The organism is Actinoplanes xinjiangensis (genome assembly GCF_003148685.1).
Classification (GTDB): Bacteria; Actinomycetota; Actinomycetes; order Mycobacteriales; family Micromonosporaceae; genus Actinoplanes; species Actinoplanes xinjiangensis.
In genome coordinates this window covers 1-56,045 of record NZ_QGGR01000029.1, presented here as the reverse complement: position 1 = coordinate 56,045, position 56,045 = coordinate 1, and the positions used below count along the sequence as shown (strand labels likewise).

General features: G+C 69.6%; 61 protein-coding genes (1 of these 61 running past the window's edge). 23 read left to right on the top strand and 38 right to left on the bottom strand.

The window, feature by feature from the left end:
• Positions 1-466, top strand: partial view of an MDR family MFS transporter gene (locus BC793_RS39980; RefSeq protein WP_109601829.1) — the final stretch only. It extends 773 nt beyond the left edge of the window; 466 of the gene's 1,239 nt are visible here — the last part of the coding sequence; its start codon lies off the left edge, out of view; it ends in the stop codon at positions 464-466.
• Between the two features lie 660 nt (positions 467-1,126).
• Here the strand turns inward: BC793_RS39980 and BC793_RS39975 are convergent.
• On the bottom strand, positions 1,127-1,615 hold the full coding sequence (locus BC793_RS39975; protein WP_109601828.1) for a type III secretion system chaperone family protein: 489 nt from the start codon (positions 1,613-1,615) through the stop codon (positions 1,127-1,129).
• Entirely contained in the window at positions 1,609-2,898 is a 1,290-nt protein-coding gene (gene mshA / locus BC793_RS39970; RefSeq protein WP_109601827.1) for a D-inositol-3-phosphate glycosyltransferase, read from the bottom strand. The genes BC793_RS39975 and mshA overlap by 7 nt, the downstream gene beginning before the upstream one ends.
• Before the next feature lie 153 nt (positions 2,899-3,051).
• Between mshA and BC793_RS39965 the strand changes: the two genes are divergently transcribed.
• Together BC793_RS39965 and BC793_RS39960 are read left to right on the top strand one after the other, a co-directional pair.
• Entirely contained in the window at positions 3,052-3,807 is a 756-nt protein-coding gene (locus BC793_RS39965; protein WP_109601826.1) for an SDR family oxidoreductase, read from the top strand.
• A 2-nt stretch (positions 3,808-3,809) separates the two neighbouring features.
• Positions 3,810-4,565, top strand: a complete 756-nt coding sequence (locus tag BC793_RS39960) for an SAM-dependent methyltransferase (protein WP_109601825.1) — start codon at positions 3,810-3,812, stop codon at positions 4,563-4,565.
• Here the strand turns inward: BC793_RS39960 and BC793_RS39955 are convergent.
• Both BC793_RS39955 and BC793_RS39950 read right to left on the bottom strand, forming a co-directional pair.
• Positions 4,562-4,966 (bottom strand): response regulator, encoded by a 405-nt coding sequence (locus tag BC793_RS39955; RefSeq protein WP_109601824.1) that lies wholly within the window; start codon positions 4,964-4,966, stop codon positions 4,562-4,564. The two genes, BC793_RS39960 and BC793_RS39955, sit on opposite strands and share 4 nt — an antisense overlap.
• Before the next feature lie 135 nt (positions 4,967-5,101).
• On the bottom strand, positions 5,102-6,346 hold the full coding sequence (locus BC793_RS39950) for a S8 family peptidase (RefSeq protein ID WP_109601823.1): 1,245 nt from the start codon (positions 6,344-6,346) through the stop codon (positions 5,102-5,104).
• 268 nt (positions 6,347-6,614) lie between these two features.
• Here BC793_RS39950 and BC793_RS39945 point away from each other — a divergent pair, with 268 nt between their 5' ends.
• Positions 6,615-6,827 (top strand): DUF7455 domain-containing protein, encoded by a 213-nt coding sequence (locus tag BC793_RS39945; RefSeq protein ID WP_109601822.1) that lies wholly within the window; start codon positions 6,615-6,617, stop codon positions 6,825-6,827.
• A gap of 47 nt (positions 6,828-6,874) precedes the next feature.
• Positions 6,875-8,674: a sensor histidine kinase gene (locus BC793_RS39940; protein WP_249037408.1), complete on the top strand. Its 1,800-nt coding sequence runs from the start codon at positions 6,875-6,877 to the stop codon at positions 8,672-8,674.
• Between the two features lie 47 nt (positions 8,675-8,721).
• On the opposite strand, the gene BC793_RS39935 is transcribed toward BC793_RS39940, so the two are convergent.
• The 7 genes from BC793_RS39935 to BC793_RS39905 all read right to left on the bottom strand — a co-directional run bounded on the left by BC793_RS39935 (position 8,722) and on the right by BC793_RS39905 (position 14,047).
• Complete coding sequence (locus BC793_RS39935) at positions 8,722-9,387, bottom strand: SRPBCC family protein (RefSeq protein WP_239170567.1); 666 nt, start codon at positions 9,385-9,387, stop codon at positions 8,722-8,724.
• An 81-nt stretch (positions 9,388-9,468) separates the two neighbouring features.
• Positions 9,469-10,218 carry a hydrolase gene (locus BC793_RS39930; RefSeq protein WP_109601820.1) on the bottom strand — a complete coding sequence of 250 codons (750 nt, stop codon included), beginning with the start codon at positions 10,216-10,218 and terminating at the stop codon, positions 9,469-9,471.
• Between the two features lie 160 nt (positions 10,219-10,378).
• Positions 10,379-10,624, bottom strand: coding sequence for a carbon storage regulator CsrA (gene csrA, locus BC793_RS52530; protein WP_109601891.1), 246 nt, complete (start codon positions 10,622-10,624; stop codon positions 10,379-10,381).
• 78 nt (positions 10,625-10,702) lie between these two features.
• Entirely contained in the window at positions 10,703-11,101 is a 399-nt protein-coding gene (fliW, locus tag BC793_RS39920) for a flagellar assembly protein FliW (protein WP_239170568.1), read from the bottom strand.
• Positions 11,102-11,142: 41 nt separating this feature from the next.
• On the bottom strand, positions 11,143-12,087 hold the full coding sequence (locus BC793_RS39915; protein WP_239170569.1) for a flagellin N-terminal helical domain-containing protein: 945 nt from the start codon (positions 12,085-12,087) through the stop codon (positions 11,143-11,145).
• Positions 12,088-12,122: 35 nt separating this feature from the next.
• Positions 12,123-13,562 (bottom strand): flagellar hook-associated protein FlgK, encoded by a 1,440-nt coding sequence (flgK, locus tag BC793_RS39910; protein WP_109601817.1) that lies wholly within the window; start codon positions 13,560-13,562, stop codon positions 12,123-12,125.
• Positions 13,562-14,047 carry a flagellar protein FlgN gene (locus BC793_RS39905; protein ID WP_093619590.1) on the bottom strand — a complete coding sequence of 162 codons (486 nt, stop codon included), beginning with the start codon at positions 14,045-14,047 and terminating at the stop codon, positions 13,562-13,564. Before BC793_RS39905 ends, flgK begins: the two co-directional genes overlap by 1 nt.
• A 246-nt stretch (positions 14,048-14,293) precedes the next feature.
• Here BC793_RS39905 and BC793_RS39900 point away from each other — a divergent pair, with 246 nt between their 5' ends.
• The 14 genes from BC793_RS39900 (at position 14,294) to BC793_RS39835 (ending at position 27,742) form a co-directional block, all read left to right on the top strand.
• A complete protein-coding gene (locus tag BC793_RS39900) occupies positions 14,294-15,505 on the top strand; it encodes a flagellin N-terminal helical domain-containing protein (RefSeq protein ID WP_109601816.1) in 1,212 nt (403 codons plus the stop codon).
• Positions 15,506-15,643: 138 nt separating this feature from the next.
• Entirely contained in the window at positions 15,644-17,080 is a 1,437-nt protein-coding gene (gene fliD, locus BC793_RS39895; protein WP_109601815.1) for a flagellar filament capping protein FliD, read from the top strand.
• A 50-nt stretch (positions 17,081-17,130) separates the two neighbouring features.
• A complete protein-coding gene (gene fliS, locus BC793_RS39890) occupies positions 17,131-17,505 on the top strand; it encodes a flagellar export chaperone FliS (RefSeq protein WP_109601814.1) in 375 nt (124 codons plus the stop codon).
• Positions 17,475-17,840: a hypothetical protein gene (locus BC793_RS39885; RefSeq protein WP_249037407.1), complete on the top strand. Its 366-nt coding sequence runs from the start codon at positions 17,475-17,477 to the stop codon at positions 17,838-17,840. The genes fliS and BC793_RS39885 overlap by 31 nt, the downstream gene beginning before the upstream one ends.
• 180 nt (positions 17,841-18,020) lie before the next feature.
• Complete coding sequence (gene flgB / locus BC793_RS39880; protein ID WP_109601813.1) at positions 18,021-18,368, top strand: flagellar basal body rod protein FlgB; 348 nt, start codon at positions 18,021-18,023, stop codon at positions 18,366-18,368.
• A gap of 2 nt (positions 18,369-18,370) precedes the next feature.
• Positions 18,371-18,763: a flagellar basal body rod protein FlgC gene (locus tag BC793_RS39875; protein ID WP_109601812.1), complete on the top strand. Its 393-nt coding sequence runs from the start codon at positions 18,371-18,373 to the stop codon at positions 18,761-18,763.
• 5 nt (positions 18,764-18,768) lie between these two features.
• Positions 18,769-19,125: a flagellar hook-basal body complex protein FliE gene (gene fliE / locus BC793_RS39870; RefSeq protein WP_109601889.1), complete on the top strand. Its 357-nt coding sequence runs from the start codon at positions 18,769-18,771 to the stop codon at positions 19,123-19,125.
• A gap of 1 nt (position 19,126) precedes the next feature.
• The gene (gene fliF / locus BC793_RS39865; RefSeq protein WP_109601811.1) at positions 19,127-20,737 is read left to right on the top strand and encodes a flagellar basal-body MS-ring/collar protein FliF; all 1,611 of its coding nucleotides are present in this window, start codon (positions 19,127-19,129) and stop codon (positions 20,735-20,737) included.
• 16 nt (positions 20,738-20,753) lie between these two features.
• Positions 20,754-21,779, top strand: a complete 1,026-nt coding sequence (fliG, locus tag BC793_RS39860) for a flagellar motor switch protein FliG (RefSeq protein WP_109601810.1) — start codon at positions 20,754-20,756, stop codon at positions 21,777-21,779.
• Positions 21,763-22,431 (top strand): FliH/SctL family protein, encoded by a 669-nt coding sequence (locus tag BC793_RS39855; RefSeq protein WP_239170571.1) that lies wholly within the window; start codon positions 21,763-21,765, stop codon positions 22,429-22,431. Before fliG ends, BC793_RS39855 begins: the two co-directional genes overlap by 17 nt.
• Positions 22,428-23,735, top strand: coding sequence for a FliI/YscN family ATPase (locus BC793_RS39850; protein ID WP_109601808.1), 1,308 nt, complete (start codon positions 22,428-22,430; stop codon positions 23,733-23,735). The genes BC793_RS39855 and BC793_RS39850 overlap by 4 nt, the downstream gene beginning before the upstream one ends.
• A gap of 436 nt (positions 23,736-24,171) precedes the next feature.
• The gene (locus tag BC793_RS39845) at positions 24,172-24,630 is read left to right on the top strand and encodes a flagellar FliJ family protein (protein WP_109601807.1); all 459 of its coding nucleotides are present in this window, start codon (positions 24,172-24,174) and stop codon (positions 24,628-24,630) included.
• Positions 24,627-25,607, top strand: coding sequence for a transglycosylase SLT domain-containing protein (locus BC793_RS52525; RefSeq protein WP_109601806.1), 981 nt, complete (start codon positions 24,627-24,629; stop codon positions 25,605-25,607). Before BC793_RS39845 ends, BC793_RS52525 begins: the two co-directional genes overlap by 4 nt.
• A 41-nt stretch (positions 25,608-25,648) precedes the next feature.
• A complete protein-coding gene (locus BC793_RS39835; protein ID WP_146246682.1) occupies positions 25,649-27,742 on the top strand; it encodes a flagellar hook-length control protein FliK in 2,094 nt (697 codons plus the stop codon).
• Positions 27,743-27,785: 43 nt separating this feature from the next.
• Here the strand turns inward: BC793_RS39835 and BC793_RS39830 are convergent, their stop codons facing one another.
• From BC793_RS39830 to BC793_RS39710, 25 genes are all read right to left on the bottom strand, one after another.
• Positions 27,786-28,034, bottom strand: coding sequence for a hypothetical protein (locus BC793_RS39830; RefSeq protein ID WP_109601804.1), 249 nt, complete (start codon positions 28,032-28,034; stop codon positions 27,786-27,788).
• A 13-nt stretch (positions 28,035-28,047) separates the two neighbouring features.
• Positions 28,048-29,580 carry a hypothetical protein gene (locus tag BC793_RS39825; protein ID WP_109601803.1) on the bottom strand — a complete coding sequence of 511 codons (1,533 nt, stop codon included), beginning with the start codon at positions 29,578-29,580 and terminating at the stop codon, positions 28,048-28,050.
• A complete protein-coding gene (flhA, locus tag BC793_RS39820) occupies positions 29,570-31,621 on the bottom strand; it encodes a flagellar biosynthesis protein FlhA (protein ID WP_109601802.1) in 2,052 nt (683 codons plus the stop codon). The genes BC793_RS39825 and flhA overlap by 11 nt, the downstream gene beginning before the upstream one ends.
• A 170-nt stretch (positions 31,622-31,791) precedes the next feature.
• Complete coding sequence (locus tag BC793_RS39815; protein ID WP_109601801.1) at positions 31,792-32,883, bottom strand: EscU/YscU/HrcU family type III secretion system export apparatus switch protein; 1,092 nt, start codon at positions 32,881-32,883, stop codon at positions 31,792-31,794.
• A 48-nt stretch (positions 32,884-32,931) separates the two neighbouring features.
• A complete protein-coding gene (locus BC793_RS39810; protein ID WP_109601800.1) occupies positions 32,932-33,696 on the bottom strand; it encodes a flagellar biosynthetic protein FliR in 765 nt (254 codons plus the stop codon).
• Positions 33,697-33,700: 4 nt separating this feature from the next.
• Complete coding sequence (fliP, locus tag BC793_RS39805; protein WP_109601799.1) at positions 33,701-34,459, bottom strand: flagellar type III secretion system pore protein FliP; 759 nt, start codon at positions 34,457-34,459, stop codon at positions 33,701-33,703.
• Between the two features lies 1 nt (position 34,460).
• Entirely contained in the window at positions 34,461-34,883 is a 423-nt protein-coding gene (locus BC793_RS39800) for a flagellar biosynthetic protein FliO (RefSeq protein WP_109601798.1), read from the bottom strand.
• A 5-nt stretch (positions 34,884-34,888) separates the two neighbouring features.
• Positions 34,889-35,641 (bottom strand): flagellar motor switch protein FliN, encoded by a 753-nt coding sequence (gene fliN, locus BC793_RS39795; RefSeq protein WP_109601797.1) that lies wholly within the window; start codon positions 35,639-35,641, stop codon positions 34,889-34,891.
• Complete coding sequence (locus BC793_RS39790) at positions 35,638-36,558, bottom strand: flagellar motor switch protein FliM (protein WP_109601796.1); 921 nt, start codon at positions 36,556-36,558, stop codon at positions 35,638-35,640. The genes fliN and BC793_RS39790 overlap by 4 nt, the downstream gene beginning before the upstream one ends.
• A 139-nt stretch (positions 36,559-36,697) precedes the next feature.
• A complete protein-coding gene (locus BC793_RS39785) occupies positions 36,698-37,150 on the bottom strand; it encodes a flagellar basal body-associated FliL family protein (RefSeq protein ID WP_109601795.1) in 453 nt (150 codons plus the stop codon).
• 16 nt (positions 37,151-37,166) lie between these two features.
• Positions 37,167-38,198: a flagellar motor protein MotB gene (locus BC793_RS39780; RefSeq protein WP_109601794.1), complete on the bottom strand. Its 1,032-nt coding sequence runs from the start codon at positions 38,196-38,198 to the stop codon at positions 37,167-37,169.
• Between the two features lie 5 nt (positions 38,199-38,203).
• Positions 38,204-38,995 (bottom strand): motility protein A, encoded by a 792-nt coding sequence (locus BC793_RS39775; protein ID WP_109601793.1) that lies wholly within the window; start codon positions 38,993-38,995, stop codon positions 38,204-38,206.
• Positions 38,995-39,276 (bottom strand): flagellar FlbD family protein, encoded by a 282-nt coding sequence (locus BC793_RS39770; protein WP_109601792.1) that lies wholly within the window; start codon positions 39,274-39,276, stop codon positions 38,995-38,997. The genes BC793_RS39775 and BC793_RS39770 overlap by 1 nt, the downstream gene beginning before the upstream one ends.
• Positions 39,277-39,473: 197 nt before the next feature.
• Positions 39,474-40,808 (bottom strand): flagellar hook protein FlgE, encoded by a 1,335-nt coding sequence (locus tag BC793_RS39765; RefSeq protein ID WP_109601791.1) that lies wholly within the window; start codon positions 40,806-40,808, stop codon positions 39,474-39,476.
• A 77-nt stretch (positions 40,809-40,885) separates the two neighbouring features.
• Positions 40,886-41,314 carry a flagellar hook assembly protein FlgD gene (locus BC793_RS39760; protein WP_109601790.1) on the bottom strand — a complete coding sequence of 143 codons (429 nt, stop codon included), beginning with the start codon at positions 41,312-41,314 and terminating at the stop codon, positions 40,886-40,888.
• Positions 41,315-41,458: 144 nt separating this feature from the next.
• Positions 41,459-41,947, bottom strand: coding sequence for a hypothetical protein (locus tag BC793_RS39755; RefSeq protein ID WP_109601789.1), 489 nt, complete (start codon positions 41,945-41,947; stop codon positions 41,459-41,461).
• A gap of 7 nt (positions 41,948-41,954) precedes the next feature.
• Positions 41,955-42,317: a response regulator gene (locus BC793_RS39750; RefSeq protein WP_109601788.1), complete on the bottom strand. Its 363-nt coding sequence runs from the start codon at positions 42,315-42,317 to the stop codon at positions 41,955-41,957.
• On the bottom strand, positions 42,314-42,799 hold the full coding sequence (locus BC793_RS39745) for a chemotaxis protein CheX (RefSeq protein ID WP_109601787.1): 486 nt from the start codon (positions 42,797-42,799) through the stop codon (positions 42,314-42,316). The genes BC793_RS39750 and BC793_RS39745 overlap by 4 nt, the downstream gene beginning before the upstream one ends.
• The gene (locus tag BC793_RS39740; protein WP_173476755.1) at positions 42,796-43,182 is read right to left on the bottom strand and encodes a response regulator; all 387 of its coding nucleotides are present in this window, start codon (positions 43,180-43,182) and stop codon (positions 42,796-42,798) included. Before BC793_RS39740 ends, BC793_RS39745 begins: the two co-directional genes overlap by 4 nt.
• Before the next feature lie 5 nt (positions 43,183-43,187).
• A complete protein-coding gene (locus tag BC793_RS39735; protein WP_109601786.1) occupies positions 43,188-44,033 on the bottom strand; it encodes a CheR family methyltransferase in 846 nt (281 codons plus the stop codon).
• Entirely contained in the window at positions 44,030-45,190 is a 1,161-nt protein-coding gene (locus BC793_RS39730; protein WP_109601785.1) for a protein-glutamate methylesterase/protein-glutamine glutaminase, read from the bottom strand. The genes BC793_RS39735 and BC793_RS39730 overlap by 4 nt, the downstream gene beginning before the upstream one ends.
• Positions 45,191-45,203: 13 nt before the next feature.
• Positions 45,204-46,076, bottom strand: coding sequence for a hypothetical protein (locus BC793_RS39725; protein ID WP_109601784.1), 873 nt, complete (start codon positions 46,074-46,076; stop codon positions 45,204-45,206).
• Positions 46,076-46,513, bottom strand: a complete 438-nt coding sequence (locus BC793_RS39720; protein ID WP_109601783.1) for a chemotaxis protein CheW — start codon at positions 46,511-46,513, stop codon at positions 46,076-46,078. The genes BC793_RS39725 and BC793_RS39720 overlap by 1 nt, the downstream gene beginning before the upstream one ends.
• A 1-nt stretch (position 46,514) precedes the next feature.
• Positions 46,515-48,869, bottom strand: a complete 2,355-nt coding sequence (locus BC793_RS39715; RefSeq protein WP_109601782.1) for a chemotaxis protein CheA — start codon at positions 48,867-48,869, stop codon at positions 46,515-46,517.
• 85 nt (positions 48,870-48,954) lie between these two features.
• Entirely contained in the window at positions 48,955-49,653 is a 699-nt protein-coding gene (locus BC793_RS39710; RefSeq protein WP_109601781.1) for a response regulator transcription factor, read from the bottom strand.
• Positions 49,654-49,915: 262 nt separating this feature from the next.
• Here BC793_RS39710 and BC793_RS39705 point away from each other — a divergent pair, with 262 nt between their 5' ends.
• Positions 49,916-50,578: a CAP domain-containing protein gene (locus BC793_RS39705; RefSeq protein ID WP_239170573.1), complete on the top strand. Its 663-nt coding sequence runs from the start codon at positions 49,916-49,918 to the stop codon at positions 50,576-50,578.
• Positions 50,579-50,593: 15 nt separating this feature from the next.
• On the opposite strand, the gene BC793_RS39700 is transcribed toward BC793_RS39705, so the two are convergent.
• Positions 50,594-51,634 (bottom strand): UDP-N-acetylmuramate dehydrogenase, encoded by a 1,041-nt coding sequence (locus tag BC793_RS39700; protein ID WP_109601780.1) that lies wholly within the window; start codon positions 51,632-51,634, stop codon positions 50,594-50,596.
• A 66-nt stretch (positions 51,635-51,700) separates the two neighbouring features.
• Here BC793_RS39700 and BC793_RS39695 point away from each other — a divergent pair, with 66 nt between their 5' ends.
• The 3 genes from BC793_RS39695 (at position 51,701) to BC793_RS39685 (ending at position 54,983) form a co-directional block, all read left to right on the top strand.
• The gene (locus BC793_RS39695; RefSeq protein WP_109601779.1) at positions 51,701-52,459 is read left to right on the top strand and encodes a maleylpyruvate isomerase family mycothiol-dependent enzyme; all 759 of its coding nucleotides are present in this window, start codon (positions 51,701-51,703) and stop codon (positions 52,457-52,459) included.
• An 85-nt stretch (positions 52,460-52,544) separates the two neighbouring features.
• Positions 52,545-53,930: a GH1 family beta-glucosidase gene (locus BC793_RS39690; protein WP_109601778.1), complete on the top strand. Its 1,386-nt coding sequence runs from the start codon at positions 52,545-52,547 to the stop codon at positions 53,928-53,930.
• 39 nt (positions 53,931-53,969) lie between these two features.
• Positions 53,970-54,983, top strand: coding sequence for a LacI family DNA-binding transcriptional regulator (locus BC793_RS39685; RefSeq protein WP_109601777.1), 1,014 nt, complete (start codon positions 53,970-53,972; stop codon positions 54,981-54,983).
• Between the two features lie 254 nt (positions 54,984-55,237).
• On the opposite strand, the gene BC793_RS39680 is transcribed toward BC793_RS39685, so the two are convergent.
• Positions 55,238-55,774, bottom strand: a complete 537-nt coding sequence (locus BC793_RS39680) for an O-acetyl-ADP-ribose deacetylase (RefSeq protein WP_109601776.1) — start codon at positions 55,772-55,774, stop codon at positions 55,238-55,240.
• Positions 55,775-56,045: the final 271 nt, after the last annotated feature.

Sequence of the window (56,045 nt, the reverse complement as noted above, 5' to 3'; positions counted from 1 at the left end):
GGTCCTGATCGTCTTCGGTCAGCTCTTCGTCCCGAAGCTGATCGAGGGCCGGGACAGCGCGAAGGTCCTGGCGGTGGCGGCGCTGCTCGTCGGTTCCGGGTTCGGGCTGGTCGCCCTCGCTGAGACCCCGATCATGTACGCCCTGACGGTGATCATCTGGACTCTGGGCGAGATGCTCCAGTCCCCCAGCAACGCGGCCACCGTGGCGGCACTCTCCCCGCCCGCTCTGCGCGGCCGTTACCAGGGCCTGAACTCACTCTCCTGGTCGGCCGGGACGGCACTGGCCCCGATCCTCGGCGGCCTGGTCCTGCAAGGTGCCGGTGACGCCGTGCTCTGGGGCGGCTGCTTCGTGCTGTGCGCCCTGGTCGCGGTCGGCCAACTGTGGGCCGGCCCGGCACGGGCCCGGCGGGCGATGCGGCTGCGGCTGGCGCAAGAGGAGGAGCGGGAACGCGCGGCGGCGGTCTGACGCGGGCCGGGAAAAGCGGATTCCCGCGGCCGTCGCACCATTAGCCCGGCTGCATCGATAGACAATGATCCGAGCATGTCCAATAAGTGAACGGCAGAAACAAGCCGGAAACAAAAGCGCCGGCGGCGGCGGGCGACACCCATCCCCATAGGCGCCGCCCGCACTTACCGCCGGTCTCGGGTCGCGCCGTCCCCCAACGGCTCATGCCACCCGTCCCCAAACGCCGAACCGCGGCGATCATTGCTGATCGACCCGTTCCCCGAACTAACGGCGCGGCGTCCATCGACCACGCTAGTTGGGGCGGTCAAGCCTCACAACCCGATTTCGTGTCGACATCTGTCTCCACCGTCACATTCACCAACAACCAGCCGATCGGACGAGCCGCCAATCACTCTTCCGGGTTTCTCAGTGGGGAGGAAATCACCACAACTACCGTTCGGTAACCCGGCGGCGGCAAATGGCGCGCGAGTCTAGATGGCCGTCGAACCAGCCGCCGGGGAATCCTGCGGACATCGCCGGGAGACCGCTGGTACCCAGGGGCGGCGCGATCCACACCTCGGCCGGCCACCCGACCGGCGAAGAACGCCATTGGATCGCGATTCCGCCGCCGGCGGACCACAATGGACCCATCGGTACGGATTGACCGCACTGGATGATCAATTAGGGCTGGTCGGTCCGCTCGACCAGATGCCGGAAGGCCTGCAGGTTGGCCGTCGACTCCCCCCGGCTGACCCGCCAGTCCCACTCCCGCCGGATCGACGACCCGAAACCGATCTCCAGCATCGTGTCGAACGACTCGTCGGCATATGTCAGCACCGAGCCGAGCAGCCGGTCCAGCTCATCGGCGTCCAGGCCCTTCAGCGACACCCGGCCGGTGAGATAGACGTCGCCGGCCCCGTCGATCGAGAAGGCGACACCGAACATCCGGGCGTTGCGGCGCAGCAACCAGGCCCACAGGTCTTCGTGCCGCTCGTCGGGCCGGCGCATCACGAACGCCTCGACCCGCAGGGAGTGCTCGCCGACGATCAGGTTGCAGGCCGTCTTCAGCTTGTGCGTGCCGGGCAGGCTGACCACATAGGAGCTCTCACCGGTGGACTCCCACTCCAGCTCCCGCTCGGTCAGAACCCGCTCGATCAACTCGGTCACCATGCGCAGGACGCCCCCTCGAGTCGCGCCGTGATCAGCGCCCGATGCTCACTCACCGCGTCACGGTAGACGCGAAGCAGGGTCTCGGCCGTGCGATCCCAGGAGAACCGGGACGCGTGGGCGACCGCACCGGCCGCCAGCCGGTGCCGGCGACCGGGCTCGTCGAGCAGCCGGTCCAGCACCCTCGCCCAGTCACGGGGATCGTGGCCGTCGACCAGCACGCCACTGACCCCGTCACGCACCGCGGTGACCAGACCGCCGACCGCGGCCGCGACGACCGGCGTGCCGCAGGCCTGCGCCTCCAGGGCGACCAGGCCGAAGGACTCGTTGTAGGACGGGACGGCGACCAGGTCGGCGGCCCGGTAGAGCGCGGCCAGATCGTCACCGGTCTGCGGGGGCAGGAACACCACCGAGTCGGCCACCCCGAGCGTGGCGGCCAGCTCGATCAGTGCGGTGGGCCGGTCCAGGCCGGTGCCGCTCGGGCCACCACAGATCACCAGGGTGGTCTCTCCGCGCATCTCGCCCAGGGCGGCGATCAGCACGTCCGGCGCCTTGAGCGGCTGGATCCGGCCGACGAACGCGACGATCCGGCCGTGCTCGGGCAGACCGAACCGGGCCCGGTCGGCGGCACCGGGCCGGAACCGTCGCAGGTCGACACCCGGCTGCACCACGCTGACCAGCGACGGGTCGGCGCCGTAGTGGGTGATCAGGTCCTGCGCCTCGAAGTCGGTGTTCGCCACCAGGCGGTCCGAGGCGGCGACCACCTGCTCCTCGCCGATCACCCGGGCCTTCGGCTCGGGCCGGTCACCGGCCGCGATGAACCTGTTCTTCACCTTGGCCAGGGTGTGCGCGGTGTGCACGTGCGGCACGCCCCAGCGCTCCCGGGCCAGCCAGCCGACCTGCCCGGAGAGCCAGTAGTGCGAGTGCAGCAGGTCGTAGTGGCCCGGCGGATGCGCGGCCTCGGCCCGGAGCACGCCGTTGGTGAAGGCGCACAGCTGGGCGGGCAGCTCCTCCTTGGCCAGGCCCTCGTAGGGGCCGGCGGTGACGTGCCGGACGAGCACCCCGGGTGCCATCTCGACGACCGGCGGCAGGTCACCGGCCGTGGCCCGGGTGAAGATCTCCACCTCGACGCCGCGCTCGGCCAGTCGCTTGGCGATCTCCACGATGTAGACGTTCATGCCACCCGCGTCACCGGTGCCCGGTTGTTCCAGGGGCGAGGTGTGCACGGAGAGGGTCGCGATCCGGCGGGGAGTGGGCCATCGGCCACCGGCCCGTAGATCAGCCACGCTGGCTCCCTCCGTATCGGTTCTGCAACATGCTTGTTGCGCCAAGGTTCATCTTCCCCATCGGCGCCGCCGGAACCACCACTCAGCCGACGCGGGGTGATCCAGGTCATTGATCGTCCGGGACGTTCCCCGCCATGGATCAGAATCGAGGGCATGCAGAACATCGCAGTCATCACCGGGGCATCGAGCGGGATCGGCGCGGCCACGGCCCGTCGGCTGGCCGCGGAGGGCTTCCACGTCGTCGCCGCGGCCCGGCGTGCCGACCGGCTGGAGGCGCTGGTCAAGGAGATCGGGCCAGGTGCCACGGCGGTCGCGTGCGACGTCACCTCGGACGCGTCGGTGGCCGGGCTGGCGGCCGCGGTGGCGGCACTCGGCGGCCCGCTCACCCTGCTGGTCAACAACGCGGGCGGGGCCCGTGGCGTGGACCCGGTCGCCACCGGATCGGTCGATGACTGGCAGTGGATGTATGAGGTGAACGTGCTCGGCACCCTGCGGGTGACCCAGGCGCTGCTGCCGGCTCTGGAGGCGAGCGGCCGGGGGACGATCGTGACGGTCGGGTCCACGGCGGCCTTCACACCCTACGAGGGCGGCGGTGGCTACGTGGCCGCCAAACACGCCGAGACCGCCCTGGTCGGGACACTCCGGCTGGAGCTGGCCGGCAAGCCGGTCCGGGTCATCGAGATCGATCCGGGCATGGTGCGGACCGACGAGTTCGCGGTCAACCGGTTCGGCGGCGACCAGGACAGGGCCGACGCGGTCTACGCCGGGGTGAGGGAGCCGCTGGTCGCCGACGACATCGCGGACTGCATCGCCTGGACCGCCACCCGCCCGCAGCACGTCAACGTGGACCGGCTGGTGGTGCGGCCGATCGCCCAGGCCGCCCAGCACAAGGTCCACCGGGAGCCGTAGTCGTGAAACCGGTCGGCGCGATCACCCGGGGGACGACCAATCCCAACCGGCTCCGTCGTGTCGACAACTTCATCGCGTACCGCTGCGGTCGGCTCCTGACGGAGGCGGCGCGGCCGCTGGTGATCGACCTGGGCTACGGTGCCACGCCGGTGACGGCCGTGGAGCTGCGCAGCCGCCTCGCCGCCGCGGTCCGCTCGGACGTCGCGGTGGTCGGCCTGGAGATCGATCCGGTACGGGTGAGTGGCGCGCAGCCGTTCGCGGATCCGCCGTGGCTGGAGTTCCGGCGCGGCGGGTTCGAGCTGGCCGGGCTCGCCCCGGTGGTGGTGCGGGCGTTCAACGTGCTGCGGCAGTATGCCGAGGACGAGGTGGCGGCGGCCTGGCGGGCGATGACCGCGACGGGCGCACTGCTGATCGAGGGCACCTGCGACGAGCTGGGCCGGATCGCCACCTGGGCGGTCGTCGAGGACGGTGTGCCGACGACGTTGACCCTGTCGGCCCGGCTGCCGACCCTGGAGCATCCGGCGGTCTTCGCCGAGCGGCTACCCAAGGCGCTGATCCACCACAACGTGCCCGGCCATCCGGTGCACGAGCTGCTGCGGGCGCTGGGCCGGGCATGGGAGACCGAGGCGACCCCGTTCGGGCCACGGCAGCGCTGGACGGCCACGGTCCGGCGGCTGCGCGACGAGGGCCGGCCGGTGCTCGACGGGCCGGCCCGGTGGCGGCTCGGGGAGCTGACCGTGCCCTGGCCCCGGCCCTAGCTCTGGTCCTTGCGGTCGAGAGCATCCTTCACCGCGGCCAGCAGGGCGTCGGCCGTGAACGGCTTCTTCACCAGGATGTCGTCCTCGGTGATCTCGCCCTTGGCGACCGCGTGATCCTTGGGCAGGCCGGAGACGAAGACGACCCCGATGCCGGTACGCAGAGTGCGGATGGTTCTGGCCAGTTCACCGCCGGAGGCCCCGGGCAGGGTCAGGTCGGTGATCAGCACGTCGATCTTCCCGGCGTGGTCCCGGGCGATCGAGAGGGCCTCGTCCGGCTCGCCGGTGGCCAGCGTCGCGTACGCCCCGCGACGCTCCAGCATCCGGCGCATGATGTCGCGCAGATCCTCTTCGTCGTCGACGACCAGGATTGTCGGCCTTTCGGCGACCGGCGCCTCGGACATCTCGGTCCTCCTCGGGCTGGGGTCGTTCTCACGCTATCCGCCCCCGGGGCCCGGCGTAGGGCTCACCGTCAAAACAGGCCTGCTCTCGGCGATGTCCGACGGGTCGTCGGACGGCGCGGAGAGCAGGCCGGACGGTCAGAGCAGGTGACCGGTATGGAGCAGGCGGTTCGGCGAGCCCTTGATCGAGCCCTTGACCAGGCCGACTCCGGCATTGGCGACCAGGTCGTCACGCACCTGGCGGGGCGTCCAGTCCGGGTGTGCGGCCAGGACCAGGGCGGCCGCGCCGGCGACGTGCGGCGCCGCCATCGAGGTGCCGCTCATCTTCTGGGTGGCGGTGTTCGAGCCCTTCGCCGCCGACAGGATGTTCACGCCGGGGGCGAAGATGTCCAGGCAGTTGCCCCAGTTGGAGAAGGCGGCGCGGCGGTCGGCGGAGTCGACGGCGCCCACGGTGATCGCGTCCGGCGCGGCGGCCGGTGAACTCTTGCAGCCGTTCTTGTCCTCGTTGCCGGAGGCGATCGCGTAGGTCACGCCCTTCTCGACGGAACGCTTGACGGCCGCGTCGAGGGCCTTGCTGCGCGGGCCGCCCAGGCTCATGTTGGCCACGGCGGGCAGCTTGGCGTTCGAGGTCACCCAGTCGACGGCGGCGATGAAGTCGGAGAACGAGCCGGAGCCGTCGCAGCCGAGGACCCGCAGGCCGACCAGCTTGACGTCCTTGGCCACGCCGTAGGCGGCACCGCCGATCGTGCCGGCGACGTGGGTACCGTGGCCGTGGCAGTCGTTCGCGGTGGCGTCGCCGTCGACGAAGTCCCAGCCGCTGGTGGCCCGGCCGCCGAACTCCTTGTGGCTGGTGCGGACGCCGGTGTCGATCACGTAGGCGGTGATCGCGGAGGCGGACCTGTAGGTGTACGACTTCGACAGCGGCAGCGAGCGCTGGTCGAGGCGGTCCAGGCCCCAGGACAGCTTCTTCGACTGGGTGATCGCGGCGACGGGCGCCGCCAGGGCCTTGCCGTCGACCTTGGCGTCCTGCTCGACGAACGAGACGGACGGGTCGGCGGCCAGGCGGGCGGCCTCGCCGGCGGTGGCCTCCAGGTGGAAGCCGCGCACCGTGGAGAGGTAGTTGCCGGCGACGGTGCCGCCGTACTTGCGGACCAGCTCCTGCGACGTGGCGGTGACCCGGTCGGCGGCCTGCGTGCCGGGCTTCAGCACCACGATGTAGCTGCCCGGGATGGCGTCCTCCGCACCGGCCCCGGCGATGGTTCCCACGGGGGGCGCGGCCGGAGCGGCGACGGCCGTCCCGGTCAGGCCCCAGAGGGTGGCGGTGGCGGCGCTCGCAACGGCGGTCAGTCGGATGGCCAGACGGCGGGCGTCGTTACCGAACATATGGAGTGGATCCTCTCGGTTGTCTTCAGGTCGGTGTCGTTTCCGGCCCGGGGGGCATGCCGAAAGCAGCTGAGGGAAAGATTGGAGTGGGGCGGGAGCGCCCTCGGGTTCCTCCGGGTAGTGACCGGGTTGCACGAGATACGCCGCTGGGGATCGGCGGAGTCACACCGGGAACCTCTAAGCCGACCGGGCGGGGGGCCGAACTTCTCGCTGTCAGGACCGCTGCACCGCTACCGAAGCACCGCCACCGAGCCACTAGGAGAGCGATATGACCGCACTGCTGTCGCCCGAGATCGACACCGTCGGCGAACTTACCGAGCGCTGCGATCGTTGTGGGGCGGCCGCCAAGCTGGAGGTCGTCCTGACCAGTGGTGGGGACCTGGCCTTCTGCGGGCACCACGCCAACCGCCACCGGGCGGACATCGCCAAGGTGGCCAGCCGGATCCGCCTCGAGGACGGCTTCGACTGGGCGGGCAAGTAACCAACCGCTCACCCGGGTAGCCCGCGTTATGCTCTTTCCCTCACGTCTTGGGGGTATTTGTGCATATCGCGGCGCACGACGTGGGCAGGCTGTCCCGGCTGACCGCCGGGTGCGCCGGGGCAACCGTCGCCGTCTTCGGCGCCCTGCACATGTTCCACCCCGGGCCGGCACCGGCCCTGATCCCGGCCGGGGTCGCCCTCCTGCTCCAGGTGGCTCCGGCCACCGATGGACGGGCCGGCCGACTCCGTGCCGGGGCGGCGGCGCTCCTCGCGCTCGTCGCCGCCGGCGTGGGCGCCGCCAACCTGGGCAGCCACCCCGCCTCGGGGGTCGCCACCGCCCTCTCCGGGCTGGCCCTGGCCTGCCTCGATCTGCGCGTGCCCCGGCGCGGCGGCGGTATCGCCTTCCGGGTCGCCGACCCGCTCCTGCTGGGCGCCGCGATCATCGCGCTGGTCGCCCTGGTGCCCCGCCTCTTCGACGCGACCTTCCCACCCGGGCAGGCACCGGCGAGCGTGATGCCGGCCTACCTGGCCGGCGCGCTGCTCTGCCTCGCCGTCGGGACCATCCTGGCCCGCCCCGAGACGGGGCCGCTGCACACTCTCGAGGAGTCCGGGCCGCGCGCCGCCGTACGCCGGCTGGCCCCCGCCCTGATCGCCGCCCCCGTCGTCGCCGCCCTGGTCAGCGCCTTCGCCGCGCAGACGCCGGAGAGCCGGCCGGTGGCCGCGGTGAGCACCGGTGTGATCCTCGCCGCCCTCGCGCTGCTGGCCCTGCTCGCCTACCTGGTCCGCACCCTCGACACCGCCGACCAGCGACAGCGCCACCTGGTGGCCGAGCTGGAGGAGCGGCAGGACTTCGCGCAGACGCTGCTCCAGTCGATGAACGAGGCCGTCATGGTGCTCGACGCGAACTATCGGGTGATCGACGTCAACCGCCGCTGGCGGGAACTCACCGGGCATGACGACCTTCCCGCCGAATCGCCGCCGCTGCCGCCACCGGGCACCGGCGGCGACTGGATCCTGCCCCGCGCCGACGGCACCGACGTGCCGGTGCTCGCCACCATGGCGGCCATCCCGGACGCGGCCGGCGCGACCCGTGGGTACGTGGCCACCTACATCGACATCGCCGAGCGCAAACAGGCCGAGGAGGCGCTCACCGAGCACGCCGCCGAGCTGGAACGCGGTAACGCCGACCTGGCCGCCGCGCTGGCGTTCAAGAACGACCTGACCTCGATGCTGACCCACGATGTGGCACAGCCGATCAGTTCGATCGCCAGCCTCGCCGAGTTGCTCTGCGCCGACTGGGCCGATCTGCCCGACGACATCCGGCTCGAACTCGCCACGAAGATCGACAAGAACACCCGGCGGCTGATCAAGATGATGAACGATCTACAGCTGCTCTTCCGGCTGGACACCGGGACGGTCACCGCCCGCCGGGTGCCGGTACCGCTGCTCGAGGTGGTCGAGGCGGCCTGCGGCACGGCCATCGGCACCGGCGACGTCGAGATCGCCATCGACGAGGAGCTGGCCGCGCTGGCCGACCGCGGGCATCTCACCGTCGTGGTGGAGAACCTGCTGAAGAACGCGCTCGGTCACGGGGCCCCGCCGATCCACATCCGGGCCGAGCGGGGCGGTGACGGGACCGTACGACTGGCCGTGCAGGACAGCGGCGCGGGCATCCCCGAGGACCTGCTGCCCAACCTGTTCGGGCGGTTCATCCGCGGCGCCGGCCTCGGGCTGTTCATCGTGCGGCACCTGGTCGAGGCGAACGGCGGGTCGGTCCGCTACGAGCACGCCGAGCCCCGTGGTGCCCGGCTGCTGGTCACCCTGGAGGCGGCGCCGTCGAGCGCATGAGCAGAGGCCCGGGACGCCGAGCGTCCCGGGCCCCGATGAGAAGCCGGTTATCCGCGCTCTTCCTCGTTGATCATGCCGTTGCCCCACATGTCGGCGCCCGAGGTGCGGCCGCCCATCCGGGCGGTGCCGGCGACGCCGGTGTCCCAGCCGGCACCCGGGCTCGGTGCCGGGGTGTTGCGGTTACGGATGCGCGCGGCCACCGCGGCCGGTGACGGGGTGTCCACGCCGGGAAGCAGGCTGTGCGACCGCCCGCCCATCGGCTTGGAACTGGCACCGTGCGGAATCGGCCGGCCGCCGAGCACACCGCTCTCCACCAGACCCTTGAACGTGGTCAGGTCGGCCTTGAGCCGGCGGTTCAGTGACTCCTGACCGTGCCGGTCGCTGGGCATGAGGAACGCGATGTCGGCCTCCAGTTGGGCGACGACCTGGGTCTTGGTCTCGCCCATCGGGCGCAGCGTGATCGTCTCCGCGAGCAGCGGGCCCTCCATGGTCGACCAGGAGACCCGCTCGTCCGGGGACCGCTCGATGATCTGGGCGTCGAACTCCCGCCGCTTACCGTCGACGTCCATGATCCAGTGGGTCTGGTCGGCGCCGATCGACGTCACCTGCCGCACACCGGTCATGAAACGGGGGTAGTTCTCGAACGCCGCGAGCTGCTCGTACACCGTGTGGACCGGCGCACTGACCTCGATAGCCTGCTGAACCATGCTCATCGCAACTCTCCCATACTGAAGTGCTGGCATGACAGAGAGTACGGAGACGAGTGCAGATCGTGTTCGGTTTCGCTGTTCTCCTCAGACACGTCGCAGGTACTGCCAGCGGCCCACCTCGGCGGCATACCGCGCGTCACTCGCCGGGACCACCGTGACGGCGGCATCGAGGAGCATCTCCACCACCCGCGGCGACGGGCTGCGCCACGCCTCGCTCACCTCCACGACCGCACCGGTGGTCCGGCAGGCGGAGGCCAGCTCGGCGATCAGCTCCGGCGTCACGCACGAGTCGTCGAGGCCGGCCTGACCGAGCAGCGCCAGCGGACGGGCGAGCTGCGCCGGCGCGTACCGGGAGGCCCGCTCCAGGCCCTTGACGGTCGTCGCCACCAGCAGCTCCGCCACCTGTCCGGCGGTCAGCAGGCCCATGTCCAGGCGGGTGCGGATCTCGCGCGGGGTGAGCAGCTCACCGGCGACCGGCAGGTCGGAGACCGCCACCGAGAGGGCGTCCAGCGGAGCCAGGTCGGGCGGCAGGGCCAGCCAGCCGTCCGGGCGGACCACCTCGACCTCCGCCGCCACCCGCAGGGTCATCTCGGTACGGTGCCGGGCGCGGCGGACCGCGTCGGCGTACGCCGACAGCCAGCCGGTGTCCGGCCCCGCCTGGTCGGCGAAGGTCAGCGCCGTCAGACCGACCTGGTCGGCGGCCGAGACCACCACACCGACGGCGTCCCGGCCGGCCGCGAACCCGGTGTGCACATGCGCGTCCACCGCCAGGTCCAGCGCGCAGGCGGTGCCCACCGCACCGCCACCGATGACTGAATCGCGCTCTGCGCCCACACTCGCTCCCCGGCTGAAAGAGGCGGGTTTCTCCCGCCTGATGATGAGAGTGAGGCTCCGATGTTGTCTCCCGGGTCAGTGGCCGGTGCAGGACAGGAGCGTGTGCCCGCGGACACAGAAAAACGCCCGTCGCCGGCGGCGACGGGCGTCACTCGTTCTCTCACTGTGCCGTGGTGTCCGGCTTCTCCAGCATCTTCGCGAGCGCGTTGACCGCGTCCTCGGTCGGCGAGGCAGCCGCCCGGTTCGCCTCCTGCAACTCGCGGTAGACCTCCTCGCGGTGCACCTGCACATCCCGCGGGGCCTGGATGCCCAGCCGGATGACGTCCCCGCGGGCCTCGAGCACCGTGATGACGACGTCGTCGCCGATCATCACGCTCTCCCCGGCTCGCCGCGTCAGTACCAGCATCCGGTCCCCCTCCATCCATCGAACGGATAGCAAAGGCGCGGTCGCGACGAAAACGCGACCGCGCCCGCTTCTGGAGGGTCAGAAATTCCGGTTCATGATCGCCCGAACCGGGTAGCCCGAACCGGAGAGAACGACCTGCATCGCGCGCATGCTGTCGCGGTCCACCACGATCGGTGCGAGCAGATTGGCGGTGGTCTCGTTCTCGCTGGCGGTGATGACCGTGAGCAGAAGCAGCCGGTCCGGGTCCTTCGTGTTCAGCGCCGCGAACACCCCGTTCTCGATCTCCGGGGCGTAGTCCGGGAAGAACGGCTCCGGCGGGGCCACCAGGAAACGGAGCTCCGGGTTCTCGATGGACGTGAACGCGTAGAGCAGGCCGTCGTCGTTGAGACGCACCAGAACGAAATCCCGATGAGACGGGAACCCCGGCATGGGCACCGCCATCGTGATGGTCGGCAGCCCCAGCGACGGGTCGGTCATGGTGGCCTCAATCGGACGGGATGCGGTGCGAGTAGTCATGGTCACCTCAGGAAATCGATGAGCGAGGGCTGGATCACCTTGGCCGTGGCGGCCAGGGCGGCCTGATACGAGGTCTGCTGGAGTTGCAATTCCATGATCGCCTTGGGCAGGTCGACATCCTCGATATCGGACAGCTGCGACGACACGGACATCAAGCGATCCTCTGCGGACTGCTTCATCTGCGTAACCCGATTGTATCGGGCGCCAACGTCCGAAAGGGTCGAATTCAGGGTTTCAGCTGCTTTATCGAGATTCTCCAGACCTGTCTTGATGCCAGCGGCATCACCTGTCCGCATCGCGGTGGAAATGGAGTCGAGGACCCGGAAAAGCTGGGCCTCGTTCGGCACCTCGTTGCCGTCCGCGTCCAGCACCGGCGTCACCCGGTCGTCCTGCATCGCGATGTCGGTTCCGAACACCTCAGGCCCGCGAACGTCGACGCGGACCCGCGCGTTCGGGCCGATCGCCCGGGTGGTCTCGCCGGCCGCCTCGCCCACATAGGACCCCGACTGCGCGTACGCCGTGGAATCCGGAGTGAACCCGCCGAACACCGGGCGGTTCAGGTACTTGGTGTTGGCGAACTGGACGACCAGACCCTTGATCTGGTCGATCTCGTCGGCACGCGCCTTGTTCGCCTGCGGGGTGCTGCCACCACCGGCACTCACCCCCTCCAGGGTCAGCGTGCGCACCCGCTGCACCTGGTCGTACACGCTCTTCAAGGTGTCCTGCACGGTCCCGAGCCGGCCCATCGCGTCGTCCGCGTTGGTGGAGTACTTCCGGTTCGCCCGTACCTCGCCGCGCAGTTGGAGTGCGGTGACCGTGCCCGTCGGCGAGTCCGACGGACGGTGCAGTTGCTTGCCACTGGAGATCTGGTCCTGCGCGGTCTGCGTCCGGCTCAGATTCCGTTGCAGGCTCGCCATCGTCCGGGTACGGACGGAACTCTCGGTCACTCGCGGACTGCTGCTCATAGCGGTTCCCCCACCTGCTATCGGCCGACCAGACCGGTCCGGTTGATGAGCTGATCGAGCATCGAGTCGATCGTCGTCAGGACACGCGACGCCGCCTCGTACCCACGCTGGTACGTGAGGAGGTTGGTCATCTCCTCGTCGAGGTTGACCCCGGACTCGGCGTCCCGGGCGGCGTCGACCTGGTCGGTGACCGCGTTCTGGATGTCACGCCGGCGGATCGAGGACTGCGCCGACACCCCCAGGTCACCGATCAGTGCCTGATACGACGCGTCTGCGCCGGTCCGGGAGGTGGCCAGTTCGGACAGGTCGTCGGCCACCGTGCCGTTCAGGATCGGGGTCGCACCCTTCGGATCACCGGACGACACCGCCACTCTGTCCACATCGGTGAGAAGGTCGCTGTTGACCCGGATGTTGGCCGCGGTGACGGGCGTGTCGGTCGGGTCGTACGGGACGAACATGTCCAGCCCGGTGCTTCCGTCCACTCCGTACCCGCCGCGGTGGGCGGTGTTGACGTCCGACGCCAGCTTGGAGGCGACCGAGTCCAGCCGCTGCGAGATCTCCCGCAGGGTGCCGTCCTTGTCCAGCAGCTCCATCTGCGCGCCCATCGCGCCACCCACCGCGACCGCGGTGCCGGTGTCCTTCCAGCGCAGGTTCACCTCGATGTCGGGCAGGTCCTGGAGCTTCGTGGCGCTGCCGGTCTCGATCCCGATCTCGCGGGTGTTGAACTCGGCGACCAGCGGGGCGCTGCCGACGTAGACGCTCAGGGCGCCGTTCGGCAGCTCGGTCGCGGTCGCGCCGACCAGCTCGGACAGCTTCAGCATCTGCTGGCCGCGCTGGTCCATCAGCTCGTTGGCCTGCAGACCGGCCTGCGTGGCGAGGACGATCTCGTGGTTCAGCTTGGCGATCGACTCGGCCGCCTTGTTGACCTGGCCGACGTACGTGTCGAGGCCGGCCCGGGTCGACTTGAACTGGTTGTCCAGCGCAGCGGCGGCGTCGTTGAGTGACGACGCGACGGTGACCGCCTGCTCCAGCATCGCCGACTTCGGCGCCTTCTTGTCCGGGTTCGCGGCGATCGCGTTCCAGCCGTCCCACATGTCCTGGAGACGGGCCTGGAGCGCGGTGTCGCTGGGTTCGCCGAAGACGTCCTCGATCAGCGTGTACGCCCCGGCCCGCTCGTTGTGGTACGAGGAGTTGGCGTGCTCGGTGAAGCTGCGATGATCGAGGGCGGAGTTGCGCAGCCGCTCCACCGAGCTCACCGTGACGCCGTTGCCGACCGCGGTGGTGGTGGAGTAGATGCCCGGCGTGAGGTTGGCGTTCTGCGCGTGCATCACCACGCGCTGGCGGGTGTATCCCTCGGTGCTGGCATTCGCGATGTTCTGGCCCGTGACGTCCAGGCCCCGGCGCTGCGCGTAGAGAGACGTGAGCGCCGTGTTGAGTCCACTGAATGTGCTGCCCATCAGATCGCCTCATCAACCAGAGTGGGGCGCCGCACGGCGCCGCTGACGGTCTGGCCCTGTGGTCCGTACGTTTCCACAGTCTCGGCGAACGCGAGCATGGTTTCGCGAGCCGCGCGCTGGCCTGCGGTGAGTAGCTCGCGGTTGACGTCGGCCAGGGCCCTGATCTCCGACGTCAGCATCAGGAATGCCTTGCGGTGCTGGTGGAGCAACTCCGACCACGGATCCGGAGCGGCGTCGGCGAGTTCACCGAGCGAAGCGTCCGGAGACAGGCCGAGCTCCACGGCGACCTCCTGCGAGTACGCCGCACGGATCACCTCGGTCTGCCGGATCTGATCCAGGACCACTTCCACCTCACGGGTGGCGTGGCTGAGCCATCGGGACCGGTTGGACGCGAGGAGCAACTGCTCCTCCTCAAGCTTGAACAGCAGCATCTCCAGCAGCTCACGTGAGCGCCAGAGGACACTGGCCAGGTCGGTCAGGCTCACCCGGTCCTCCGTCGTATGGCTGGTCGGGCCTACCCCCTCGGCGGACCCGCTCATTCGGACAGGTCGGCACATCCGCCGTGCCGCTGAGCGCTTTCTCCCGATCGGTACTTCTCCGGTTCGCCCTAAAAGACCGAAAAAATCTCAGAGAATCCTCATGGCCTCTCGGCGACCCGCCGATGGGAAGTGGCGTAACACCACGGCTCATGGACGGGCCGGCTCAAGACCCCACTCAAGGAGGAAAATCCCATGGGTCTTCGCATCAACCAGAACATCGCCGCGCAGAACGCGTACCGGAACCTGTCGGTCACCGACAACCAGATGTCGAAGTCGCTCGAGAAGCTCTCCAGCGGTTTCCGCATCAACCGGGCCGCCGACGACGCGGCCGGCCTCTCGATCTCCGAGGGCCTGCGCGCCCAGACCGGCGGTCTCAAGGTCGCCGTGCGCAACGCCCAGGACGCGATCAGCGTCGTGCAGACCGCTGAGGGTGCGCTGAACGAGGTCACCAGCATGCTCCAGCGCATGCGCGACCTCTCGGTCCAGTCGAACAACGCTTCGCTCGACGACGAGGCCAAGCAGGCCGCGAACGGCGAGTTCCAGCAGCTGGCCGCGGAGATCGACCGGATCGCCGAGACGACCTCGTTCGGCAAGTCGAAGCTGCTCGACGGCACCTTCGGCAACACCCACAGCACCTCGAGCACGGCGCCGATCGCGGCGAACGCGGCGCCCACGACCACCACCATCAACATCGCCGAACTGGGTGGCTCCACGCTCACGCCGGCACTCACCACCGGTGCGATCGACCTGACCGACGGGAAGGTCCCGCCCACCACGCTGCCGGCGCACGAGGCCGTCTCGAAGATCAACGACGCCGTCTCCGCCGCGCTGAAGGCCGGCGGCAAGCACGGTGACGAGATCTCGTTCAGCGCCGAGGTGGCCAGCGACGGGGCGATCACCTTCAAGGCGCAGGGCTCGACGGCCTTCAACGTCGAGGCCACCGACCTCGGCATCACCGCCGTCGACGCCACCAAGAACGCGACGGCCACGCCGGGCGCGTTCCAGATCGGCGCCAACGCCGGCGAGACGCTGGACGTCGCCATCAACGCGGTCAGCTCGAAGACCCTGGGCCTCAACAACCTCGACCTGACGGTTGCCGCCGACCCGGACACGAACACGCCGTCGGGTGCCGCGAAGGCGATGGACGCGCTCGACGTGGCCATCAAGTCGGTCTCGGACACGCGGGCCAAGCTGGGTGCTCACCAGAACCGCTTCGAGCACACCATCAACAACCTCAACGTGGCGGTCGAGAACCTGTCGGCCTCCGAGTCCCGGATCCGTGACACCGACATGGCGCAGGAGATGGTGGCGTTCACCCGCAACCAGATCCTCACCCAGGCCGGCACCTCGATGCTGTCGCAGGCCAACCAGGCCTCGCAGAACGTGCTGTCGCTGCTCCGCTGACGCACCGGCTGACACCCGAATAACCACCGACGACAACTGAATCCGGTCCGCGAACGACCGAAGAGGTGGGGGTAGCCCGGCACGCCCGGCCGGCTACCCCCATTCCGTTCTCGTCCTCGGTACGAAAGGCAGGCTCCCGTGACCAGCTCCGTCGACGGCCTCGTCAGTGGCCTCAGCACCTCCTCGATGATCAGCCAGATGATGCAGGTCGAGGCGGCGGGACAGACCAAGCTCAAGACCAAGGTCGAGAAAGCGGAAACCGCGATCAGCTCGTACCTGTCGGTCAACGCCAAGATGAAGTCGTTGAAGAGCGCCGGGGAAGCGGTGGGCGGCCTGCCCGCGTGGCGCTCGCTCAAGGCGACGTCGAGTTCGCCGAACGTGACCGCCACGGCGACCGGCGGCCTCTCCGGCATGGCCGGCACGCTCACGTTCGACGTCACGTCGGTGGCCCGCTCGCAGTCCACCATCCTCCCGGTCAGCGACACCTCCGCCGAGGGCGCCCTGCCCGACAAGATCACGATCCAGCCGGGTAAGTGGAGCCCCGACGCCGACAACGACGGCGTCGACGAGTTCACCGCGGTCGGCGACCCGGTCGAGGTCACCGTTCCGGAGCCGCGGACCGCCGCCAAGCTGACCGCGGCGGTCAACTCGGCGACCGACGCGAACGGCGCGACCCTCGGCATCCGCGCCTACGCGGTCAACACCTCCGGCAACGAGGGTGTCATCCAGTTCACCGGAATGAAGAGCGGCGCCGCGAGCGGCTTCCAGATCACCGGGCTGGAGGGGTACGGCAAGGAGGGCGCCGACCCGAAGACGACGTCGGCCAAGGACGCGGTGCTGACGGTCAACCCGAACACCGAGTCCGAATACAAGATCAACAGCACCACGAACACCTTCAGTTCGCTGATGCCCGGCGTGACCCTCACTGTCACCAAGGAGGAGCCCGGCGTCACCGTCGGCGCGACCACCGACGCCACCGCGATCTCCGACAAGATGCAGGCTCTGGTCACCGCGGCCAACGAGGCGATGGCCGAGATCACCGCGCAGACCAAGTACGACCTGGAGACCAAGAAGGGCTCCCCGCTGACCGGTGACTTCACCGTCCGGCAGATGAACCAGTCCGTGCTCAGCATGATCAGCAACGGGCTGTCGTACACCAAGACGCTGAACACCGACGCGGACAACGACGGGAAGAAGGACACCGTCACGGTGGACTTCGGCTCGCTCAAGCAGCTCGGCCTCACGCTCAGCAAGGACGGCAGTCAGTTCGAGTTCGACGCCGGCGTCTTCGGTGAGGCCTACGCCAAGGACCCGGCGGCGATCCAGGAGGCCGGCATGGCCTTCGGCACCAAGGTGCGGTCCTTCGCCGACACGCAGATGAACACGGTCACCGGCGTCATGACCGGCCGGAAGAACGAGATCAAGTCGCTCAACGACCAGATCGACAACTGGGACATCCGGTTGGCCACCCGCCGCCAGGCGCTCCAGCGGCAGTACTCGGCGCTGGAATCCTCGCTGGGCACCCTGAAGAACCAGTCGACCTGGCTCTCCGGACAGCTGTCGAGCCTCGGCTGACGATCCTCGACCACGCACCCCAGCCGACCGCCACTGACCGAGGGAGACCCATGAGCGCACCCCATCTTCGCGACCGCTACCTGCAGGACTCGATCAACACGGCCTCGCCGGCCCGACTGCTGATCATGCTGTACGACCGCCTGATCCTCGACCTCCTGCACGGTGAGGAGGCGCTGCGCAACGACGACCGGGTGCTGGCCAACGAGAAGCTGACCCACGCCCAGGAGATCGTCCTGGAGCTGCGGGTCACCCTCGACGTGAACGCCTGGGAGGGCGCGCCCGGTCTGGCCAGTCTGTACGGTTTCGTACTCACCGAGCTGATCGGGGCGAACATCAAGCGGGACGCCGACCGGGTGGCCGTCTGCCGTTCCCTGCTGGAGCCGCTGCGCGACGCGTGGCGCGACGCCGCCTCGGCCTCGACATGACCGCCACGACGCCGGGCGCCGTGGACTGGCGGTCCGCGTGGACCGCGGCGCTCGACGACCTCGAGATGGACGTGCTCGCGGTCGAGACGATGCTGGCCGACGAGCGCCGGATCGCCGAGACCCCGCCGTCGGACCTGTGGCGCCCGCCGACCGAGCTCGGCGCGCTGCCGCTGGAGCTCCGGCCACGCGCCGACGAGATCCTGACCCGTCAGCTGGCCGCGGCCGAGGAGATCGCCCGGCGGCTCACGGCGAACCGTCAGCAGATGGCGGTGACGTCGCGGATCGAGACCGGCGAGGCGATCAAACGCCCGGTTTATCTGGACTGCGCCATGTAGTGCCGTGACCTCGAAGGTCCCGGACCCCCACGCGGGGTCCGGGACCTTTTCGCGTGCAACCTTCCGGCAACCGGTTGGGACTCAGCGGATCGGCGAGCACGCCGAAATGCAGGGTACGAGCACGGATCGCTCAACCGAAAAACCCAAGGACGGGCTACCTCGAACGGCTGAGGAGCAACCTTGTTCGACGATCGTTCATCGTCATCACTGCGTGTCGCCGTTGCCGGCCTGGCGGCCCGGCAGCAGGCCATCGCCAACAACATCGCCAACATCGAGACCCCCGGCTACCGGGCCCGTAAGGTCAAGTTCGAGGAGGCGCTCCAGAGCGCCGTCGCCCGCGGCGATTCGCCGGCCGGGGTGTCCCCGAGTGTGCTGACCTCGCTGGAGCCGACCAGGCTCAACGGCAACAACGTCAACCTCGACGAGGAGACGCTGTCGCACATCGACACCACGATGCGCTACCAGCTCGCCATCCGAGCACTCGACGGCAAGTACGGCCTGCTGCGCGAAGCCATCAAGGGGGCCTGACGATGAGTACCTTCAACGCCATCGGGATCGCGGGTAGCGGCGTCACCGTCTACCGGAAGTGGCTGGACGCGGCGGCCGACAACCTCGCGAACATCAACACCACGACCCGGACCAGCGAGAACGCCTTCCAGGCCCGGTACGTCGCGGCGCGCGCCGCTTCGGACGGCAACGGGGCCGAGGTCGCCGGCGTCCATTTCGGCAGTGCCGAGGGCATCCTGGCGTACGAGCCGGAGAACCCCCTCGCCGACGCCGAGGGCTACGTCCGCCGCCCGGACATCGACATGGGCAACCAGATGGCCCAGCTCATGATGGCCCAGCGTTCCTACCAGGCGAACCTCGCCGTGGTGGACCGGGCTCGCGACTCGTACACCGCCGCGATCAACCTCGGGAAGTGATCCTCTTGACCTCACCGATCAGCCCCATCGGCGGCTTCTCCGCCATCGGCGGACTCAGCGACCGCGGTGTCGGTCTCGGCGGCCTCAACGGCCTCGGCGGCATGCTCGGCTCGTCCGGGCCGCAGGCGCCGGAGGGCCCGAACGCCGACTTCGCCGGAATGCTCGCCAAGGGCATCGAGAATGTCCAGGCCTCTCAGTCCAAGGCCGCTGACCTGGCCGTCCAGGTCGCCGACGGCCGGCTGGCCGACCCGGCGCAGTACACGATGGCCTCCACCGAGGCGGCCCTCGGACTCCAGCTGACCATGGCGATCCGTAACAAGGCCGTCGAGGCCTTCCAAGAGATCATGAGGATGCAGGCCTGACATGACCGACCGCCTTCCCGCTCCGGTACGCCGTATCACGGACACCTTCAAGTCCTTCACACCGGGACAGAAGGCTGTCACCGTTTTCGCGATCCTCGCGCTCGCCGTCGGCGGATACTTCTTCGCCACCTGGGCGGCGAAGCCGTCGTATCAGATCCTGTTCAACAACCTGTCCACCAAGGACGCCAGCGCGATCGTCGAGTCGCTCGAGAAGGCCGGCACCCAGTACGAGCTGGCCAACGACGGCCAGACGATCATGGTGCCGCGCGACCAGGTGAACCAGCTGCGGCTCCAGCTCTCCGGCGAGGGCCTGCCCAACGACGAGGGCACCGGCTACTCGCTGCTGGACCAGCAGGGCATCACCACCAGCGACTTCATGCAGCACGCCAACTACCAGCGGGCGCTGGAGGGCGAACTGGCCAAGACGATCAAGTCGATCGACGGCGTCGAGGCGGCGACGGTCCACCTGGTCATGCCGAAGCAGGACATCTTCACCGACGACCAGTCCCAGCCGACCGCGTCGGTGCTGGTCGCGTCCAAGGCCACCAACCCGCTCGACCAGCAGCAGGTGCAGTCGATCGTGCACCTGGTGGCGTCCAGCGTCGAAGGGCTCGACCCGACCCAGGTCACGGTCGCCGGCTCGGACGGGCGGATGCTCTCCACCGGCGGCGGCAACTCGATCGGTGCCACCGGTGCGGACAGCGGATACGAGCAGCAGACCGTGGCGTTCCAGAATCGTCTGAACAACTCGCTGCAGCGGATGCTCGACAACCTGGTCGGTCCCGGCCACTCGGTGGTCACCACGACCCCGATCCTGGACTTCGACCAGACCGAGACCGAGAGCACGAAGTACACCACCGACCCGGCCATGCCGGCGGAGTCGGAGAACATCAAGAGCGAGACCTACTCCGGCAGCGGCAACCCCGGCGGCGGCGTGCTGGGACCGGACAACATCCAGGTGCCCAACGGCGTCGGCAGCGGTCAGTACCAGCAGAAGGACGAGACCCGTACCCGCCGCTTCGACGAGGTGCGCGAGGTACGCCGCAACGCCCCGGGCAGCATCGAACGGCTCAACGTGTCGGTCCTGCTGGACAGCACGGTGGCCGGCGCGATCAAGCCGGCCGACGTGCAGCAGCTGCTCAGCGCCGCGGCCGGTATCGACCCGACCCGGGGTGACACCATCGCGGTCGCCTCGATGCCGTTCGACACCACCCAGGCCCAGGCGGCTCAGGCGGAACTCGCCCAGGCGGCCGCCGCCGAGCAGTCGGCCAAGCAGACCAAGCTGATCCAGACCGGCGCCCTGCTGTTCGTGGTGCTGATGCTGGTCCTGCTGGCCTGGCGGGCGAACCGGCGCGCCAAGAAGCGCCAGCAGCAGCTCACCGAGGAGGAGCGGCGGCACCTGGAGGAGATGCAGGCGGCGCTGGAGGCTCAGCGCGCGGCTGAGCTCGACGTCACCACCGCACACATGCTGCAGCTTCCGGAAGTCGCCGATAAGACGGACGAAGCGCGGGAGGAGCGTCATCGTGAGATCGAGGACCTGGTCCGGGAGAAGCCGGACGAGACGGCGTCCCTGATCCGCAGCTGGATCTCCGCCGACGAGAGCAACCGCTGAACCACAGGAGCAACAGTTGACTACACCGGCGCTCAGCACCATCTCGATGACCGGGGTGCGCAAGGCCGCGATCATGCTGGTCCAGTTCGGTAGGGAACACGCGGCCCAGGTCATGGCGAACATGACCGACAAAGAGGTCGAGCAGGTGTCCGCCGAGGTAGCCCGGCTGGGCAAGCTCGACCCCGTGCAGGTCGACGACGTGATGGACGAGTTCTACGCCATGGCCACCACCCGATACGCCGGGTCGGGTGGCATGGACTACGCCAGGGAGCTGCTGGAGGCGTCGCTCGGCAAGGAGCGGGCGGCGCTGATCCTGGAGCGGCTCGAAGCGTCGATGAACGACATCCCGTTCAACTTCCTGAGCCACGCCGACCCTCGGCAACTGCTCTCCTACGTCCAGTACGAGCATCCGCAGACCATCGCGCTGGTGCTGGCGCACATCCCGTCCGGGCTGGCCTCCTCGATCCTGGCCGGCCTGCCGCTGGAGGTGCAGACCGAGGTCGCGCACCGTATCGCGATCATGGACCGCACCTCGCCGGACATCATCCGCCAGGTGGAGAGCGCCCTGCAGCGCAAGCTGTCCAGCGTGCTCCAGCCGGACGAGCTCTCCACGGTCGGCGGTCTGCAACCGCTCGTCGACATCATCAACCGGGCCGACCGGACCACCGAGCGGCTCATCCTGGAGGCTCTGGACGCACGCAGCCCGGAGCTGGCCGAGGAGATCCGCCGGCGGATGTTCATGTTCGAGGACATCATCAACCTCGAGGACCGCGCGGTGCAGCTCATCCTGCGCCAGGTGGAGCCGGCCGACCTGGCCACCGCTCTCAAGGGCGTTCCCGAGGGCGTACGCGACAAGGTCACCAGGAACCTCTCCGAACGCGGGCGGGAGAACCTGCTGGAGGAGATGGACCTGCTCGGCCCGGTCAAGGTCAAGATGGTCGAGGAGTCCCAGGCCAAGATCGTCAGTGTCATCCGTACTCTCGAGGACTCCGGTCAGATCGAGATCCAGCGCGGCGGCGAGGCCGATGAGCTCATCGCCTGACCGGGTGCTCCGCGGTGTCGCGGCCGAGAACGCCGCTGCCGCACGCTTCGGCATCGACCTGCGGCACGAGACACCGGTCGACGAGGCGGTCGTGGAACGGGCCCGTCAACAGGCCCGGACCACCGGCTACGCCGAAGGCTGGGCACAGGGTAAACGCGACGCCGCGGCCGCCAACGAGGCTGCCGCGGCACGTGCCGTCGCGGCCGAGGAGGCGTACGAACAGCGCCGCGCCACCGCCCTGGCCAGCGCCGTGAACGCGCTCGGCCGTGCGGTCACCGGCCTGGAGGACCAGCTCATGCCGACCTTCACCGAGTTGCAGGAGGTCGTGCTGGCGAGTGCCTGGGAGCTGGCCGAGGCGATCATCGGCCGTACCCTGCGCGACCACCCGGAACGCGGCGCGGACGCGCTGCGCCGGGCGATGTCCGCCACCGCCGAACACGGCGACGTGGTCGTCAACATGCACCCCGACGACTACCGCAGTCTCGTCGGCGAGGGCTCCGGCGAGGACTTCGACTTCCAGGGCCGCCGCATCATGCTGCGTCCCGACCCGGGACTCCAGCCCGGGGACGCGGTCGCCGAGACCGGCACCGCGACCGTCGACGCCACCGTCGCCGCGGCGGTGGCCCGGGCCCGCGAGGCGTTACGCCTGTGACCGATCTCTTCCAGCACCGCATTCAGAGCGCGATCGAGGCGGCCCGCCCGCTGGTCAGCGGCCGGGTCACCGGCGCGGTCGGCCTGCGCGTGACGGTGAGCGGGCTGGAAGCGAACGTCGGTGACCTGCTGCGCATCGGCACCGGCCCGAATCAGGTACTGGCCGAGGTGGCCGCCCTCGACGGCGAACGACTCTCCTGCATGCCGCTCGGCCCGATCGCCGGGCTCGGCACCGGCACTCCGGCGTTCAGCACCGGCGGGCCGCTGCGGATCGCGGTCGGGCCCGATCTGCGCGGCCGCATCCTCGACGGACTGGGCCGCCCGATGGACGGCGGGCCACCACTGCGCGGCGCCATGGTGCCGATCGACGGGACGCCGCCGTCGGCGATGGAACGGCAACTCGTCGGCGCCCAGATGTCCCTCGGGGTACGCGTCCTCGATACGCTCGTCCCGTGCGGCAAAGGCCAGCGCATCGGCATCTTCGCCGGCTCCGGGGTCGGCAAGTCCACCCTGATGAGCCAGATCACCCGGGGCACCGCTGCCGAACTGAACGTGGTCGCCCTGGTCGGTGAACGCGGCCGTGAGGTACGCGAGTTCATCGAACACGACCTCGGGCCGGAGGGCCTGGCCCGCTCGGTACTGGTGATCGCCACGTCGGACACACCGCCGCTGGTCCGGCTCCGGGCCGGCGCGGTCGCCACCCGGATCGCCGAGTACTACCGGGACGAGGGCGCCGACGTGCTCCTGATGATGGACAGTGTGACCCGTGCGGCGATGGCGCAGCGTGAGGTCGGACTGTCCGTCGGCGAGCCGCCGGCCACCCGCGGGTATCCGCCGTCGGTCTTCGCGATGCTCGCCTCCCTGCTGGAACGCGCCGGCCCGGGGGCACGCGGCAGCATCACCGGCCTCTACACGGTTCTCGTCGAGGGCGACGACCACAACGAGCCGATCGCCGACGCGGCCCGCTCGATCCTGGACGGGCACATCGTGCTGGACCGCAAACTTGCCACCGCCGGGCACTTCCCCGCCGTGCAGGCGCTCGACTCGATCTCCCGGGTCGCCAACAAGATCACCGACCAGCAGCAGCGCTCCGACGCCACCGAGCTGCGCCGCCTGATGGCCGCGCACCGCGACGTCCGCGAACTCGTCGAGATCGGCGCCTACGTCCCCGGCACCAACCACGACGCCGACCGGGCCAACGCGGCATGGCCGCAGATCAGCGCCTTCCTCCGTCAGGACCTCGACGACCGCACCACGGCCGAGTCGGCCTGGGCCAATCTCCGCGCCCTGATCGCCACCATCTGACGTCGGTTCCGGCTGGTCCCCACCGCTGTCTCGGGACGGTTGAGACAGCGGTGGGAACCAGCCGTAAACCGATCTTGAGACAGCGGTGGGGGCCAGCCGGGACCATCGCATACGCCCGGCGGTCGCGCTGCGGCCTGGACTGTCGCGGACCTCGCGCGGCGCGGGCGGGACGGCCCGGTCTGCGGTTGGCGGCTTTCTCTTCCGTACCGGATGAGGGTCTTCCCCGGCGACGGCGAACCGTGACCCTCCGCCCACCGTGCCCGGCAACCGCGTTCTCGGGCGAAGGCCGCACCCGGTCGCGAAAAGCAGCGAATCGCGGTCTTGAGGGATGCGGTGGCGGCAGCTCAGTAGCGAAGTCGGTGCAGGGGCTCAGGGGTTCGGCGGGCGGACCGAAGCGGCTATGTGAGGGCCCACCCGCCCCGCTAGGAGGCCAACGTTGAACCGCCTGTTCCGACTGGCGCCCGTGCTGCGCGCCCGCAAGGCCCAGGAGGACGCCGCCCGTGGCGCCGTCGTCCAGTCCCGCGCCGAGATCCGTGACGCCGAGGCCCTGGTCAAGCGCCGCAAGTTGGATCTCGTCGGGTCGGACGCGCCGAGCGAGGGCTCCGCCCGGGCGATGGTCGCCGCACTGGTCGCCCGGCAGTCACTGGCCGCGGGCCTGTTCGACGCCCAGCGGATGGTGAACAGCGCCGAGGTGATCGAACAGGAGAAGCTGGCCGCCCTCGCGGACGCCGCCAAGCGGCGCCGGGCGGTGGAGATGATGGCCGAGCGCCACGCCGCCACCGTCAAAGCCCACGACCTACGAACCGATCAGGCCGCCCTCGACGAACTCGCGGTCACCGCCAAGGCGCGGAACGCCGCCGGAACCGTCAACGACCCGAACCGGAGCGAAGCATGATGCTGGGTGTCACCGGAGTCATCTCCCGCGTCGCCGAACTGCAGGATCAACTGGGACTCACGCCAGCGCCCGCGGTGGCCGGCGGCACGTCCGGCGCGAAGTTCGCCTCGGCCCTCGCCGGGGCCACCGGCGCGACCGGCGGAGCGCGCGCCACGTCCGGCCCGACCGGCGGCGACATCGTCGAGGCGGCCAAGAAGTACCTGGGTACGCCGTACGTCTTCGGCGGCGACGACCCGGCCAAGGGGCTGGACTGCTCCGCCCTGGTCCAGCGGGCGTACCGCGACCTCGGCGTCGAGCTGCCACGCAACTCCTGGCAGCAGGCGAAGGCCGGCCGCCCGGTGGCGAGCATGGCCGACGCCCGGCCGGGCGACATCCTGGCGTTCAACTCGCCGGTCGACCACGTGGCGATCTACCTCGGCGACGGCAAGATGATCGCGGCCCCGAAGCCGGGTGACCAAGTCAAGATCCAGAAGGTGTACGAGACCCCGAGCGCGATCCGCCGCGTCCTCGAGACCGCCCCGGCGGCCGCCGTGCAGGACATGTCGTCGCTGCGCCCGGCCGGACTGCGGGCCGCGTCCACCGCGGGCCTGGGCGGCGTGCCGTACGCGACCCTGTTCGAGCAGGCCGGCGCCAAGCACGGCGTCTCGCCGAAGCTGCTCGCCGCGGTCGCCAAGGTCGAGTCCGGCTACAACCCGAAGGCCGTCAGCAAGGCCGGCGCCCAGGGCCTGATGCAGCTGATGCCGGCGACCGCCCGGGGCCTCGGAGTCGACAACGCCTTCGACCCGGCCCAGGCGGTGAACGGCGCGGCGAAGCTGCTCGCCAAGCACCTGCGTGAGTTCAAGTCGGTGCCGCTGGCGCTGGCCGCCTACAACGCCGGTGGCGGGGCTGTGCACAGGTACGACGGCATTCCCCCGTTCGCCGAGACCCAGGCCTACGTCCCGAAGGTGCAGAAGGCCCTCGCCGCCCTCGGCGGCTGAGACCGGGCCCGGACCAGACACCCACTAGCAGGGGAGACCGCATGACCATGTCGAGTTCAGTGACGGGTCCCGACCGCCGGCCGGGCGCCGAGACGACCAGACGATCGGGCGGGCGGCGTGAGGAGGGCGGGCCGGAGTTCGGGTCCGCACTCTCCGCCGAGATGGGCCGGCCCGGTGACGAGGACGAACGAGCGGCCGAGCGGCCCCCGGGCAGGCGTGGGTCCCCGGCCTCCGGCACCGGCGACGCCCGCGAGGTCGCGCAGGCGGCGGCCCGCCTGGCGGCGGACCGGGCCGCGATGGCACGGACGGTCGCGGGACGGGCCGCAACGTCGCGGGCCACGGCCGGGCGGGAGGCCGTCGAGCGGGCCGGTGCCGACCGGGCCGACGCGCAACGGGCCGACGCGCAACGGGCCACCGCCCGGGCCGACCAGCGCACGGCGGCCGAACGGACGGCGGAGCGGCGGGCGGCCACGGGACGCGACACGAAGCGCGTTCCGGACCGGGCGCCCGCAGACCGTCCGGCCGTCGCCCGCACCTCGCCGGACCGGGCGACCCTCGATCGCGCGGGTGAGCGACCGGCCGGTGACAAGGTGACCCGGCAGACCGGCGAGACGGTCCGTGGCGTGTCGGCCGGGTCGCGCGCCGAGACACGTGCGGAGGTACGGGCCGGTCGGTCCACGACCGGACCGGACCGGGTCGAGGAGACCGCCGCCGCCGGCACGGACGCCACGGCCGAGGCCGCCGGCACCGAGGAGACCACCGAGAAGGAGAAGGCGGCGGACGGCACGGTGACCGTTCTGACCACCGGCACGATGGCCGGCCTTCAGTTGCCCGTCGCGGCCGAGCCGGACGCCACCGGGGCGGAGCCGGCCGGTGCGTCCACGGCGGCCATCACCGGTGCGGCACCGCAGGCTGCCGCAGGGGCGACCCTGGAGGCCACCGGTCCGGCCCCGGCCCAGGCCGGCACGGCACAGCCGGGAACCGCCACGGACGCCGCGGCCCCGGCCCCGACAGGTCCGACCGCCGCGAACCCGGCTGTCCCGACCGCTTCCGGTGCCGCGACGGGCGCCACCGCCGTCGACGGGCCGGTTGCTCAGAACACGGGCGACGGTACCGGCGCCGCGACCGCTGCCGGTGGTCCGGCGGCTGCTCCGGTGGGCACGGCTCCGGCCGGGGCGACAGCGGCGCAGGGCGGGACGGGCGCGGCGCAGAACGCCGGGACCGGAACTGTCCAGGGCGGGACGGCAGCGGCTCAGGGCGTACCCGCGGGGGCCGGGTCTCCGGTGGATCCGGCCGCGACGACCGCGGGGGCGACGATCGCGGCCGCACCACGCCCGGAAGGTCTGCGTGCGCCGGAGGCGGCCGCGGCGACGCCCGTGCCGGCCGAGAACGCCGGCACGACGGCCACCGCCGAGCCGGCAGCGACCGGTGCCGCCGCACCCGACACCGGCGGCCAGGACAGCGGCGGGCAGGGCGACCGGCCCGGTCAGGGCGGCGGATCCGGTACGCCCGGAGCGTTCACCGCCACAGCCGAGGCCGCCCCCGAGTCGGCCACCGGCACGACTCCCGCATTCCCGCAGGTGACCACACCGGTCGAGACCGCGGCACCGGTGGCTCCGGCGGTGGCCGGGCTGGCCGGCATGACCGGTCCGCAGGCCGCCGCACCCGCTGCCCCGACCGCCGAGACCCCCGCTGCGGCACCGCAGGCACCGCCCACCCCGGCACCTCCCGCGGCGCAGCTGGCCACCCGGCTCACTCCGCTCCGGCTGGACGCGGACGGCGTGCACCGGCTGACCGTGAACCTCCACCCGGCCGACCTGGGCCCGGTGCAGGTGGTGGCGGAGATCCGCAACGGCGACATCACGGTGCAGCTGTCCGGCGGGACCGAGGCGGGCACCGAGGCGCTCCGGTCGTCGCTCGACGATCTGCGGCGGGAGCTGGAGAACTCCGGGTTCGGCAACTGCACGCTCGACCTGCGGCAGGGCAACGCCCAGCAGCAGGCACGGCAGCAGTTCGCCGACACGCTGGGCCGGCGGGACGGACAACGCGGTGGCCCGGACGTCGGTGCCGAGCCCGCGCCGGTCACCACCCGGCGGGTGGAGCCGGGTTCCGGCCGGCTGGACGTGCAGGCCTGACCACGAACGGCGCCGGCTCCGCGGTGTGCGGGGCCGGCGCCGGTCAGCTGGACTTTCCCGGTTCGGGGCGGTCGTACGGCTCGGGCACCATCGCGGTGCCGGGTGGTTCCTCGTCGGCCTTGCGGTATCCGGAGGTGACGAACCGGAGCCCGGCCAGGAGTACGGCGGCGATCGGCACGGCGATGAGGAACCGGATCAGCACCTGGATCAGGTCGACCTCGTCGCCGAGCAGGCGGTACCACGCCGGCGCGCTCATCAGCAGCGCGAACAGCAGAACCGACGGCTTGATCATCGGCCGGGGCGGGTCAGCGGCGCCCGGAGCGGGTCACCCGGCGTGGCATCACCGCGGACGGCATGACCTCGGCCGCGATCCGGGCGCAGAGCATCGCCGCCCAGGCGTGCGGGGTGGCCGGCTTGCCGTCCAGCGAGAAGATCGGGACGTCCAGGCCGAGCACCGACGCGGGGTCGGCGGTGAGTTCCACGCTGTGCACCACGAGCGCCTCGACCTCGCCCAGGTTGCGCAGATGACGGGCGGAGTCGGCGGTCTTGCGGGTGGCGTCGACGACGGCCCACAGCGCGGTGGCGCCGAGCGCGTCGCACATGTCGTTGACCCAGAACGGGTCGGTTCCGCCGACCGGCGCCTCGATCACCACCACCCACGGGTGCTCGGAACTCTGGAGTTTCTCCGCCCGTGACTCGGCCGCGCTGCGGCTGGAGATCAGGCGGGACGAGTGCAGCCCGGTACCGGCCGTGGACGGCGCGGCGAGCAGCAGGTGCGTCTGGTCGACGTGCAGCTGTTCGAGGATCTGCTTGGCGATCGGCACGGCGGTGTGCACCTCGCCGGCCAGCACCAGGATCTCGCCGGGGCCGTCCGGGATGCCGGGTGCGGCGGGGCGGGCGGCGAGGACGCTGAGCACACCGGCGTACGTGTCCCCGCCGGTGATCTTGCGGGCCATCGCCTCGGGCATCCCGACCGTGATCAGGTTGCGCTGCACCGGATCCAGTTCGCCGGAGCGCAGCGCGGCCGGAGTCGGCGCCGCCGGAGCGGGCGAGATCGGGGCCGGGTCGTCGAGCCCGTACACGTCGGCCGCGGACCGGATCGGCGCGGGCGGCGGGGTGAAGGGCTGGGCGAAGGCGGCCCGGGGTGGTGCCGGGGTGGGCTCGGCGGTCCGGAACGGCGCCGGGGAGACCGAGCGGGGAGCGGCCGTGGCCGCGCGGATCGGGGTCATGGTCTCGCGGGGCTCCGGTGTCTCGCGCTCCCTGGCGGCGGGCCGCTCGGGGAAACTCGGCTTGGTGGGCAGTGCTGCGGGAAGTGGCCGCTGGCCGGCGTTGACCGGCGAACCGGTGGCCGTGGCCGGCCGGAACGGGCGCACCGTGGGTGTCTCCTCACGCGCCTCGGCGGGCCTGGCCGGCTCGGCCGCCCGGGGCCGGGACGGGCCGCGGCCCTCACCGAGGTGGCCGGCGACGTCGAGACCGGCCATCAGCTCGGCGAACGCGGCCCCGGTGTCGCCGAGCCCGGCCTGCCGGCCCTCCTGGCGTGTTTGCCGCTCGGGGGCCGCGGGCGCACGGTCGCTGGACACCCGGTCATGCGCTTCGGCCTGCTCGAGCAGGCGCTCGAAGTTGTGTGTGCCGTTGCCGGCGACGGTCTGTTGCGCCATGTCATCACTGTCCTCGGTTGGATCCGGTACCTCGACGGAGAGCTCGTAGTGCTGCTTCGCGAAGAAGCCCCCGATGCCACCACTTCGTACCTTGTCGGCGGAGATGATCCGGACGCTCGAGCCGTACTCGTCACGTACCTGAGCCAGCAGTGGCTCGATGGCCGGTCCCTCAAGCAGCACCCGCGTAGGCACCGTTCACCACCCCTATCGTCTCGATCTGTGCGGTGGAACCAGAGATTTCGCTGTACGACAGCACCTGGACCCGGCGCGAGCCGGCTCGCAGCAGTCGCATCAGTGGCAGCCGCAGCTGTGGTGAGCAGGCCAGGACGGGATTGAGTCCCTGCTGCTCGGCGGCCTCGGCGAGCCGGCTGGCCTCGCTGACGATCGCCTCGGCGCGCATGCCGTCGATCGCCATGAAGGCGCCGGTGTCACTGGGCCGCAGTGATTCGAGCAGGCCCTGCTCGAGCATCGGGTCGAGGGTGATCACGGTGAGCCGGCCGGCGGTCGCGTACTGGGCGGCGATGGCCGGTCCCAGGGCGCCGCGCGCCGCCTCGACCAGGCCGTCGTGATCCTGCGAGGTCTTGGCCCGCAGGGACAGCGCCTCGAAGATCCGGACCAGGTCGCGGATCGGCACACCCTCGTCGAGCAGCGCCTGGAGCACCTTCTGCACCTGGCCCAGGCTGAGCAGTGCCGGGGTCAGTTCCTCCACCACCACCGGGTGGGTGCGCTTGACCATCTCGGCGAGCGCGCGGACGTCCTCGCGGCCGAGCAGGCGGCTCGCATTGGTCCGGACGATCTCGGCCAGATGCGTGATGATCACCGACGCCCGGTCCACCACGGTCGCCCCGGAGATCTCGGCCTGATAATGCAGTTCGGCGGGGACCCACTTGCCGGCCAGCCCGAAGACCGGTTCGACCCCGGCCCGGCCGGGAAGCGCCTGGAGACCTTCGCCGATGGCCAGGACGGTGCCCGGCGGCGCCTGGCCGGTGCCGGCGTCGACACCCGAGATCCGGATGGCGTACGACGACAGCGGCAGGTCCAGGTCGTCCCGGGTGCGTACCGGCGGCATGATCACACCGAGTTCCATGGCCATCTTGCGGCGCAGGGCGCGCACCCGGTCGAGCAGGTCGCCACTGCTCGCGTCGACCAGGTCGACCAGGTCGGGGGCGAGCGCCAGTTCGAGCGGGTCGATCCGCATCTCGCCGAGCAGCTGTTCCGGCGAGTCTGGTGCGGGCAGGTCGACCGCCTCGGCGGCGGCGGCCGCGCCCTCGACCGGTTCCGGTGCCGGATCCTTGACCCGCTGGGCGATCAGCAGGACCGTGGCGCCGACCAGCAGGAACGGCAGCGGCGGCAGGCCCGGGATGATGCAGAGGGCCATCGCCGCGCCGCCGCCGATCCGCAGCGCCAGCTTGTTCTGGCTGAGCTGGGTGGTGACGGTCTGACCCATGTCACCGGAGGTGGCCGAGCGGGTCACGATGAGACCGGTGGCGACCGACAGCAGCAGTGCGGGGATCTGCGAGACCAGGCCGTCGCCGATGCTCAGCATGCTGTAGTGGTTCATCGCGTCGACCGGGGCCATACCGCCCTGGAGGATGCCGATGGCGAAGCCGCCGACCAGGTTGATCACCGTGATGATGATGGCCGCGATGGCGTCGCCCTTGACGAACTTGGATCCACCGTCCATGGCGCCGTAGAAGTCGGCCTCCGAGGACACCTCCGCGCGGCGCCGCCTGGCCTCGGACTCGTCGATCAGGCCGGCGTTGAGGTCGGCGTCGATGGCCATCTGCTTGCCGGGCATGGCGTCGAGGGTGAACCGGGCGCCGACCTCGGCGACCCGCTCGGCACCCTTGGTGACCACGATCATCTGGACGATCACCAGGATCGTGAAGATCACCAGGCCGATGATCAGGTTGCCGCCGACGACGAAGCTGCCGAACGCGTGGATCACCTTGCCGGCGTCGCCGTCACGTAACACCAGGCGTGTCGCGCTGATGTTGAGCGCGAGCCGGAATAGTGTCATGACCAGCAGCAACGCCGGGAAGACCGCGAAGTCGAGGGGCTTCTGGACGAACATCGAGATCAGCAGCACGAGCAGGGCGGCCGTGATGTTCACGGCGATCAGTAGGTCCAGCAGGAAGGTCGGCAGGGGGACGACCATCATCAGGATGATGCCGACGACCCCTATGGGTACGGCAAACCTGCCTATGTTTCGGTTCTTCACGGCACCTTCCGAGCGTGGGCAGTCCGATGGCCATCCGAGCCCCGCCGTCGCCGTCCTGGCGTTGTTCTGTTCGGCGTTCCGTCGCCGTCACTGAGGCCGCTGTGGCACCGCCACGTCTCGATCTTCCCTGCTCTTGCACCGCGTTGTGAGGAAATCTCCGGAATCGGTGGTTATGCCATAGCTGGGGTCGGGTTCGGGTTGCGGTGCAGACCGGCCGCCGCACCACGTGCCTTCAGGCTCATCACGAACGCCAGCACCTTGGCCACCGCGCCGTAGAACTCCGCCGGGATCTCCTGACCGATCTCACAGTCCTTCTCCAGCGCCCGGGCCAGCGGCACGTCCTGCACCATCGGGATCCGGTTCTCGGTGGCGAGCTCGCGGATCTTCGCGGCCAGCGGGCCCTTGCCCTTGGCCACCACCCGGGGCGCACCCTTCGCCGGCTCGTACCGCAGGGCCACCGCCACGTGCACCGGGTTGACCACCACGACGTCCGCGGTCGGCACGTCGGCCATCTGCCGGTTGCGAGCCATGGCGTGCTGCTTGGCCCGGATCTGGGCCTTGATCAGCGGATCGCCCTCGGTGTTCTTGTGCTCCTGCTTGACCTCCTCCTTGCTCATCCGCAACTGCTTCTTGGTCCGGCGCCGCACCACGAAGTAGTCGGCCGCGGCCATCACGATGCCGGCCGCCGCCGCGGCCCGGATCAGCTGGATGGACGCGTCGCTGACCACGCCGAGCAGCGTGACGAGCGGCAGCCGTCCGGCGTCCATCAGCACCGGGACGATGTCCTCCATCGTGAACCAGAGGACCAGTCCCAGCACGACCGTCTTGATCAGGGCCTTGAAGCCCTCCCAGAGTGCCTGCGGGCCGAGCATCCGCTTGAGGCCGCTGAACGGGTTGAGCCGGCTGAACTTCGGAATGAACAGCTTGGTGGCGACCCGGATGCCGCCCTGCGCGGCGGCCGCCACGATGCCAACCGCCATCATGGTCAGCGCCAGCGGCAGGACCGCCCAGGCGGCGCTCATCAGCGCCTCCCGGAAGATGGCGATCGTCTTGCCGGCGTCCGGGTCGGCGATCGTGTCCGGGATCTTCTCCATCAGCTCCTGGGCGTGCTCCATGGCCTGGCGCAGGGTGCGCGGCAGCATGATGCTCGCGGCGAGCATGCCGACCCAGGCCCCCAGGTCCTGGGTCTTGCCGATCTGGCCCTCCTGCTTGGCCTTCTTGAGCTTCTGTTGAGTCGGTTCCTCGGTCTTCTCACCGGACATGTCTCACCTCCCCGTGCTCGTGGCTCTACCATCGCTTTTCGGCGTGGTTCAGCCCCCGCTGAGCCGGACCACCGCGGTGACCGCCTTCTCGACGAGCGTGTCGAGCGCACCCGGCAGCATCGCGATGGCGATGCCGGAGAGGGTCACCACGAGGAAGATCTTGATCGGGAAGCCGAGCTGGAACGCGTTGAGCGCGGGCGCCACCCGGTTCAGCAGGCCCAGCGCCACGTCGGCGAGGAACAGCACGGCGATCAGCGGCCCGGCGATCTGCACCGCGGCCACGAACATCTCACCGGTTCCCTGGAGCAGCAGCCGGCTGAACGTCTCCGTCGAGAACGAGGCGTCCAGCGGGAGCGTACGAAAGCTCTGCAGGAACCCGCGCATGATCATGAGGTGCCCGTCCCCGGCGAAGAGCAGGGTCAGCGCCACCAGATTGTAGAAGCGGCCGAAGATCGAGCTGCTGCTCTGCGAGAACGGGTCGTACGCCGCCGCCAGCGTGAACCCGCTGAAGAGGTCGAGCAGGTCGCCGGCGGCCTGGACGGCGGCGAAGAGCAGGGCGGTGAAGAAGCCGAGCGCCGCGCCGACGAAGACCTGCAGCGCGGCGGTCGCGATCAGATCCTTGGTCTCCAGCGACGGCACCGTGGTGGTCAGGTAGGGCGCCATCGGCAGGGTCAGCCCCACCGAGAGCAGCGCCTTGACCTGCCCCGGGATGAGCCGGGAGTTCAGCGGCGGGCACACCAGCATCCACGCGCCGGTCCGCACCGCCCCCAGCATGATCGCCAGGAACTGTGCGATGGCAACGTCGAAGTTCATCGTCTCAGTACGAGCCCACCAGAGCCGTGATGATCAGGCTCCACCCGTTGACCAGCACGAACAGCAACAGTTTGAACGGCAGCGCGATGGTGACCGGTGGCAGCATCATCATGCCCAGCGACATCAGGGACGCCGACACCACGAGGTCGATGATCAGGAACGGGATGAAGATGACGAACCCGATGATGAACGCGGCCCGCAGCTCGGAGAGCACGAACGCGGGGATCAGCGTGGTCAGCGGGACGGCTTCGATGTTGGGCGGGCGCTCGGCACCGGAGACCTTGATCAGCAGCGCCAGTTCGTCCTCACGGGTCACCTCGTACATGAACTGCCGCAGCGGCTCGACCCCGTCCTCGAACGCCTGCGACTGGTTCTTGTCCCCGTTCAGATAGGGCTGCACGCCCTGTTCGTTGATCGCCGACACGGTCGGCCCCATGATGAACAGGCTCAGGAACAGGGCGAGTCCGGCGAGCACCTGGTTGGGCGGCATGGTGGTCAGCCCGAGCGCGTTGCGGGTCATCCCGAGAACCATGAACACCTTGGTGAAGGACGTGCACAGCAGCAGCAGCGCCGGGGCCACCGAGAGCATCGTCAGCCCGAGGACGATCACCAGGGACGCGGCCGGACGGCTGCCGTCCGGGTTGGTGCCGTTGATCTGGATGTCGATCGAGGGTGGTGTCGGCGCGGGCGCCGCCGAGGCGGCCGCCGGCAGCATGACCAGGGTCGCCACCAGGATCAGAAACGGAAACGCGCGCCCCACCATGTCATCGCCTCGTCGTCCGGTCGCGCAGGAACTCGATGGTCGCGGTCCACGTCTTCGGGGAGAGCAGGGACCCGTCGAGCCGGCCGCCGAGGCTCATCGGGTGCCGGCCCGGCACCGTGGCGGCCAGGCCGCCGGGCTCCACCTCCATGTGGTCCCGGTGCTCCGGGGGCTCGATCTCGAAAGCCTCGATGTCGGTCTCGCCGAGGAGGCTGACCTGCTGGTCGGTGATCCCGAGCACCAGCGCACGATCCGCCACCCGGACCACCGCCACCGCCGAGGCACGGCTCAGCTGCTGCCGGTTGAGCACCATGAGAGTCCCGTCACGACGACCCGCGTACGGCCGGCGAACGGCCTTGGCGAGCAGCCACATCAGCATCACGACGATCAGGAGGGCGACGATGACGCGCAGCGTGAGCGAGATCAAGACGGTTACTCCGCGCCCGGCGAGACGATCTCGGTGATCCGGATACCGAAGTTCTCGTCCACCACGACGACCTCGCCGCGGGCGATCAACCGGCCGTTCACCAGCAGATCGGCCGGGCTGCCCGCGGCCCGGTCCAGTTCGACGATCGCGCCGGGGGTGAGGGAGAGCAGTTCGCGCACACTCATCCGGGTCCGGCCCAGCTCGGCGGAGACCTCCATCTCGACGTCGTGCAGCATGTCGAGGCCGCCCCGCCCGCTCGCCACCCGGCCCGGCGCCGGCCGCTGCGAGATGTTCACCGCGCCCAGGTCGTCGCCGGGCCACTGGCTCAGCGCGAGAGCGAGCACCGCCCGTACCTCTGTCTCGTCCCGCAGGGGAACCGCGACCGATCCGTCCTTGGCGGCCAGGGCGCTCAGCGCGACCTCCGGCTCCATCAGCTGACCGGGGTCGAGGACCACCGGGCCGAAGACCCGGGCGGCCGCCTCCAGGGCCGGGCGCACGGCGGCGGTGAGGTCCAGCTCGCCGAGAGGGCTCTCGCGGAGCGCGTCCGCGAGGTCCTGTCCGACCACGACGAGGACCTCACCGGAGGCCGCGCCGGTGAACCGCGCCGTGATCGCCTGACCCTCGATCACCGTCCCGGCGTCCGGTATGACCGGGTCGCCGGCCACCAGGGCTCGGCTGGTGGGCAGGACGGCCAGCGCGGCCTCGGCGGCGTTCCGGGCTAGCGCCAGCTGAGGCGCGGTCATGGTGGGCGCTGTCATGGGCGGCCAGACTCCTTGGACGAGCTCTCGTGGGGCGACGGCACGACGAGACAGGCGAGCCGGGCGCCCTGGTTACCGGGAACTGCATGGGCGAAGACGATGTCGTGGACGGTCACCTCGAGCGGCCGGCTGGTCGCGTGCCCGAGCGGGACCACGTCGCCGGGGCGCAGATCCACGATGTCATCGGTACGCATCCGGATGGGCTGAAATCGCACTGCTACGTCGATCGGAGCGGCGGAAAGTCCGGCGGTCAGGTTCCGCAGGGAGGTGTCCCGCTCCTGCCGTTCGGCGGCGCTCAGCACGATCGCCTCGGTCCGGGACAGCACCGGCAGGATGGTGTTGAACGGCAGGCAGATGGTGGAGACGCACTCCTCCGCGCCGATCTTGGTCTCGAACGAGGCCACCACGACGGCGTCACCGGGCGCGTGCGCGCGCAGGAACTGCGCGTTGTACTCGATCTCCTTGAGCTTCGGGGAGATGTCCACCATGCTCTCGAAGCCGTACCGCAGCTCGCCGAGCATCCGTTCCATCAGGCCGCGCAGCAGCGGCATCTCCACCTCGGTCAGCGGCCGCTCCGGCTGGCTACCGCCGGGGCCGCCGAGCATGTGATCTATCGCGGTCATCACCGCCGACTGGGCGATCTCCAGCAGGACCGTGCCGGGCAACGGGTCCAGCGTGACCACACCGATGATCGTCGGATTGGCGAGCGCGCCGACGTACTCGTCGTAGTTGAGCTGCTCGATGGAGATGAGACTGACGTTGCTGACCGCCCGGAGCCGGGTGGTCAGCAGGGTTCCGCAGCTGCGCGCGTAGGACTCGAAGACCATCTGCAACGTACGGACGTGCTCACGCGAGAGCTTGATGGGGCGCCGGAAGTCGTACGCGGTCGGGCCTCCGCCTTGGCCGCGACGTGACATCCTGCCGGGGGATCGTTGAGCGGTGGTCACGTCGTCCTCATCGGCTCACTTACCGAACCGCTGAGCCGTGGCGGCGTTTTCATCCAGTTCTCACGCCGATGGGCGGGTCTCCCTGGGGAGACCCGCCCGGCCGTCGGTCCTACTGGGTGACGAACGAGGTGTAGTAGATGTCCATGACCTCTTTGACGTCGTCCACCGTGTAGGTCTTGATCAGGTCGGCCAGCAGTTCTGCCTTGATCTTGGCGCGGCCCTCGGCGGTGGAGAGCTCGGCGACCGTGCGGCCGGTGTACTCGTCGATCACCAGCTGGTACGCCTCGCTCAGGTCGATCGCGTGGTCACCGGACTCCTCGGTCTGCTGGATGGCGAAGCCCAGCTTCAGGTAGTGACCGTCGGCCAGGTTCACCGTGATGGTGCTCTCGGCGGCGGTGACGATGCCCTTCTTCGGCGCGGCGGCCTCGGCCGAGTCACCGCGGAGCATGAAGAACGCTCCGGCTCCACCGCCACCCAGGGCGACCATCACCACGGCGATCACGATCATCATCATCTTGTTGGACTTCTTCGGCGCCTCGGCCGTTTCCTTCTCGTCAGCCATCAGAACTCCCCTCAGTTCAGTCGTGCGTGGTGGTCTGGGTGGTGGCGTGCTCGGTGGTGGTGCTCGGCGTCGTGGTCTCACCCGACGCCTTCTGCTCGGCGATGTACTCGGCGGTGGTCTGGCCGGTGTGCAGCTTGCCGTCCGCGCCGGCCGCGGAGGGCAGCAGCGCAGCCTGCTCAGCGGTGAGCTGGGTCAGGACGACGACGTCCACCCGGCGGTTCATGGAGATCGAGCGCGGGTCCTTCGGGTCGATCAGCGGCTTGGTGTCGGAGAACCCGACCGCGCTGAGCCGCTTCTTCGGCAGACCGTGGTCGGTGAAGAACCGGACCGTGGTCGAGGCCCGCGCCGCGGACAGCTCCCAACCGCTCGGGTAGAACGTGGTGCGAGCCTTGAGCTGGTTGGTGTGACCGTCCACCTCGATGTTGTTCGGCAGGCCGACCAGTGTCGGGGCGATCGCCTTCAGGATCTTCTCGCCGCCGTCCTGGAGCTCCGCACGGTTGCCGGCGAAGACCACCTCGTTGGTCACGATGGTGACGATCAGGCCCCGCTGGTCGATCGTGAACTTCGCACTGCCGAGCAGCTTCTGCGCGGCCAGCGCGTCGGCGATCTTCCGTTCGATGGCCTTCAGGTCCTCGGCCTCCTTGGCGGCTTTCTCCGCGTTGGCCGACGCCTGCTTGCGGTCCTCGGCCTTGATGGCCCGCTCGACCGCTTCCTTCTGCTTCTTGTTCAGTCCCTCGGTGCCCGAGGTGCCGTCACCGGGGTTGGAACCCGGGTCGATCTGCACGACCTGGGCGTTGTTCGAGGCACCGTCCAGCGGGGCGTAGTTGCCGCTGAACGCCGCGCTCTTGGAGCCGAAGCCCTGTGACAGGCCCTGCGCCAACTGCGCGAACTTCTTCTGGTTCACGTCACTCATCGAGAAGAGCACTACGAAGAGAACGAACAGCAGGGTCATCATGTCGGCGTACGACACGAGCCAGCGCTCGTGGTTGGCGTGCTCCTCGTGCTCCTCGTGCTTCTGCTTCCGCTTGCCCCCGCCGCCAGAACTCATCTAGATCAGGCCGCCTTCTTGTTCGACGAGGACATCTCGGCCTTCTTCATCTCGTCCGGGGGAAGCAGGCTGCGGAGCTTCTGGGCGACCAGACGCGGGTTCGAGCCGGCCTGGATGGCCAGGACACCGTCGATGACCAGCTCCATCTCCTCGGCCTCGATCGCGCTCAGCCGGGCCAGCCGGGCACCCATCGGAAGCAGGATCATGTTGGCGCTGAGCACGCCCCAGAGGGTGGCGCAGAAGGCCGCGGCGATCGAGTGACCGAGCGTCTCGGGCTTGTCCAGGTTCTCCATGACGAGCACCAGACCCATGACCGTGCCGATGATGCCGATGGTCGGGGCGTAACCACCCCAGGACTCGAAGAACTTCACACCGGCCTTGTCGGCCTTCTTCTTCGCGCCGACCTCGGCGTGCAGGATGTCGTGCAGCTCGTCCGGGTCGGTGCCGTCGATGGCCAGCTGGAGACCCCGCTTGAGGAAGGGGTGCTCGACGGTCTTGACCGCGTCCTCGAGGGCCAGCAGGCCTTCGCGGCGGGCCCGCTCGGCCAGCTTCACGACGCTGTCGAGCAGCTCGGCGGCCGGCGTGACCTTCTTGGTGAAGCCCTTCTTGAGCTGCTCACCGAAGGCCTTCGTGTCCTTCATGACGCCACCCGCCATGGCGGCGGCGAATCCGCCGCCGAAGACGAGCAGCATCGAGGGCCACAGCATGATGGAGGCCGGCGAGCCACCCTCCACGATCTGGACGGTGAAGACGATGGCCAGGCCGAGTGCGACACCGATAATGCTTGCGAGGTCCATCAGCGTTCCTTCCGGTGCAGCGGGAGCACCTTGGCGTCGGAGCCGTCATCGGACGATGGCGAGAAGACGGCGGTGGGCTCGGAGTCGAGGCGGCTGGCCTGGGCGATCAATGAGGCGCGGTAGTGACGTACCGAGTCGATGAACTCGGGCACGGACTCGGCGATGATGTACTTGGTGCCGTCCACCAGGGTGACGACCGTGTCGGGCGTGCAGTCGACGCGCTCGACCAGGTCCGGGTTCAGTGCGAACACGGCACCGTTGATGCGAGTTACGAGGATCAAGACAGTTCCGTCCTTGGGTCGTCCTTGGCTGGTGTAGGCCGTCCGTGGCCTTCGCTTGTTACTTCGGCCTGATCCCGGTTGCCGATGAGATCGAGGCGGTCGCTATCCGGGTGCGAAGCCCTCACCGGTCGCCGATCGCACGAACGGCCGGGACGGGCACGTGTGTGCCCGTCCCGGCCGCCCGGGTGCGATGGTGATTAACGCTTCATGCTCACGAGTTCCTGGAGGATCTCGTCGGAGGTCGTGATGATGCGGCTGTTCGCCTGGAAGCCGCGCTGGGCGACGACCAGGTTGGTGAACTCCTGCGCGAGGTCGACGTTGGACATCTCCAGCGCGCCGGAGATGACCTGACCCATGCCGGCACTGCCGGGTTCGCCGACCTGGGCGTACCCGGAGTTGACCGTGGTCCGGAACAGCGAGTTGCCGACCTTCTCCAGGCCGTTGACGTTCTTGAAGGTCGCCATGGCGACCTGGCCCAGCGTCTGCTTGAGACCGTTGGAGTAGACGCCGATGATCTCGCCGCTGTCGGACACGGTGTAGGAGAGCGAGGTGAGGGCGCCGGCCGTCTGGCCGTCGGTGTCGAACACCCGCGCATCGGTGGTGCCGGAGTACGACGTGACGTCGGCCAGGTCGACCGTGTACGTGGCGGGAGCCGCCCCGACGACGATGCTCTTCAGCACGTTCTCCGGGTCGTCCTCGGCCCCGGTGCTGTCCTTGACCGGCTTGCCGTTCTGGAACTGGAGGGTGACCGGGTCACCGACCGGCGGCAGCGGGGTCGTGGGGTCGCCGTCGTCCTCGCCCAGCAGCTGCACACGCCAGCTCGAGATCGGCGGGTCCACAGTGTTGTTGACCGCGGTCCGGGTGAATTGGGCGGTGACCGTCTGGGTGCCACCCTGCTCGTCGAAGACCTTCACCGGGATCGTGGTGCTGTATCCCGGGTTGTCAGCCGGAACGCCCTCGATCCCGTAGTTGTCCGGGTCGTTCACGTCCGGAATGTTGTCGCTGCTCAGGTTGCCCTTGAGCGTCATCGTCGTGGTCCGCTCCGGCGGGATCGTGGCGCCCAGCGGCATCCGGATGTCACCCGGCTTCGCCGCCGAGTTGACCTTGCCGTCCACCGCGGTCCAGCCCTGCACCGGCTCACCGGTCGAGGTGGCGAGCACGCCGTTCGCGTCGAAGAAGAACGAGCCCGCCCGGGTGTAGAGGTTCTCGTTGCCGCTGCGGGTGATGAAGAAGCCGTCGCCCTGGATCATCATGTCGCCGGACTTGCCGGTGGTCTGTGCCGAGCCCTGGCTGAAGTTCGCGGTGATGCCGGCGACCCGCACCCCGAGGCCGACCTGCGCCGGGTTGGTGCCGGCCATGCCGTCCTGAGGAGAGCCGCCCGCGCCCATCATCTGGCTCAGAGTGTCGTTGAACTGCACCTGGGACGACTTGTAGCCGGTGGTGTTGACGTTCGCGATGTTGTTACCCGTGACGTCGATCATCCGCTGGTGGGCGTTGAGTCCGCTGATACCGGAGTAGAGAGAACGCAGCATGTAGAGAAGTTCCTAACGCGGAGACGATGCCCCTCTTCCGCTTTTCGGGCGGTGGGTGGGGCGGTCGGATGGGGAGTTCAGGCGGTCTTGGTGTCGGTGACTTCCGTGACCTTGGACAGCTGCACATCCGTGTTCCCGACCTTGAGCGTCGGTTCGCTGTCTCCGTTGAGCTTTGCCGCAGTGATCACGCCGGTCTGCATCGCACCGGTGTCGTCCATGTACGTGACCGTTTTGCCGACCAGGGAGCTGGCGCCGATCATGCGCTGCGACTGCAGCATGCCGATCATGTCTTCCAGCTTCTCGACCTGCGTGAACTGGGCGGTCTGCGCCAGGAACGCGGTCGAGTCGGCGGGTTTGGTGGGGTCCTGGTACTTCAACTGCGCGACCAGGAGCTTCATGAAGGTGTCCTTGTCGCCGAGCGATTTACTCTTCGCTTCGGCGGCCTTGGCCGCTGCCACGGCCTTGGCGGGGTCGGCTCCGGTGGGTCCGGACATCGGTGAGGTCATCGACTTCTCCTGTCCCGTAGCAGGCTCAACCTAAGCTTCGGCCCGCCCCCGGATTTGCTTAGACACAAATTTGCGGGCCCGCCGGATGGCGGGCCCGCAAGGGAGAGATCTTCAATTTTGTACGCCTTCGGCGGATCCGCTGGGTCAGGGCGCGAGGGACAGGCTGAGCTTGCCCTTGCCGTACCGGTTGACCTCGACGGACAGGTCGAGGCGCCGGCCCAGGGCCAACAGCACGGCGCGCGCGTCGGCCGGCAGCTCCTGGTTCGGGTAGATCACCTGGTGGAGCTTCACGTGTGGCGACCCCTCCTTGTTGAGGAGGCTGGTGAAGATGTTGCACAGCTCGAAGACGTTCTCCGCCAGGTTCGGGAAGAGCTGTTTCTCGTCGATGCTGTCCTCGGCGGCGCCGGCCGGCAGGAGGCCGAGCGCGGCGCCCGCGTTGGCGGCGAGGCTGAGCGTCATGCCCATCACCGCGAAGATCTTCTGGCCGTTGTCGGTGAAGATCGCCGTGGTGGTGAGCGGCACCTCGGGCGCGCCGATCGGGTCGCCGGGGCTGACCGTCACCTCCCGACCGAGAAGGTCCTCGAAAAGGTTGCGTACGGCTAGAGAGCCGGGAAGAACCGAGACGTCTGACATGTCTTAATCATCCCAAAATAGGAGCGAACACTTCGTCGAATCGCTCAGCGGTGAAGGGTTTGACGATGAAGAACGCCGCGCCGGCGCCTTCGGCGGCTGACTTCATCTCCGGAGTGCTCTCCGAGGTCACGAAGCCGAACTTGACATTGTTGCCGGCGGCACGGAGCTCCCGCAGCACCTCGATGCCGGTCATCTGCGGCATGTTCCAGTCCGAGATCACCAGGTCCGGCTTCTCCGCGGTGACCATGTCGAACGCCTCCTTGCCGTCCGCGGCCTCGACCAGGTCGTGATCTCCGAACCCGGCCTGTCGCAGGGTCCGGACGACGATCTGCCGCATCACCCGGCTGTCATCGGCGATGAGGATCTTCATGCACCCTCCTCCTTGTTGTCGGTGCTGCTCTGCCACATCGATATGGACACCGGTTCGCCTTCCCACATCCCGTACACGCCGCTGATGCGCTCGGTGTTCGGGAATCGCGCCGAAGCCTCCGGCGCGAGTACCACCTGCGGGAGCGACAACTGCGCCCCCGGCGGCAACATCGCCTTGACGTTGCCACCGACGATATTGGCCAGTTCGCCGAGCGTGTCGGACATGTCCTCCTCGCTGACTTCCTCAAGCTCCATGGCGAGGAAGGCGGCCGCGGCGCGCTGGGCGGCGACTCGGGAGGACGCGTACACGACATGCCCGGACCAGGACCCGGTGATCGAAACCGAGGAGTGCACCTCGGACGGCTGGTTTTCGTCGTACGTGGGGATCAGCGGACTGACACCCTCGGGGTCCAGGTACGACTCCCATACCTGTTCCACCATCTCGGCGAGGTCACTCTCGTCGACCTCGACTTCGACACTCATGAGTTCGCTCCGGTCGGGACGAGGCCCAGCAGGGCCAGCTTCTCGATCATGGCGCCTTCGGTGAAGGGCTTGATCACGTATTCGTGGGCGCCCGCGGCGAGTGCCCGGACGATCTGGCTCTGTTCGCTCTCGGTGGTGACCATCACGAGCGTCATCTCCCGCAGTCGCGGATCGGCCCGGACCTTGGTGACGAATTCGAGCCCGTTCATGTTGGGCATGTTCCAGTCGATGAGGGCCAGCTCCGGCACCTCGGTCATGTCGGCCAGGAGGTCCATCGCCTCCTTGCCGTCCCCGGCCTCCACCGCCTCGAAGTTGAGCTTCGTGACGATGCGCTTGAGGATCATGCGCATCGCGCGCGAGTCGTCGATCACCATGGCACGCATCGGCGTCATCCCCTTCTCGCGGCACCGGCGGGCGCCGCTGTACGAGACCGGTAGGCAGAGGTGCGCCCGGCGGCCACCCGTTCGTAGTTGTCGTCGATCCCGATCGTGGTCTCGGCAGCACCGAGGAAGAGCAGTCCGTCCGGGCGCAGGATCTTGGAGGCGTTCTGCAGGACCTGGCGCTTGGTGGCGACGTCGAAGTAGATGAGGACGTTCCGCAGGAAGATCACGTCGAAGGGCTGCATCGGCGGGAACGGTGCGGTCAGGCTCATGTGCTTGAAGGACACGTTCTTGCGCAGCGCCGGAATGATCCGCCAGTGCGCGCCGGCCCGCTCGAAGTACTGCACGAGCTGGGTGGCGGCCAGGCCCCGGTTCACCTCGACCTGGCTGTACTCGGCCTTCTGTGCCCGCTCCACCATCGTGGTGGAGATGTCGGTGCCGAGGATCTCGTACGTCCATCCGGCCGGCAGCGCCTCCTGCAAGGTGATCGCGAGGCTGTACGCCTCCTGCCCGCTGGAGCTGGCCGCGGACCAGAAACGCAGCTTGCGCACGGTGGCCCGGGATTTGATCAGCTCGGGAAGGACGACGTCGGTGAGCGCGGCGAACGGTTCACGGTCCCGGAAGAACGAGGTCTCGTTGGTGGTGAGGGCGTCGATGATCTTCCGCTGGTGCGTCGGGTTGGGGCGTTTCTGGAGGTCACCGATGAACTCGTTGACATTGGCCGATCCGACCGCCCGGGCGACCGGGATGAGCCGGGCCTCGACCAGGTATTCCTTGCCCGGCGCGAGGACGATCGACGCCTCCTTGCGGACCAGGTTGGAGACGAAAGCGAACTCCGCTTGGGACAGCGTCATCGGGCCACCGCCGGCGAACGACCGACCCGGACACGGTTGAGCAGCGCTCCCGCGATCCGGTCCAGCGGCAGCACCTCGTCGGCCAGTCCGGCGGCGACCACGGCGCCGGGCATGCCCCAGACCACCGAGGTCGCCTCGTCCTGTGCCAGCACCTCGGCGCCCGTGTCTCGCAGCACTTTCGCACCACCTCGTCCGTCTTGTCCCATTCCGGTGAGAATCGTGGCGAAGCATGACCCGCCGTACAGCGCGGCCACCGACCGGAACATCACATCGACCGCCGGCCGGCAGGAGTTCTCCTGCGGCCCGCTGTTGAGCTGGGTCATCGTCGCCGTCCCGCGGCGCTGGAAGACCAGGTGCCGGTCACCCGGGGCGATGTAGACCGTGCCGGGGGTGAGTTCCATGCCCTCGCCGGCCTCGACCACCTTCAGCGGCGTGCTCCGGTCCAGTCGCTCGGCGAACATCTTGGTGAACACCGGCGGCATGTGCTGCGTGATCACGATCGGGACGGGCAGGTCGGCGGGCAGTCCGAGCAGCACCTTGGTGAGCGCGTCCGGTCCACCCGTGGACGAGCCGATCGCCAGGATGTCGATCTTCCCGCCGGGACTGCGCTTGACCGCGGGCCTCGCCGGAGCGGGCGGGCCCGCGCCCGGACGTCCCGGGGCTCCGGGCGGGGAGCCGGGCCGCAGCGGCGCCGGACCGGCGGGACGCAACCCGGCCGGTGCGGGCCCACGGCTCGGCGGTCCGGCCGGTGGGCGGCGACGGCCGCCGAGAGCCTGGATCTTCGGTACGAGCTGCTCGCGCACCGCCATCATCGACTCCTGCACGGAGCCGACGTTGCTCGGCTTGGTGACGTAGTCGGTGGCACCCGCGGACAGCGCCTCCAGCGTGGCGGTCGCGCCCGCCGCCGACAGGGTGCTGAACATGATCACCGGGGTGTTGTGCCGCTTGCGCAGCTCACGGACCGCCTCGATGCCGTCCATCTGCGGCATCTCGATGTCCATGGTGATCACGTCGGGTTTGAGCTGATCGATCTTCGCCTGTGCGAGCAGACCGTTCGCGGCGGTGCCGACGACCTGGATGCCCGGCGCTTCGCCGAGAGCATCGACGATCAGCCGACGTACCACCACGGAATCGTCGACGACGAGAACCGAGATCATTCGACCACTCCCTTCAACCGAGCCAGGCCGGGCCGAGCGCCGCGACCACCGGGGCGAGCAGCCGGTGAGCCGTGGCGGTGTCCAGCAAATCGCGCACCACCAGCGCCTGAACGGCACCGCTGAGCATGTTCCAGACCCCTCCGGCACGATCTGCCAGCGGGATCCCGGCCGTATCCACCGCCTGCACCAGCAACATCTGTGCGGCGGCGGCGGTACGGACCCGATCGGAGAGGTACGCCGCCCACGACGCCGAGTGCACGGCGGGCGACCAGCCGGCGGTGTTGCGCCGGGCGTCATCGGCTGAGGTGGAGACCCGTAGCCGGTCCTCCGGCCGCAACGTGCGCAGCCGGTCGAGCAGGGCCGACACCGTGTAGTGGTGCGGGCCCAGGTCGATCGGTGGACCGGACGGCAGCTTCCGTACCGCCGAGACCCACCCGGCGCCGAGCCGGCGGCGGGTCTCCTCGTCCAGCACCTCACGCAGGTAGCTGGCGACCGCGGCGTCGCAGAGCAGGGCCGTGGCGGCGGCCGCGTCCTCGCTCTGCCGTGCGTCCCGGCCGGTGCCTTCCCACGTCCACGACATCACGTCGTAGCGCAGGCAGGTCAGCAACGCGTCCACCGATCCGATCGGCGCACGTTCGACCAGGGCGAGGTTTCCGGCGGGATCGTCCTTGGACATCCCCTTGAGCGTGGGCATCCGCCGCGCGGCGGACTCCACCTCGACCCAGAGCGGCCCGCGGACGTCTTCGTCCGGCAGCCGTTCGGCGAGCACCGGCAGGTCCCCGCTCTGCAGGCGCAGGGCGCGCAGCATCACCTCGGCCGCGGCCGGCCCGCCTTCCAGGCGGGTCAGGTCGAAGCCCAGCACGGGGGCGCTGACCAGGCTGTACATCAGTTGGTGGCGCGGTAGGTGTCGACGGCCTGATTGACGTCGAGAGCCAGCATCAACCGCCCGTCCAGCTTGAACGTGCCCACCACGAGTTCCCTCGTCGGCCCGCTCAGCGTGTCCGGTGGCGGCTCGAACGTCTCGTCGTCGAGATCGACCACCTCGCCGATCTTGTCCACCAGCAGTGACACCGGCTCCCCGTCACCACGCAGGATGACGTTCATGACCGGCCCCTGCAGTGCCTGCCGGGCCAGACCCAGCTGCACCCGCAGGTCCACCGCGGCGATGACCTGACCGCGCAGGTTGAACAGACCACCCACGGCCGGCGGGGCGAGCGGCACCGGGGTGTACTCGTTGTACGAGAGCACCTCCTGCACCGTGTTCACCTCGACGCCGAAGAGCTGGCCGTCCACCTCGAAGGTGGCGAACTGACGACTCGCCATGTCAGGCCTCCACCAGCATGTCGTCCATCGAATCGCTGTAGAAGTTCGGGTCGGCGGCGAGGATGGCCCGGCGCACGTCGAGCAGCTCGGTGACACGTTGCTGGATCACCGCGGTGCCGACCAGGCCGTCCTCCTCGGCGTCGCGGCGTGCGGTCGTCGAGTTCTCGGCGATGTCCACGATCCGGTCCACCACCAGTGCCACACTCTTGCCGCCCTCGCTGTAGACGACCACCGACACGGTGTCGCCCTCCAGCTCCTCGCCGTACGCCCCGAGCAGGTGCGACAGGCGTACCAGCGGCAGGATCTGACCTCGGTACTGGACCACCTCGCGGGAGCCGGCGTGCTCGATCCGGTCGCGGGGGAACTCCTCCAGGCGCGTCACCGTGTCCAGCGGGATCGCCACCCGGCGCTCGCCGACCGCGGTCACGAGCAGACGCTCGGTGCCGCCGCCCTGCTGGCCGCGCTTGTCCGCGACGGTCTCGCGTTCCGAGTCGACGGCGAGGTGCGAGCGACGGGCCAGCGATGACACGTCCAGGATCAGGCCCACCTTGCCGTCGCCCAGGATGGTGGCTCCGGCGTACAACCCGATGTCCTTGAATCTGGTGTTGAGGGCCTTGACGACGACCTCTTCGGTGTTCAGCACCCGGTCGACGACCAGACCGAACCGCCGGCCGTCGGCCTGCAGCACCATGATGTAGACGCCCTGGTCACCGCCGACCTCCAGGCCGAGGGCCCGGTCCAGGCGGACCAGCGGGAGCAGCTTGCCGCGCAGCCGGTAGACCGGTGCGCCGGAGGCGTACTCCACCTTGGTGGTGTTGCCGTCGATGAAGACCAGCTCCAGGACCGCCACCTGCGGGACGACGTAGCGCTGATCCGCGCAGTCGACGGTGAGGGCCTGGATGATGGCGAGCGTCAGCGGGATGGTGAGCCGCCAGACCGTACCCTCGCCGGGTGTCGAGTCGACGCTGACCGCGCCGCCGATGTTCTCGATGTTGGTCTTGACCACGTCCATGCCGACGCCGCGGCCGGAGACGTTGGTGACCTTCGCGGCCGTGGAGAAGCCCGGCTGGAAGACCATCGCCATGATGTCGCGCTTGTCCATGTTCGGAATCTGCTCCGGGCGGAGCAGTCCGTTCTCCACGGCCTTCTGCGCGATCCGCTCGACGTTCAGGCCGGCGCCGTTGTCGGCGACCTCGACCGCGACGTGCCCACCCTCGTGGTACGCCCGGAGCGTGAGCGTGCCCTCGGGGTCCTTGCCGCTGGCGATCCGCCGCTCCGGCTCCTCGATGCCGTGGTCGACCGCGTTGCGCACGAGGTGGGTCAGCGGGTCCTTGACCGCCTCCAGGAGGCTCCGGTCGAGTTCGGTCTCCTTGCCCTCCATCACGAGCGCGACCTGCTTGCCGAGCGAGTTGCTCAGGTCCCGGACGACGCGGGGAAGCTTCGACCAGATGTGCTCGATGGGCTGCATCCGGGTCTTCATGATGCCCTCTTGCAGCTCACTGGTGATCATGCCGAGCCGCTGGGCGCTACGGACCAGACCGGAGTCGCCGATCTCCATCACGCCCCGGACCAGCTGATTCCGGGCCAGGACCAGCTCACCGACCATGTTCATCAGGGTGTCGAGCAGGTCGACGTCGACCCGGATCGCACTGTCGGCGATGCTGCGCTTCGGGGCCTGTGACTGGAGCGCCTCGTTGACCGCGGTCGGCGCCGCCTTGCCCTCTTCGAGCAGGATCGTGCCGAGCTTGCGCTCGTCACCCTCGATCTGCTGCTGGAGGGCCGATGCGACGTCGGAGGGCTGCGCCGCGCCGGCGTCGACGAGCATCTGACCGAGCGGCTGGCGCTGGTCCGAGACCGGCTCGGGGGCCGGGCGGGCGGCCGGAGCCTCCTGCTCGACACTCGCCGGGGCCTCCGCCCCGGCGGCCGGGGCGGCCTCGGCGGCGGCCGGAGCCGCCGCTGCGGCATCCGTCGGCGCATCCATCTGCGCCTTGATCCGGACGATCATGCTCTCGATGTCGACCTCGGCCTCGGACCCGTTCTCCTCGATCGAGGCGAGGATCGACCGCACGCCGTCGATGCAGAGCAACAGAACGGTGATGGTCTCCGGGGTGACCGGCTGGACGCCGTCGCGCAGCCGGGAGAGCAGTGACTCTCCCGCGTGCGCCAACTTCTCCAGACGGGAGAACGCCAGGAATCCGCTGGTCCCCTTGATCGTGTGGATCGCCCGGAAGATGCGGGAGATCAGGTCACGGGAGCCCGGCTCCTGTTCGAGGCTGACGAGGTCCCGGTCGATCTGGTCCAGGTTCTCATGGCTCTCCATGAGGAATTCGCCAACGATCTCGCCAAGGTCTTCCACGACTTGCTACCTCCTGCTCGGCTTCACTGCCCTCATCGACCCCTCGGGGCACCAACTGAGAAGATCGCCCGGTACGCCGGAATGATCAGGACTCCCCGCCCGGGCGGCGGTAGCGATAGCCGAACCCGCGCACCGATTCGATCGGTGACTCCTCGGGGTCGGACCAGCCGAGCTTGCGCCGCAGCCGCAGCACCGCGAACTTGACCCGCTCCTGACCGATGCCGGTCGGGTCGTCCCAGGCCTGGGTAAGCAGCTGGTTCGGCGAGAGAACCGCGCCGGCATGCCGCACCAACGCGTTGAGCAGGCGGAACTCGGTCGGAGTGAGGCGCTTCTCCTCACCCTTGACATAGACCCGGCGCTTGGTCGGGTCGAGGTGCACCAGGCCGTCGTCGTAGACCTGGCTGGCCCAGCTGTTCTGTCCGGAGGAGGAGCGCCGCAGCAGGGCCTCCACCCGGGCCAGCAATTCGTTGTTGGCGAACGGCTTGGTCAGGTAGTCGTCGGCGCCGCCCCGTAGGCCGCGCACCTTCTCCGCCTCCTGGCCGTGTGCGGTGAGGACGAGCACCGGCACATCCGAGACGTCCCGCAGCCGCTCCAGCACCTGCCAGCCGTCCATCTCCGGCAGGCCGACGTCCAGCACCACCAGATCGGGGTGTTCGGCGTAGGCCTCTTTCAGCCCGGAGCGGCCGTCGGCGGCGTGCGCCACCTCGTAACCGGCCCGGCTGAACAACAACCGGAGAGCGAGTGCGATGTCCGGGTCGTCCTCGACCACGAGTAGGCGACTCATCGTGTGCTCACCCTGTCCCTAACCCGCACTGGCGGCGCAAAACCACCATATAGCGTGATGTCATCGCCTATTTACGGACAGTGACAGTCTAGCGTCGGGTGACGGGGTCCGAGCCGGTCCGCGAGGATCCGCTGAGACGGGCCGAACGCCGAGCGACCCACCGGCCCGAGCGGGACATCCCTACAGCCTGACATTTCTTCTACGGCTTATCGCCCTTTCCGAGAAAGATGTGACACGCCGCGAGGTACGGGGTGCGATAGCCGTGACGGGCGATCCGCGCCCGGTCAATGCGATCCGGGAGGCACCCGTGTTCGACCTGGTGGTACGACGTGTCGCCGCGCTCGCGGCGGCGCCCGCGCTGTTCGCACTCTCCGCACCGGCCCTGGCCCAGGGACCGGTCGTGCCGCCGCGCCCCCAGGGAACCCCGTCACCACCGGCCGCCACGGCACCCGTCATCCCGGGAGCACCCCGGGCCGCCGCGGCTCCGGCCGCACCGCCCGCCACCCGGCCCAAGCCTTCTCTCAACCCGGTCCAGGTACGGGCCCGCGCCGTCATGGTGCAGGTCGTCCGGCTGACCAACGAGGAACGCCGGGAGGCCGGCTGTCCCGCGCTGGCGGTCGACGGCCACCTGGTCACCGCGTCGTTGCGGCAGAGCAACTACATGGCCCGGACCAGGCTGTTCAGCCACGTCTGGCGGGACGGCTCGACCTTCGTCGACCGCAGTACCGAGTCCGGTTACCGGCAGCCGGCCGGGGAGAACATCGCCTGGGGTTACCGCACCGCGCCCGAGGTGGTGAAGGCCTGGATGGCCAGCCCCGGGCACCGCCGCAACATCCTCAACTGCAAGGCCAGGTCGTTCGGCGCCGGAGTGGCCTACTCCGCCGACGGCACTCCTTATTACACGCAGGTGTTCGGGTGGGTGTGAGCCACCGGAACCCGGTCAGAGCGCGCAGTTGATCAGCACCGGCTCCGGGTGCAACTCGACGCCGAACCTGGCCCGGACCCCGTCACGGATGGTCCGGGCCAGATCCAGCAGCGCTGTCGTGGTGCCCGCCCCCCGGTTGGTGAGCGCGAGGGTGTGCTTGCCGGAGATGGCCACCCCGTCACCGGCGAAACCCTTCGGGAAACCGGCGTGCTCGATCAGCCAGGCCGCCGGGAGCTTGACCGTCCCGTCGGCGCCCGGCCAGTTCGGCACCTCGCCGAGGCTTTCCAGCACGGCGGACGGAACCACCGGGTTGGTGAAGAACGAGCCGACCGACCAGGTGTCGCGGTCCTCCGGGTCGAGCACCATGCCCTTCCCCGCGCGCAGCTTGAGCACGGTGTCCCGGGCCTGGCGCAGCGGCACCCGGTCGCCGGCCCCGGCACCGAGCGAGCGGGCCAGCTCCGCATACCGGATCGGGGCCGACTCGCCCGACCGGGCCAGCCGGAAGTCGACCGCGGTGACCAGGAAACGGTCGTCGTGCTTGAAGACGCTGGTCCGGTACCCGAAGCGGCACTCCTGCGGGGTCATCACCCGGATCTCGTCGGCCACCCGGTCGTACGCGTGCACCGCCTCGATGGTGTGCGCCACCTCCTGGCCGTACGCCCCGACGTTCTGGATCGGGGTGGACCCGGCGGCGCCCGGGATGCCGGACAGGCATTCGACACCGGACAGGCCGTTCGTCACCGCGTACGCCACGAAATCGTCCCAGGGCTCGCCCGCGGCGACCCGCACCAGGACGCCGGCGGCGTCCTCACCGGTGACCTCGACGCCCCGGGTACGCAGCAGCAGCACCTCACCGTCGAAGCCGTCGTCGCCGATCACCACGTTGCTGCCCCCGGCGAGGACCAGCAGCCGGCGACCGGCCGCCGCGGCCGAGCGCACCGCACCGACCGCCTCGTCCGTATGGACCGCGGTGGTCACTGTGCCTGCGGGCCCGCCGAGGCGTAGCGTCGTGTACGCCGACAGGAATCTCTCCGGGGCCGAAGGGGTATCAGTCACGACGCCAACCCTAAGGTCCGCCCGAGGGGAAGGTTCACCGGCGGTCAGGCGAGCGGGGAGACTGCGATGAACAGGTTGCACGCGACGAAGGATTTCTGGCTCGGGGCGCTGCGCGCCGATGGGCCGGCACTCTGGGACGCCGTCGCCGAGATGGGCCCGGAGCCGGCGGTTCCCGGCTGCCCGGACTGGACCGTGGCCGACCTCGCCCACCATGTCACCGAGGTGCTGCACTGGGTGCGCGGCACGGTGGCGCGCGGGGTCACCTCCGTCCCGGAGAGCGCACCGACCCTGCCCCGCAGTGACTGGCCGGAGACGCTCGACCTGTTGCGGCGCGAACTGACCGGCACGATCGAGACGCTGGAGGCGCTCGATCAGGACTTCCCGGCGTGGAACTGGGCACCCCAGCCGAAACGGGCCGGCTTCTGGGACCGCCGGATGGCACACGAGATCTCGGTGCACCGGTGGGACGCGGAGTCGGCCGCGGGCCGGGCCACGCCGATCGAGACGAAACTCGCGACCGACGGCGTCGGCGAGATCCTGGACACGTGGCTGCCGGCCGGCCGGCGCCAGGGGCCGACCGATCTGCACGGCGTCGTGCACCTGGTCGGCACGGACGCCGGGCAGGAGTGGTTCATCCGGCTTCGTGGCGCGGGGATCGCCCTGCTGGACACCGGCACGATTCTGGACAGCGACGATCATCACGCGCGGGCCAAGGCGACCGGCAGCGTGAGCGACCTGCAATTGGCCCTGATGGGCCGCAAACGAGCGGACCAATTGGCGCTCAGTGGGGACCCTCGCCTCTTCCAGGCGCTGCGTACCGGCTGAACTTTGACCGCCGTACCCTTGTTGGAGCGCTCTCAGGCCGTAAGATGAACCGGTTAAGTTCGGCGGATCATCAGGAGCAGATGACATGACGGCAACCGTCACGTCCACGTCGGCGCAGCCGGCCCCGACGGGGATCACCTTCCCCGAAGGCTTCGTCTGGGGGACGGCCACGGCCTCGTACCAGATCGAGGGCGCTGTCAGGGAGGACGGTCGCGGCCCGTCCATCTGGGACACCTTCAGCCGTACGCCGGGAAAGGTCCACGCGGGCCACACCGGTGACGTCGCGTGCGATCACTACCACCGGTATGCCGAGGACGTCGCCCTGATGGCCGACCTCAACCTCGGCGCCTACCGTTTCTCGGTCGCCTGGCCGCGCATCCGCCCGGACGGCACCGGTCCGGTCAACACCCGCGGCCTCGACTTCTACGACCGGCTCACCGACGAGCTGCTCAGCAAGGGCATCGACCCGGTCGTCACGCTCTACCACTGGGACCTCCCGCAGACGCTGGAGGACCGCGGCGGCTGGACCGTGCGGGAGACCGCCGAGGCCTTCGCCGAGTACGCGCAGATCGTCTACGGCCGTCTCGGCGACCGGGTCGGCACCTGGACCACGCTGAACGAACCGTGGTGCGCGGCCTACCTCGGTTACGGCAACGGCATCCACGCCCCCGGCCGTCAGGACCCGGCCGGCTCGCTGGCCGCCGTCCACCACCTCAACCTGGCCCACGGCCTGGCCGCCCGGGCGCTGCGCTCGGCCGGCGCGCAGAGCATCAGCATCACGCTCAACCCGTGTGAGGTCTCCCCGCTCGACCCGACGAACCCGGCCGACGTCGAGGCCGCCCGCGTCATCGACGGCGTCGCCAACCGGATCTTCCTCGACCCGCTGCTGCGCGGCCACTACCCGGCCGACGTGCTCGAACACGTCTCGCGGATCACCGACCTGTCCTTCATCAAGGACGGCGACGAGACGATCATCAACGCGCCGATCGACGTGCTGGGCATCAACTTCTACACCCCGTCGTACGTGTCGGCGAAGCCCGGCCAGCCTGCCGCCCTCGACTACCCGGGCAGCGAGGGCATCGCCTTCCGCAAGCCGGTCGGCCCGGTCACCGACATGGGCTGGCAGATCGAGCCGGCGTCGCTGACCCGACTGCTCACCCGCATCCACCGGGACTACCCGGGCACCCCGCTGATGATCACCGAGAACGGCGCGGCCTACCCCGAGGGCGTCCACGACCCGCTGCGTATCGAGTACGTCGACGCCCACCTGCGCGCCTGCCACGACGCCCTGGCCGCCGGCGTCGACCTCCGCGGCTACTTCGCCTGGTCATTGATGGACAACTTCGAATGGGCCGAGGGGTACGCGAAGCGCTTCGGTATCGTGCACGTCGACTACACGACGCAGCAGCGTGTGCTCAAGGACAGCGCGAAGTGGTACCGCGAGGTGATCCGGCGTAACGGCCTGGAGTGATCCCCGCGATCGCCGGACCATCGACGACGGGAGCGGGTTGTGACGACGCGGGAACGGCCGACTCTGGAAGCGGTCGCCCGTCGAGCCGGGGTGTCCCGGGCGACGGTGTCCCGCGTCGTCAACGGATCCACCACCGTCGCGGCCACCATCCGTGAGGCCGTCAACCGGGCCGTCGAGGAGCTCGGTTACGTGCCGAACCAGGCGGCCCGGAGCCTCGTCACCCGGCAGACCGACTCGATCGCACTGATCCTGCCGGAGACCGCGAACCGGGTCTTCTCCGACGACCTGTTCTTCCCGGCCATCATCCGCGGTGTCGGCTCCGAGTTGGAGGCCGCCGACAAGCAGCTGGTGCTGATGATGGCCGGCTCGGCCGCCGGATACCACCGGGTCGAGCGCTACGCCGTCGCCGGCCACGTCGACGGCGTCATGTTCGCCTCCATCCACGGCGCCGACCCGCTACCCGGCCTGCTGGCCCGCCGCGGCATCCCGGTGATCTGCAGCGGCCGCCCGATGCTCGCCGACCCGCCGGTCCCCTACGTGGACGTCGACCACGCCGGCGGAGTCGCCGCGGCCCTCGACCTCCTGATCACGTCCGGACGCCGGCGGATCGCGACGATAGCCGGGCCGCAGGACATGGTGGCCGGCCTCGAACGCCTCACCGGATACCACGAGACCCTCCGCCGGGCCGGCCTGCCGTCCCTGGTGGCGGCCGGCGACTTCACCCGCGAATCCGGGGTCACCGCGATGCGCGCCCTCCTCGCCCAGGACCCCGACCTCGACGCGGTCTTCGCCGCCTCCGACCTGATGGCCCACGGCGCTCTCCAGGCGCTGCGTGACGCCGGTCGCCGCGTACCGGACGACGTCGCGGTGATCGGCTTCGACGACTTCGAGATCAGCCGGTACAGCGACCCGCCGCTCACCACGGTCCGCCAGCCGATCGCCGAGGCCGGCCGGGTGATGGCCCGCCAGATGCTGCGCCTGATCGCCGGCGACCCCGACATCGATCCGGCGATCATCCTGCCCACCGAGCTGATCACCCGAGCCTCCGCCTGACCCCTTCCGGCCGCCCCCCACGCGCAGCGCCCACCTCACAGCGCATCCACCTCACAGCGCACCCACTTCGCCTGGCGTCCAACTAGCGGTGCGACCAGCGCCCGGTGCATCCGGCTCGCGGTGCATCCAGTCCGCGGTGCATCCAGCCCGCAACGCGCCCGCCTTCGGGATGCGCCTAGCTCGCCCACCTAGCAGCGCGTCTACCTCGCGATACGCTCAGCTCGCTGGGTGTCCGGCTCGCGCGGGCCGGGCTCTCAGCGGCTGTCCGGCTGGTGCCGCTGGTCACCGGCCACACCGTGAGCGATCGCGGCCGTGTCGGCGCCGAACAGGACGAGCGTCGCCGTCCGCAGATGCTCAGGCCGGGCCGCGCGGAGCACGGTGAGCGCCTGCCGAACCGCGTCCTCGACCGGCCACCGGTAGATGCCGGCCGAGATCAGCGGGAACGCGATCGACCCGGCACCGAGCTCGTCGGCGACGCGCAGCGAGTTGGCGTAGCAGGCCCGCAGCAGTTCCGACCGGTCCTCCTCGGCGCTGAAGACCGGTCCGACGGTGTGCACCACCCACGTCGCGGGAAGTCGGCCGGCAGTGGTCGCGACGGCCTGTCCGGTCGGCAAGCCCCGCCCGTACTTCGAGGCACGCAGCATCCGGGTCTCCGCCAGGATCTCGGGGCCACCTTTCCGATGGATCGCCCCGTCCACACCACCGCCACCGAGCAGCGACGAGTTGGCCGCGTTGACGATCACGTCGACCCGCTGAACCGTGATGTCGCCATCGATCAGTTCGATGTCCACCCGTAGAACCGTATCCGCACCGCCGGCTCCGGCCGGCCGCCGCACTGTCGCCCCAGCGGAGGACCGGTCCCGCGGTCAAGGGCGCCGCCTACTGTCCCCGCGGATCGAACCGGGCGGCTGCACCGGCAAGAGACGTCAGGCGCACACGATCGGGAATCGTGGATGCTCGTCGCTGCTATAGAGCCTGTTTCTGATCTATATAGCGGTGGTTGTGGTACGGGCGTGGCGGCGGGTCATCTGAAGGATTGCCGCCCAGTAGATAATGGTTTCG

What these genes read in the sequence shown, in the direction of transcription:
- fliF (WP_109601811.1), top strand. Translation starts at nt 19,127, where the DNA reads ATGACCGACCGCCTTCCCGCTCCGGTACGCCGTATCACGGACACCTTC.
- BC793_RS39810 (WP_109601800.1), bottom strand. Translation starts at nt 33,696, where the DNA reads ATGAACTTCGACGTTGCCATCGCACAGTTCCTGGCGATCATGCTGGGG.
- BC793_RS52525 (WP_109601806.1), top strand. Translation starts at nt 24,627, where the DNA reads ATGATGCTGGGTGTCACCGGAGTCATCTCCCGCGTCGCCGAACTGCAG.
- BC793_RS39775 (WP_109601793.1), bottom strand. Translation starts at nt 38,995, where the DNA reads ATGGACCTCGCAAGCATTATCGGTGTCGCACTCGGCCTGGCCATCGTC.
- fliS (WP_109601814.1), top strand. Translation starts at nt 17,131, where the DNA reads ATGAGCGCACCCCATCTTCGCGACCGCTACCTGCAGGACTCGATCAAC.
- BC793_RS39710 (WP_109601781.1), bottom strand. Translation starts at nt 49,653, where the DNA reads ATGAGTCGCCTACTCGTGGTCGAGGACGACCCGGACATCGCACTCGCT.
- BC793_RS39740 (WP_173476755.1), bottom strand. Translation starts at nt 43,182, where the DNA reads ATGCGTGCCATGGTGATCGACGACTCGCGCGCGATGCGCATGATCCTC.
- BC793_RS39950 (WP_109601823.1), bottom strand. Translation starts at nt 6,346, where the DNA reads ATGTTCGGTAACGACGCCCGCCGTCTGGCCATCCGACTGACCGCCGTT.
- BC793_RS39935 (WP_239170567.1), bottom strand. Translation starts at nt 9,387, where the DNA reads ATGAGCATGGTTCAGCAGGCTATCGAGGTCAGTGCGCCGGTCCACACG.
- BC793_RS39835 (WP_146246682.1), top strand. Translation starts at nt 25,649, where the DNA reads ATGACCATGTCGAGTTCAGTGACGGGTCCCGACCGCCGGCCGGGCGCC.
- BC793_RS39735 (WP_109601786.1), bottom strand. Translation starts at nt 44,033, where the DNA reads ATGACGCTGTCCCAAGCGGAGTTCGCTTTCGTCTCCAACCTGGTCCGC.
- fliW (WP_239170568.1), bottom strand. Translation starts at nt 11,101, where the DNA reads ATGACCGACCCGTCGCTGGGGCTGCCGACCATCACGATGGCGGTGCCC.
- BC793_RS39790 (WP_109601796.1), bottom strand. Translation starts at nt 36,558, where the DNA reads ATGTCACGTCGCGGCCAAGGCGGAGGCCCGACCGCGTACGACTTCCGG.
- BC793_RS39755 (WP_109601789.1), bottom strand. Translation starts at nt 41,947, where the DNA reads ATGTCAGACGTCTCGGTTCTTCCCGGCTCTCTAGCCGTACGCAACCTT.
- BC793_RS39875 (WP_109601812.1), top strand. Translation starts at nt 18,371, where the DNA reads ATGAGTACCTTCAACGCCATCGGGATCGCGGGTAGCGGCGTCACCGTC.
- BC793_RS39695 (WP_109601779.1), top strand. Translation starts at nt 51,701, where the DNA reads ATGAACAGGTTGCACGCGACGAAGGATTTCTGGCTCGGGGCGCTGCGC.
- BC793_RS39725 (WP_109601784.1), bottom strand. Translation starts at nt 46,076, where the DNA reads ATGTACAGCCTGGTCAGCGCCCCCGTGCTGGGCTTCGACCTGACCCGC.
- BC793_RS39765 (WP_109601791.1), bottom strand. Translation starts at nt 40,808, where the DNA reads ATGCTGCGTTCTCTCTACTCCGGTATCAGCGGACTCAACGCCCACCAG.
- BC793_RS39780 (WP_109601794.1), bottom strand. Translation starts at nt 38,198, where the DNA reads ATGAGTTCTGGCGGCGGGGGCAAGCGGAAGCAGAAGCACGAGGAGCAC.
- BC793_RS39855 (WP_239170571.1), top strand. Translation starts at nt 21,763, where the DNA reads ATGAGCTCATCGCCTGACCGGGTGCTCCGCGGTGTCGCGGCCGAGAAC.
- BC793_RS39945 (WP_109601822.1), top strand. Translation starts at nt 6,615, where the DNA reads ATGACCGCACTGCTGTCGCCCGAGATCGACACCGTCGGCGAACTTACC.
- BC793_RS39785 (WP_109601795.1), bottom strand. Translation starts at nt 37,150, where the DNA reads ATGGCTGACGAGAAGGAAACGGCCGAGGCGCCGAAGAAGTCCAACAAG.
- BC793_RS39690 (WP_109601778.1), top strand. Translation starts at nt 52,545, where the DNA reads ATGACGGCAACCGTCACGTCCACGTCGGCGCAGCCGGCCCCGACGGGG.
- BC793_RS39760 (WP_109601790.1), bottom strand. Translation starts at nt 41,314, where the DNA reads ATGACCTCACCGATGTCCGGACCCACCGGAGCCGACCCCGCCAAGGCC.
- flgK (WP_109601817.1), bottom strand. Translation starts at nt 13,562, where the DNA reads ATGGGCAGCACATTCAGTGGACTCAACACGGCGCTCACGTCTCTCTAC.
- BC793_RS39955 (WP_109601824.1), bottom strand. Translation starts at nt 4,966, where the DNA reads ATGTCCGAGGCGCCGGTCGCCGAAAGGCCGACAATCCTGGTCGTCGAC.
- BC793_RS39830 (WP_109601804.1), bottom strand. Translation starts at nt 28,034, where the DNA reads ATGATCAAGCCGTCGGTTCTGCTGTTCGCGCTGCTGATGAGCGCGCCG.
- BC793_RS39730 (WP_109601785.1), bottom strand. Translation starts at nt 45,190, where the DNA reads ATGATCTCGGTTCTCGTCGTCGACGATTCCGTGGTGGTACGTCGGCTG.
- fliN (WP_109601797.1), bottom strand. Translation starts at nt 35,641, where the DNA reads ATGACAGCGCCCACCATGACCGCGCCTCAGCTGGCGCTAGCCCGGAAC.
- csrA (WP_109601891.1), bottom strand. Translation starts at nt 10,624, where the DNA reads ATGCTGGTACTGACGCGGCGAGCCGGGGAGAGCGTGATGATCGGCGAC.
- fliP (WP_109601799.1), bottom strand. Translation starts at nt 34,459, where the DNA reads ATGGTGGGGCGCGCGTTTCCGTTTCTGATCCTGGTGGCGACCCTGGTC.
- BC793_RS39815 (WP_109601801.1), bottom strand. Translation starts at nt 32,883, where the DNA reads ATGTCCGGTGAGAAGACCGAGGAACCGACTCAACAGAAGCTCAAGAAG.
- BC793_RS39745 (WP_109601787.1), bottom strand. Translation starts at nt 42,799, where the DNA reads ATGAGTGTCGAAGTCGAGGTCGACGAGAGTGACCTCGCCGAGATGGTG.
- BC793_RS39965 (WP_109601826.1), top strand. Translation starts at nt 3,052, where the DNA reads ATGCAGAACATCGCAGTCATCACCGGGGCATCGAGCGGGATCGGCGCG.
- BC793_RS39975 (WP_109601828.1), bottom strand. Translation starts at nt 1,615, where the DNA reads ATGGTGACCGAGTTGATCGAGCGGGTTCTGACCGAGCGGGAGCTGGAG.
- BC793_RS39720 (WP_109601783.1), bottom strand. Translation starts at nt 46,513, where the DNA reads ATGGCGAGTCGTCAGTTCGCCACCTTCGAGGTGGACGGCCAGCTCTTC.
- BC793_RS39900 (WP_109601816.1), top strand. Translation starts at nt 14,294, where the DNA reads ATGGGTCTTCGCATCAACCAGAACATCGCCGCGCAGAACGCGTACCGG.
- BC793_RS39750 (WP_109601788.1), bottom strand. Translation starts at nt 42,317, where the DNA reads ATGAAGATCCTCATCGCCGATGACAGCCGGGTGATGCGGCAGATCGTC.